General features: G+C 53.5%; 44 protein-coding genes and 1 pseudogene (2 of these 45 cut by a window edge). 24 read left to right on the plus strand and 21 right to left on the minus strand.

Annotation, left to right across the window (positions count from 1 at the left end; translation table 11 throughout):
* Positions 1 to 123, minus strand: partial view of a hypothetical protein gene (locus MLD66_RS11005; protein ID WP_247217834.1) — the 5' end (the start) only. The gene continues 378 nt to the left of window position 1, outside the view; the window shows 123 of its 501 coding nt (coding positions 1-123); the start codon lies at positions 121 to 123; its stop codon lies off the left edge, out of view.
* A 235-nt stretch (positions 124 to 358) separates the two neighbouring features.
* On the opposite strand from MLD66_RS11005, the gene MLD66_RS11010 reads away from it, so the two are divergent.
* On the plus strand, positions 359 to 529 hold the full coding sequence (locus MLD66_RS11010; protein ID WP_247217836.1) for a hypothetical protein: 171 nt from the start codon (positions 359 to 361) through the stop codon (positions 527 to 529).
* A gap of 27 nt (positions 530 to 556) precedes the next feature.
* The gene (locus MLD66_RS11015; RefSeq protein ID WP_247217838.1) at positions 557 to 1,144 is read left to right on the plus strand and encodes a hypothetical protein; all 588 of its coding nucleotides are present in this window, start codon (positions 557 to 559) and stop codon (positions 1,142 to 1,144) included.
* Positions 1,145 to 1,216: 72 nt separating this feature from the next.
* Here the strand turns inward: MLD66_RS11015 and MLD66_RS11020 are convergent, their stop codons facing one another.
* The 6 genes and pseudogenes from MLD66_RS11020 to MLD66_RS11045 all read right to left on the minus strand — a co-directional run bounded on the left by MLD66_RS11020 (position 1,217) and on the right by MLD66_RS11045 (position 10,069).
* Positions 1,217 to 4,381 (minus strand): efflux RND transporter permease subunit, encoded by a 3,165-nt coding sequence (locus tag MLD66_RS11020; RefSeq protein ID WP_247217840.1) that lies wholly within the window; start codon positions 4,379 to 4,381, stop codon positions 1,217 to 1,219.
* A 157-nt stretch (positions 4,382 to 4,538) separates the two neighbouring features.
* Positions 4,539 to 5,762 carry a type II secretion system F family protein gene (locus MLD66_RS11025; RefSeq protein ID WP_247217842.1) on the minus strand — a complete coding sequence of 408 codons (1,224 nt, stop codon included), beginning with the start codon at positions 5,760 to 5,762 and terminating at the stop codon, positions 4,539 to 4,541.
* 50 nt (positions 5,763 to 5,812) lie between these two features.
* Positions 5,813 to 6,787, minus strand: a pseudogene (locus MLD66_RS11030) (type IV pilus twitching motility protein PilT); the annotation flags it as partial.
* 46 nt (positions 6,788 to 6,833) lie between these two features.
* Positions 6,834 to 7,784: a transposase gene (locus MLD66_RS11035; protein WP_247214935.1), complete on the minus strand. Its 951-nt coding sequence runs from the start codon at positions 7,782 to 7,784 to the stop codon at positions 6,834 to 6,836.
* A 45-nt stretch (positions 7,785 to 7,829) separates the two neighbouring features.
* A complete protein-coding gene (locus MLD66_RS11040; protein ID WP_339396986.1) occupies positions 7,830 to 8,015 on the minus strand; it encodes a hypothetical protein in 186 nt (61 codons plus the stop codon).
* A gap of 41 nt (positions 8,016 to 8,056) precedes the next feature.
* The gene (locus tag MLD66_RS11045) at positions 8,057 to 10,069 is read right to left on the minus strand and encodes a GspE/PulE family protein (protein ID WP_247217844.1); all 2,013 of its coding nucleotides are present in this window, start codon (positions 10,067 to 10,069) and stop codon (positions 8,057 to 8,059) included.
* Between the two features lie 276 nt (positions 10,070 to 10,345).
* Here MLD66_RS11045 and grpE point away from each other — a divergent pair, with 276 nt between their 5' ends.
* The gene (gene grpE, locus MLD66_RS11050; protein WP_247217846.1) at positions 10,346 to 11,116 is read left to right on the plus strand and encodes a nucleotide exchange factor GrpE; all 771 of its coding nucleotides are present in this window, start codon (positions 10,346 to 10,348) and stop codon (positions 11,114 to 11,116) included.
* Between the two features lie 169 nt (positions 11,117 to 11,285).
* Positions 11,286 to 13,160, plus strand: coding sequence for a molecular chaperone DnaK (dnaK, locus tag MLD66_RS11055; protein ID WP_247217848.1), 1,875 nt, complete (start codon positions 11,286 to 11,288; stop codon positions 13,158 to 13,160).
* 320 nt (positions 13,161 to 13,480) lie between these two features.
* Here the strand turns inward: dnaK and MLD66_RS11060 are convergent, their stop codons facing one another.
* Positions 13,481 to 15,349: a ShlB/FhaC/HecB family hemolysin secretion/activation protein gene (locus tag MLD66_RS11060; protein ID WP_247217850.1), complete on the minus strand. Its 1,869-nt coding sequence runs from the start codon at positions 15,347 to 15,349 to the stop codon at positions 13,481 to 13,483.
* A gap of 672 nt (positions 15,350 to 16,021) precedes the next feature.
* Here MLD66_RS11060 and MLD66_RS11065 point away from each other — a divergent pair.
* The gene (locus MLD66_RS11065) at positions 16,022 to 18,271 is read left to right on the plus strand and encodes a ComEC/Rec2 family competence protein (RefSeq protein ID WP_247217852.1); all 2,250 of its coding nucleotides are present in this window, start codon (positions 16,022 to 16,024) and stop codon (positions 18,269 to 18,271) included.
* Here the strand turns inward: MLD66_RS11065 and MLD66_RS11070 are convergent.
* Entirely contained in the window at positions 18,260 to 19,690 is a 1,431-nt protein-coding gene (locus MLD66_RS11070) for a TM0106 family RecB-like putative nuclease (RefSeq protein WP_247217854.1), read from the minus strand. The genes MLD66_RS11065 and MLD66_RS11070 overlap by 12 nt on opposite strands.
* Positions 19,691 to 19,934: 244 nt before the next feature.
* Between MLD66_RS11070 and MLD66_RS11075 the strand changes: the two genes are divergently transcribed.
* Positions 19,935 to 20,591, plus strand: coding sequence for a Crp/Fnr family transcriptional regulator (locus MLD66_RS11075; protein WP_247219086.1), 657 nt, complete (start codon positions 19,935 to 19,937; stop codon positions 20,589 to 20,591).
* A gap of 434 nt (positions 20,592 to 21,025) precedes the next feature.
* On the opposite strand, the gene MLD66_RS11080 is transcribed toward MLD66_RS11075, so the two are convergent.
* Positions 21,026 to 21,292 carry a DNA-directed RNA polymerase subunit omega gene (locus MLD66_RS11080; protein ID WP_247219088.1) on the minus strand — a complete coding sequence of 89 codons (267 nt, stop codon included), beginning with the start codon at positions 21,290 to 21,292 and terminating at the stop codon, positions 21,026 to 21,028.
* A 95-nt stretch (positions 21,293 to 21,387) separates the two neighbouring features.
* Here MLD66_RS11080 and MLD66_RS11085 point away from each other — a divergent pair, with 95 nt between their 5' ends.
* The 3 genes from MLD66_RS11085 to MLD66_RS11095 are packed head-to-tail and all read left to right on the plus strand — an operon-like array spanning position 21,388 to position 24,409.
* Positions 21,388 to 22,530: an NAD-binding protein gene (locus MLD66_RS11085; RefSeq protein WP_247217855.1), complete on the plus strand. Its 1,143-nt coding sequence runs from the start codon at positions 21,388 to 21,390 to the stop codon at positions 22,528 to 22,530.
* A 17-nt stretch (positions 22,531 to 22,547) separates the two neighbouring features.
* Positions 22,548 to 23,159, plus strand: coding sequence for a shikimate kinase (locus MLD66_RS11090; RefSeq protein ID WP_247217857.1), 612 nt, complete (start codon positions 22,548 to 22,550; stop codon positions 23,157 to 23,159).
* Positions 23,160 to 23,170: 11 nt separating this feature from the next.
* Positions 23,171 to 24,409 carry an HhoA/HhoB/HtrA family serine endopeptidase gene (locus tag MLD66_RS11095; protein ID WP_247217866.1) on the plus strand — a complete coding sequence of 413 codons (1,239 nt, stop codon included), beginning with the start codon at positions 23,171 to 23,173 and terminating at the stop codon, positions 24,407 to 24,409.
* A gap of 9 nt (positions 24,410 to 24,418) precedes the next feature.
* Here MLD66_RS11095 and MLD66_RS11100 read toward each other — a convergent pair whose 3' ends face one another.
* Both MLD66_RS11100 and MLD66_RS11105 read right to left on the minus strand, forming a co-directional pair.
* A complete protein-coding gene (locus MLD66_RS11100) occupies positions 24,419 to 26,560 on the minus strand; it encodes an O-linked N-acetylglucosamine transferase, SPINDLY family protein (RefSeq protein WP_247217867.1) in 2,142 nt (713 codons plus the stop codon).
* Positions 26,557 to 27,576, minus strand: coding sequence for a pentapeptide repeat-containing protein (locus MLD66_RS11105; protein WP_247217869.1), 1,020 nt, complete (start codon positions 27,574 to 27,576; stop codon positions 26,557 to 26,559). Before MLD66_RS11105 ends, MLD66_RS11100 begins: the two co-directional genes overlap by 4 nt.
* A gap of 118 nt (positions 27,577 to 27,694) precedes the next feature.
* Here MLD66_RS11105 and MLD66_RS11110 point away from each other — a divergent pair, with 118 nt between their 5' ends.
* The 5 genes from MLD66_RS11110 (at position 27,695) to MLD66_RS11130 (ending at position 34,136) form a co-directional block, all read left to right on the plus strand.
* The gene (locus MLD66_RS11110; RefSeq protein ID WP_247217871.1) at positions 27,695 to 31,063 is read left to right on the plus strand and encodes a tubulin-like doman-containing protein; all 3,369 of its coding nucleotides are present in this window, start codon (positions 27,695 to 27,697) and stop codon (positions 31,061 to 31,063) included.
* A 36-nt stretch (positions 31,064 to 31,099) separates the two neighbouring features.
* The gene (locus MLD66_RS11115) at positions 31,100 to 32,026 is read left to right on the plus strand and encodes an NAD-dependent epimerase/dehydratase family protein (protein WP_247217873.1); all 927 of its coding nucleotides are present in this window, start codon (positions 31,100 to 31,102) and stop codon (positions 32,024 to 32,026) included.
* 244 nt (positions 32,027 to 32,270) lie between these two features.
* Complete coding sequence (locus MLD66_RS11120; protein WP_247217875.1) at positions 32,271 to 32,696, plus strand: single-stranded DNA-binding protein; 426 nt, start codon at positions 32,271 to 32,273, stop codon at positions 32,694 to 32,696.
* Positions 32,677 to 33,255, plus strand: coding sequence for an RdgB/HAM1 family non-canonical purine NTP pyrophosphatase (rdgB, locus tag MLD66_RS11125; protein WP_247217878.1), 579 nt, complete (start codon positions 32,677 to 32,679; stop codon positions 33,253 to 33,255). Before MLD66_RS11120 ends, rdgB begins: the two co-directional genes overlap by 20 nt.
* Positions 33,252 to 34,136 (plus strand): UPF0104 family protein, encoded by an 885-nt coding sequence (locus MLD66_RS11130; RefSeq protein WP_247217880.1) that lies wholly within the window; start codon positions 33,252 to 33,254, stop codon positions 34,134 to 34,136. Before rdgB ends, MLD66_RS11130 begins: the two co-directional genes overlap by 4 nt.
* 339 nt (positions 34,137 to 34,475) lie before the next feature.
* Here MLD66_RS11130 and MLD66_RS11135 read toward each other — a convergent pair whose 3' ends face one another.
* The 6 genes from MLD66_RS11135 to MLD66_RS11160 form a co-directional block, all read right to left on the minus strand.
* A complete protein-coding gene (locus MLD66_RS11135; protein WP_247217883.1) occupies positions 34,476 to 35,519 on the minus strand; it encodes a GTP-binding protein in 1,044 nt (347 codons plus the stop codon).
* A gap of 45 nt (positions 35,520 to 35,564) precedes the next feature.
* A complete protein-coding gene (locus MLD66_RS11140; RefSeq protein WP_247217885.1) occupies positions 35,565 to 40,286 on the minus strand; it encodes a response regulator in 4,722 nt (1,573 codons plus the stop codon).
* 18 nt (positions 40,287 to 40,304) lie between these two features.
* A complete protein-coding gene (locus MLD66_RS11145; RefSeq protein WP_247217887.1) occupies positions 40,305 to 42,635 on the minus strand; it encodes a methyl-accepting chemotaxis protein in 2,331 nt (776 codons plus the stop codon).
* A 179-nt stretch (positions 42,636 to 42,814) separates the two neighbouring features.
* Entirely contained in the window at positions 42,815 to 43,342 is a 528-nt protein-coding gene (locus MLD66_RS11150; protein ID WP_247217889.1) for a chemotaxis protein CheW, read from the minus strand.
* A gap of 4 nt (positions 43,343 to 43,346) precedes the next feature.
* Positions 43,347 to 43,724 carry a response regulator gene (locus MLD66_RS11155; protein ID WP_247217891.1) on the minus strand — a complete coding sequence of 126 codons (378 nt, stop codon included), beginning with the start codon at positions 43,722 to 43,724 and terminating at the stop codon, positions 43,347 to 43,349.
* Positions 43,725 to 43,773: 49 nt separating this feature from the next.
* Positions 43,774 to 44,490: a BMC domain-containing protein gene (locus tag MLD66_RS11160; protein ID WP_247219090.1), complete on the minus strand. Its 717-nt coding sequence runs from the start codon at positions 44,488 to 44,490 to the stop codon at positions 43,774 to 43,776.
* A gap of 852 nt (positions 44,491 to 45,342) precedes the next feature.
* On the opposite strand from MLD66_RS11160, the gene MLD66_RS11165 reads away from it, so the two are divergent.
* A complete protein-coding gene (locus tag MLD66_RS11165; protein ID WP_247217893.1) occupies positions 45,343 to 46,632 on the plus strand; it encodes a hypothetical protein in 1,290 nt (429 codons plus the stop codon).
* 5 nt (positions 46,633 to 46,637) lie between these two features.
* Positions 46,638 to 47,624 (plus strand): FkbM family methyltransferase, encoded by a 987-nt coding sequence (locus MLD66_RS11170; protein WP_247217895.1) that lies wholly within the window; start codon positions 46,638 to 46,640, stop codon positions 47,622 to 47,624.
* A 165-nt stretch (positions 47,625 to 47,789) separates the two neighbouring features.
* Here MLD66_RS11170 and MLD66_RS11175 read toward each other — a convergent pair whose 3' ends face one another.
* Positions 47,790 to 48,116, minus strand: coding sequence for a hypothetical protein (locus MLD66_RS11175; protein WP_247217897.1), 327 nt, complete (start codon positions 48,114 to 48,116; stop codon positions 47,790 to 47,792).
* Positions 48,117 to 48,360: 244 nt separating this feature from the next.
* Complete coding sequence (locus MLD66_RS11180) at positions 48,361 to 49,353, minus strand: extracellular solute-binding protein (protein ID WP_247217899.1); 993 nt, start codon at positions 49,351 to 49,353, stop codon at positions 48,361 to 48,363.
* Between the two features lie 278 nt (positions 49,354 to 49,631).
* On the opposite strand from MLD66_RS11180, the gene MLD66_RS11185 reads away from it, so the two are divergent.
* The 6 genes from MLD66_RS11185 (at position 49,632) to MLD66_RS11210 (ending at position 54,516) form a co-directional block, all read left to right on the plus strand.
* Positions 49,632 to 49,988: a hypothetical protein gene (locus MLD66_RS11185; RefSeq protein ID WP_247217901.1), complete on the plus strand. Its 357-nt coding sequence runs from the start codon at positions 49,632 to 49,634 to the stop codon at positions 49,986 to 49,988.
* 9 nt (positions 49,989 to 49,997) lie between these two features.
* Positions 49,998 to 51,077 carry an ABC transporter substrate-binding protein gene (locus MLD66_RS11190; RefSeq protein WP_247217903.1) on the plus strand — a complete coding sequence of 360 codons (1,080 nt, stop codon included), beginning with the start codon at positions 49,998 to 50,000 and terminating at the stop codon, positions 51,075 to 51,077.
* Between the two features lie 54 nt (positions 51,078 to 51,131).
* Positions 51,132 to 52,322, plus strand: coding sequence for a pyridoxal phosphate-dependent aminotransferase (locus tag MLD66_RS11195; RefSeq protein ID WP_247217905.1), 1,191 nt, complete (start codon positions 51,132 to 51,134; stop codon positions 52,320 to 52,322).
* A gap of 1 nt (position 52,323) precedes the next feature.
* Positions 52,324 to 53,031 (plus strand): photosystem II biogenesis protein Psp29, encoded by a 708-nt coding sequence (gene psb29 / locus MLD66_RS11200; RefSeq protein ID WP_247217907.1) that lies wholly within the window; start codon positions 52,324 to 52,326, stop codon positions 53,029 to 53,031.
* A 42-nt stretch (positions 53,032 to 53,073) separates the two neighbouring features.
* Positions 53,074 to 53,460, plus strand: a complete 387-nt coding sequence (rbfA, locus tag MLD66_RS11205; protein ID WP_247217909.1) for a 30S ribosome-binding factor RbfA — start codon at positions 53,074 to 53,076, stop codon at positions 53,458 to 53,460.
* 288 nt (positions 53,461 to 53,748) lie between these two features.
* Positions 53,749 to 54,516: a SinI family restriction endonuclease gene (locus MLD66_RS11210; RefSeq protein WP_247217911.1), complete on the plus strand. Its 768-nt coding sequence runs from the start codon at positions 53,749 to 53,751 to the stop codon at positions 54,514 to 54,516.
* On the opposite strand, the gene MLD66_RS11215 is transcribed toward MLD66_RS11210, so the two are convergent.
* Positions 54,496 to 55,923, minus strand: a complete 1,428-nt coding sequence (locus tag MLD66_RS11215; protein ID WP_247217913.1) for a DNA cytosine methyltransferase — start codon at positions 55,921 to 55,923, stop codon at positions 54,496 to 54,498. The two genes, MLD66_RS11210 and MLD66_RS11215, sit on opposite strands and share 21 nt — an antisense overlap.
* Before the next feature lie 248 nt (positions 55,924 to 56,171).
* Between MLD66_RS11215 and MLD66_RS11220 the strand changes: the two genes are divergently transcribed.
* Both MLD66_RS11220 and hemH read left to right on the plus strand, forming a co-directional pair.
* Complete coding sequence (locus MLD66_RS11220; RefSeq protein ID WP_247217914.1) at positions 56,172 to 56,987, plus strand: M48 family metallopeptidase; 816 nt, start codon at positions 56,172 to 56,174, stop codon at positions 56,985 to 56,987.
* A gap of 47 nt (positions 56,988 to 57,034) precedes the next feature.
* Positions 57,035 to 57,671: the 5' portion of a ferrochelatase gene (gene hemH, locus MLD66_RS11225; RefSeq protein WP_247217916.1), read on the plus strand. The gene runs 530 nt beyond the window's last position; 637 of the gene's 1,167 nt are visible here — the first part of the coding sequence; the start codon lies at positions 57,035 to 57,037; its stop codon lies off the right edge, out of view.

Genomic DNA, 57,671 nt, shown 5'->3' on the forward strand with positions numbered 1-57,671 from the left:
GCCCCAATAGAGCCCCGGCATCACCAGTACATCCAGTACCAAAGTGGCGCCCAGCCAAAACATCAACGTCAAACTGACCACCAGCGGCCAGTAATTGGTAGGTGTAAACAATCGTGGAGTCATCGGGTAGGTATGCAATGAAGATTACTTTTATTCTCAGGGGCAATTCCCGGATTGGCTAGGTTTTGTGAAGCCCCCGTCGTTAAAATTACTGCTTGTTCACAGTGTTTTGAATTTTTAATACTTTCTTCAACTTTATTTTATCCCGAAACCCTGGGGGTTTGCCCGCCGTCGGACAGTCATTGGGGCAGAAGTCCGCCTAAGATGGAATTATAAAAATATTCTGGAGTACGTTATCATGGCTCAACCCAAACCAGTCGGTCCTGCCTCCCAGCCCGTGGGCACCCTGCCTGCCGCCCCGGAACCAGCGGGAGCATTGGTCAAACCCACGAAAGTCGTGATGGGACGACCGGTCGCCCCCAATCAGGTTGACCCGCCGGTGGCGGATTTGATGGGTTATTTGGACTAAGATTATCGCTCATCTCATGGTCGGTTCATGCCCTACACTACCCGCGAGTTGATCCAGATTCTGGAGCAGGAATTGCAGGCCAATTGGCAGGGGCAACGCTGGCTTCCTTCGGTGCGGGAGCGGGTGGGTCATGCGGTGATTGCCCTGGCGATTCCCCCGGAGCGGCTGAGTATGGTGTTTGCGTTTGAGGATTTCCGGGCACAGGTGCATGAATACCAGCGCAGTCAGGGGGTTTCCGGGGTCATCTGGCGTACCTGTCGGTTTCGGGGGGGAGAAGTGGCGGTGCCGGAGGTGCATGGGCAGTTGTGTGCCATCGAGGGGGACAAGGAGCGGTTGATGGCCGCCAAAGCGGCGGTGCTGGATTTTTGGTGGCACCATACCCAGGGGCTAAATTTCTGGTGGGTGCATCCGGATACCCGGCCGGTCACGCCTGCGGAATTGACCCACGCCCTCACCCAGGCGGAATGGTTGGAATTGGATGCCACCCGCACGGAACTGTATTTGGGGTTATGCTGGGGCGACCCACAGGAATACCGTTATCAATGGGCACGACCCGCTTCCGGGTGCGACCGGGTAGTGGCGGCGCAGTCCTTACCCCAGGCGATTAAGGTTTAGGGGGGCGCTGGAACATTTAGGTTCCTCAATTCCAGAGGCGGTAAGGTTCATCAAAAAACTCCAATCAGCCAATCAACGCCGTGCCGATTCGGATAACACAGAAACGGGTCGCATTTTACGCCCCCGCATATCCTGCAACAACTCCATCAACGCCGGGACAATCGTCGGGGTCAACACGGTAGAAAAAGCCAGCCCCCCCACCAAAGCAATCCCCAACCCCTGGTACAATTCCGCACCCTGCCCCGGAATCAACGCCAAGGGCAACATCCCCAACACACTCGTACCCGCCGCCATGAAAATCGCCCTCAGCCGGTCTTTGGTAGCCAAATATAACGATTCCGTGTATTCTTTGCCCTCGTTTTGCAACTGCAAGGCCCGGTCCACCAGCAAAATGGCATTATTCACCACCACCCCGGTCAAAATCACAAACCCCAACGCCGTAATCATGTCCAGAGGCACATTCATCCCTGGGATCAGATTCACCACCGCCAAGGCGAGTAAGGCCCCACTCATCCCCAAGGGCACCGTCGCCATGATCACCAACGGATAAATAAACGAACGGTACAGGGCAACCAGCAATAAATAAGTGATCAACAACGACAGCATAAAGGCTTGCCACAACTGGCTCACCGTCTCCCGCAAACGGTCCGCCGTACCCGCCAATTCCACCCGATAACCCGCTGGCAATGCCGCCCGCAGGGGTTCCAAGACCTGTTTTTGCGCCTGTTGCACCACCCGTCCCAGGGGCGCATCGTCCGCCACACTCGCCGTCAACGTCACCGACCGTTCCAAATTCACATGGTTAATGCTGTCCGGCCCGGTCGTTTCCACCACCTCCGCCACGTCCGCCAACTGTACCCGCTGTCCCCGCCGACCAAACAGGGGCAAGGCTCGTAACTGGGCTGGCGTTTCCACCAAGACATTTTCTAACTCCACGGTGACATCAAGCTGACGTTTCCCGTCCACAAAGTCCGAGGCTTTGCGCCCCCCCAGCGCCGCTTCCACCAATCCCCCCACATCGGCTTCCGACAAGCCCACCTCGCTCAACCGCTCCCGCACCGGCACCACCTGCAATTCCGGGGCACCAAACACATAATCGGAACGCACGCTCCGCACCCCCGCCAACCCCCGCAGTTCACCGCTGGCTTGCTGACCCAGTTGGTCTAATTTTTCCAAATCCGGGCCGATGATCTGCACCTCAAATTCCTTGCCCGGGTCCCGGAAAATGGAAATCCGACGGGCATTCATAAACCGATAGCCGGGAAATTGGTTGGACATTTTTTGCAACCGCTCGGTCATGGACTGTAACCCCTGAGCCGTCGCAAATTCCGGTTTCAAAATCGCCGCAATTGCCCTGCGCCCTGGCCGTTCAATAAACATCACCCGCTCCACCTCCGGCTGTTGCCGCAGAAAATCCCGTGGCCCCTGGGACAACTGCACCGCCTCCTCAATGCTGGTACCGGGAAACGGCTCCACTGCCCACAGGATTAAATTCCGATTTCCCTCGGGTAAATAATCCACCGGCGGTAATAATAAAATACTTACAACTATCAAACTGATGGGTACCGCCAGCACCAGCAATCTGCGCCCCCACCGCCCCGCCCCCAGCGACCAGTGCGCCGTAGTCAGCAAAAACCCTTCCAAGCGCTCCTGCACCGTCCGAAACCGCACGGAAGCCCCCCACACCCACCGTTCCCAGCGGTTGCCAAAGGGGACGAAATCCGGCTGGTTCAACCGTTGGGCTGACTGGGTATCCAAAAATAACCCGGACAGCATGGGCACTAGGGTCAGAGCGGCAAACAGGGACATCAACACGGCGGCACTCAGGGCAATGCCAATGTCGGCAAACAACCGCCCGGACTCCCCAGTCACCAACAGCAGGGGAATAAAGACCACCACCGTCGTCAGGGTCGAACCCAACATCGCCCCCCATACCTCCTGGGTACCGTCAATGGCCGCCCGCAGGACACTTTTGCCCCCCTGCAAATGGGTAAATACGTTTTCAATCACCACGATGGCATTGTCCACCACCATCCCCACCGCAAAGGCTAAACCCGCCAGACTGATGATATTCAACGACCGTCCCAACCAAGCCATCACGATAAACACAGTGATTAACGTTGTGGGAATGGTCAGGGCAATCACCGCCACCGTCCGCAGGGAACCCAAAAATAACAGCAAAACCAGGGTGGCCAACACCGCCCCCGTGAGCAGATTCACCTCCACCAACCGCACCGCCTGATTGATGTACTCGCTCTCGTCGTAGTTATAAATGAACCGCACCCCCTGATTTTCCCGCTGGAACTCCTGCTCCAACTCCCGCACGGTTTGGCGCACTCCCCGGGACACCGCCGGTACATTCGCCCCCACCCGCCGGATGATCCCCACCGCCGCCGCCTGCTGGTCATTGAAATACAACGTACTGGTACGCACCTTGCGCCCCATTTGCGCCCGAGCCACATCCCGCAGATAGACTGTCCCCTGGGCATCCCGGCGCAGGACAAATCCTTCCAATTGCGAGACATCCTGAGAGCGGCTGACGGTACGCACCCGGTATTCCCGGCGCCCCAAATTCAAGGGGCCACCCCGCACATCCCGGTTATGATTCCGCAGGCTGGTGACCACCTCCTCCACATTCAAATTCCGTTCCGCCAGGGCTTGGGGGTTGACGACCACCTCCACCTCCCGTTCCCGGCCACCGACCACCAAAAATTGCCCTACCCCCTCCACCCGGCGCAGGCGGGGCACCACCACATCGTCCAGCAAATCCCGGTAGCGGTTGGGGTCGCTGGAAACCCCCTCCTGGGGCGCCATCACCAGCCAAATCATCGGGGCACTGTTGCCGCCCACCACCTCCACATCCGACGCTCCGGCTTCGGGGGGCAGGTCTTCCGCCTGTTGCAATTTGTTCAACACGTCCACCAGCCGCAGGTTGACATCCGTCCCCCACGCAAACTCCAGGGAAATGCTACTCGTCCCCGCCCGACTGGCACTTTTCACCTCCTGCACCCCCGGCACCTCCTCCAACACCTCCTCCAAGGGCCGGGTAACCAAATCCTCCACTTCCGCCGGTGCCGCCCCCGGATAGGCAGTGGTGATGGTAATTTCCGGGCGGTCCCCCCCCGGTTGCAGTTCCAAGGGCAACCCCAGCAAACTGATCACCCCAAACACCGCCAACAGGCAAAACAGCACAAACGTCCCGTGCCGCCACCGTACCGCCGTTTCAATCCAGTTCATGGCTCGCTCCTGGGGGGATACCGGGGCAAATCATAAAAAAATTCCTAAACTTACCCCAGGGTGTACTCCCCCATGATAAGCAAGGAATCTTAACTATTGCAAACTGAAATAGTGGTGGGGCACCTCTGTCCCCCGCCCCATCGGTGTTAGGGCTTGATCACTTGATCAGGTCGAAGATTTTGAACATCGGCAAATACATCGCCACCAGGATCGACCCCACCATCCCCCCCAACACCGCAATCATCATCGGTTCCATGACGCTGGTGAGGGTTTTCACGGCGGCTTCCACCTCGGATTCGTAGAAATCCGCCACCTTGGTAATCATGGCATCCAATTCCCCGGTTTCCTCCCCGATGCTGATCATCTGAATCGCCATGTTGGGAAACACATTCGCCTTTTGCAGTGCCAGGGAAATCAAGCCCCCCGACTGAATGTCCTCCCGGGCATCATCAATGGCGTTGGCAATGATCTGATTCCCCGCCGTATCCCGCACGATTTCCAAAGAAGTCAACACCGGCACCCCGGAACGGGACAGGGAACCAAAGGTACGGCTAAACCGGGCCACCGCATTCTTGCGGATCAAATCCCCAAAAATCGGCACATTCAAAGCGATCCGGTCAATGATCTCCCGCCCCACCCGGGTGCTGTAGGCCGTCGTGTACCCAAAAGCCGCCCCCGCCACCACCGCGGCAATCAACGCCAGGTTGACCGGGTTCCGCATCCACTTACTCAAATCCACCATAAATTGGGTAAAGGCCGGCAATTTCCCCCCCAAGCTCTCAAAAATCCCCCCGAAAATGGGAATCAAAAACAGCACCATCCCCAAAAACACCCCCACCGCCAGCAGGGTCACCGCAATCGGGTAGGCCATCGCCGATTTGATCTGCTGTTCCAATTTGGCCGCATCCTCCAGCAGTTTCGCCAACCGGTTCAGCACCTCATCGAGCACCCCCCCCACTTCCCCGGACTGGATCATCGCCACGTACAGATTGTCAAACACCTCCGGGTGCTGGCGCATGGCATCCGACAGGGTACTCCCCTGTTGCACATCCGCACTCACGGCGGCCAGAGCCTTTTTCATCTTCGGGTTGGTCTGCTGGTCCACCAAAATCCCCAGCCCCCGCACCAGGGGCACCCCCGCATTCACCAGCGAGGCAAATTGGCGGGAAAAAACCGCCTTATCCTTAACCGTAACACTGCTCAAAAAGGAAATATCGAGCTCCGTCTCCATGGGATTAAAGGGTTTAGCCTCCTTAATCTCCAGGACGAACATCCCCTCCTCCCGGAGCAAAGTCCGGGCATCTTTCATCGTTTCCGCTTTGATCCGGCGTTCCCGGGAACGGCCTTGGGCATCACGGGCACGGGCGACGTAGGTCGGCATGGGCGTTTACCTCCAAATGAAAGTCACAGGTCAAACCTGGAGGGGCGAACCTAGTGGGCGGGCTTGGCACCCGTGGGCGCGGCACCTCCCCCAATCAAACGTTGCAATTCTTCGGGTTTCGAGGTCTTGGCAATGGCATCCTCGTAACTGCATTCCCCCTTCTTGTAAAGGTCCGCCAACACCTTCTCCAAAGTCTGCATCCCGTACTTCCCGCCGGTCTGAATCGCTGAATAAATTTGTGGGGTTTTCCCCTCCCGGATCAGGTTGGCAATCGCCGGGGTGACCACCATGATCTCCTGCGCCATTACCCGCCCAAACTGCCCCGGTTTGGGGTTTTTCCGCTTCACCAAAGTCTGGCTAAACACCGCCACCAGGGAACTGGACAACTGCACCCGAATCTGTTGCTGTTGCTCCGGTGGGAACACATCCACCATCCGGTCCACCGTCTGGGAAGCGGAACTGGTGTGCAGGGTGCCAAAGACCAGGTGCCCCGTTTCCGCCGCCGTCACCGCCAACTGGATCGTCTCCAAGTCCCGCATTTCCCCCACCAGGATCACGTCCGGATCCTCCCGCAGGGCCGCCCGCAGGGCATTGGCAAAACTACGGGTATCCTCGTTCAACTGTCGCTGGTGAATAATGCTCTTTTGCGGCTCATAGACAAACTCAATCGGGTCCTCCACCGTGAGAATGTGCTCCGCCCGGGTGCGGTTGATATTGTCAATCATCGCCGCTAGGGTGGTGGATTTCCCCGACCCCGTAGGCCCGGTCACCAACACCAACCCCCGGGGTTTTTCCGACATTTCCCGCACCACCGGGGGCAAATTCAAAGATTCAAAACTGGGAATTTTCGAGGGCAGTGCCCGTAAACAGGCCGCCACCGTCCCCCGGTCTTTGTACACATTCACCCGGAACCGCGCCAGCCCCTTGATCCCGTAGGAACAGTCCAATTCCCAATTTTGCTCAAAAATTTTCCGCTGGTTGTTATTCAAAATGCTAAAAATCAACCGCTGGCATTGCTCCGGGGCAGTAGTGTTGAATGTCCGTAATAAAACTTAACATAAGGGGTCAGGGTTATCCTACGAGCGGCTCTACCCCTACGAGTTCCATGAAGCTACAGTGTCGGCCTATTTCTATTTGTAAATATCGCAACTTGTCAATCAATTCATAGGTCTTATTGTGACCTATCTCCAGCAATCTTAAAATTAGATAACCAATCAATACGGCATAAATCTGTAGCCGCACACCATTCTCATTCTTGGTAATGATTCTATCCAATTTCAAGTGCATCTTTAGTGCCTTCCAAAGCAACTCAATTCGCCAGCGCAAACGATAGGCTGAACAAATCTCTTCATCCGTCATCGAAGTCACGTTAGTCGCTAGCCTATATTCTGTGTTTTCCTCTTCATTAAAAAATTGAATTACCCGAATATCCGGATTGTCAGGTTGCAACTTCATATTATTTCTAATCCGCACAATAAACAATGTATTTCGTTTACACATTTCGTCCATTAATTTCCAGGAAGCAAAACCCCTATCCATGATACCAACGGCATTCTCAGGTATCGTCCCAATCACAAGATGCCCAATTTTATGGTCATTAGTCTTTCCAAATATAATTGATTCGTCACCGATATTGCCCTCATTTATATCCAGGCCAAGCGTCAATTTTACCTGCTTGTAGTGCCAGAATAATTTGCTGGTCAGGGTGATAATGGTAGAATCTAATGGGAATAAGTGCTTAAATTCACCTTGATGATGTTTAAGCCGTTTTTGCAGTTCTCTTAGGATCACTTGAAACGGCTCGGTGCTACGATGTTTACACGCCTTAGAAAACGTTGATATGTCAACTTTAAAATTGAGATGATTCAAGAGGAAGAATAAGCCCCGCATGGTGGCGACTCTTGCATCTAAAATGAAGTGCATCCATATGAGTACAAACAAGCGAGTATCCAAGACTGGATAGTCGTTTTTGGGAAGAAGGTTCAGCAAGGGCTTGATAAGTCCCTGAATTTGTCGTCTCATAAAAATACTGTTACTCGTGGTTTCTACCAATCTAAAATACCATTTTTAGTCTCCCTTTTCCACCCTTTCGTTAACATTCAACACTACTGGCTCCGGGGTCATCGGTTCATGATCCGTGGGGGTGAGCTTGCCACTGATGCGGATGTAGGGAGGCAACCCCGCCGACAGGTGCAAGTCCGACCCGCCCCGCTGGATCACCTCCTCCATCAAATCTTCCATCATCAATTCCATCGGCATCCTCCTCTAGGGCAGTCTCAACATTCTGTTACTCCTTACTCGCTAAACCGGGGGGTAAGGCAGTAGGGGCATTCCATCCATTCCGGCTTGAGGCTGGCATGGCAGTTGCGGCAGACCAACCCCTGCTTGCGCTTGGCCTTCAGTTCCGCCTCCAACCCCGTATCCGTAAAGGTCACCCGCTCCACCTCCTCCAGGGTGGTCAACCCCTGGCGCACCAGTTCCAGACTGTAGGCCAGCAGGGTCTTCATCCCCTCCTCCACCGCCACTTCCTTGATCACCTCCGTGGGGGCATTCTGCGTGATCAGGGATTGCAGACGCTCCGTCACCCGCATCACCTCGTACACCCCGCACCGTCCCTTGTAGCCCGCCCCGTTGCACTTACCGCAGATGGGTTGCCCCTGGGCTTTGGCCTGGCGAATTTGCTCCGGGGAGAGGGTATTGGCCCGGTAGAAGGTCAACCCCTGCCCCGAACCACTCAGCCCAAACCGTGCCAGTTCCTCCTCCGTCGGCGTATAGGGAATGCGGCACTCACTGCACACCCGCCGCATCAACCGCTGGGCCAGCACCCCAATCAAAGACGCTGAAACCATGTGGGATTCCACCTCCATTTCGGAGAGGCGGGCCACCGCACTGGGGGCATCGTTGGTGTGCAGGGTGGTCAACACCAGGTGTCCCGTCAAGGCCGCCTCAATCGCCGTTTTGGCAGTTTCCTTGTCCCGGGTTTCCCCCACCAGAATCACATCCGGGTCCTGGCGCAAAAAGGCCCGCAAAATGGCGGCAAAATTCATCCCCTTTTCCCGAATCACCTGCACCTGGGTCAAACCCGGCAAAGTGTATTCAATCGGGTCCTCCGCCGTGCTGATATTCACCCCCGGGTCGTTACGCTCCGCCAGACAGGAATACAGGGTGGTGGTTTTCCCGGAACCCGTCGGCCCCGTCACCAGGATCAGCCCAAAGGGCCGCTTCACCATCTCCCGCACGATACTCAGGGTCTCCGGGTCGGTGATCAATTTATCCAAGCCCAACTGGGTCGAGGAATTGTCCAAAATCCGCATACAGATTTTTTCCCCGTACCGCATGGGCAGGGTATTCACCCGGAAGTCAATCTTGCGCCCCTGGAATATCTTGCGAATCCGCCCGTCCTGGGGCATCCGCCGCTCGGCAATATCCAAATTCGCCAAAATCTTAAACCGGGAGGTCACCGCCGGGATCACCTGTTTGGGTAAATTTTCCCAGCCCTGGCGCAGTACCCCATCCTTGCGAAACCGAATCCGCAAAAACTCCTCCTGGGGCTCCACATGAATATCCGACACCCCCTCGCTCAGAGCCTTCGCCAGGATATTGTTGACCAGGGCGACAATCGGCGCCTCATCCGCCCCCGCCAACGCCTCGGCCAAATCCACCTCTTCCTCGTCCTTGGCTTCCTCTAAGTCCACGTACGGGGACAGGTCAATTTCCGTGTTGATATTCACTTCCTGCTGGGTGCCCGCCACCTTGGAAGCCTGTAACTCGTTGGCGCATTGATTGATCAACCGCAAAAAGTCTTCCTGGGCGATCACCCGCCGCCGCAGACGCAAGCCCTTTTGCCGGGTAATGCGATTCAGTTCGTCCAACGCCTGTAAATTGTCCGGGTTGACCATCGCCACGGTCAGGCTGGGATTTTCGCCCTCCTGGCGTGCCACGGGTAAAAAACTATGGCGGCGGCAGGTATCCAAAGGCACCAGCACATCCACTAATTCTTTAATTTGGCTAAAAGAAATCGGGTTGAGTTCCGGGTCGAGGGATTCCACCCCGTAGAGCACCTTGAGTTCAAAAAGCTGTTGCCGTTTGTACTGGCGCACCAGCTCGGCGGGCAGGGCTTTACCCGTGACTTCCTGTAATACCTCCGGCAGGGGACGACCCTCTTGCCGACTTTTCTGTAAGGCTCTGCTAATCTGCTCCCGGCTGGCAATCCCTTTCTTAACAATTTCTTTACCAATCGGACTTAACCCAGTCTGTTGCGTGACTAACGCCTTATTGCGCTGTATGGGAGTAGAGGTCTCAGTCATAAAGAGTAACGGTTTTGTGGGGATACAAATGGGACTTGGTGATGATCCTAGCTTACACGTTCTGCCCCAATTCCCCAAGGCTATTACCAATTTTGTTGCCCTTGTGTGATATGGGGCGGAATTTGGGTATATTTTCAGCTATTGGTTCCTGCCGCCTAAGGTGCTTGTGCAACGTTACGGTTGCGCCAATTTCCCCGAGGTCATGATGGCGGGATGAAAGGGATGGTAATTTAGAGATAGCAATAAATAATTCCCATTTTTGGTGGCGATTGGTTTATGGTGAATGCTGGTTCCCCCCCGGAGGATTTAATTCCCGACCCGTTTGCAGAGGCGACTGACCCTGCCCAGCCGGTTGTGGCGCCGGAGGACAGGGCCCCAGAGGTGGCTCCCACTCCTGCGGCGGATGGAGAGATGGAACTCCCTGCCACGTTTGGGGAATTAGCGATTGCGGAAGAACCTACCCCGGAGGCGCTGGCGGCTTTGCGAGAAGAATTGGTACAGGAGCGGGAACGCAACGCTACCCTGCGGGCAGAGAACCAACTGCTGGCGCAAAAACTCGCCCAAGCGGAACAGCAATCCGAGGAGCAACGGGGGCAATTGGTGCGTTTGGCCGCCGATTTTGACAATTACCGCCGCCGGGTGCAACGGGATCAGGAGGAGGCCAGCCTCAAGGCCAAGGCTAAGGTGCTGGAAGAACTGCTGGCAGTGGTGGACAATTTTGAGCGGGCCCGCACCCATATTCGCCCAGAGACGGAAGAGGGCATGGCCATCCACAAAAATTACCAGGGGGTCTATAAGCAGATGGTGGAGGAACTGAAAAAATTGGGGGTGGCCCCCATCCCTGGGAAAGGCCAACCCTTCGACCCCAACCGGCACGAGGCGGTGATGCAGGAGGCCAGCCATGAGTACGAAGAGGGCATCGTCATTGAAGAACTGCGGCGGGGCTATTTCCTGAAGGTGGGGGAGGAAGACCGGGTTCTGCGCCATGCCCTGGTGAAGGTGTCCACCGGGAAGGTTGAGGCTTCCCCAACTGGGGGGACGGACTAGGCGGGAAGCCCGGGTTCGGGGTATGATGGGGGGCAATGTCAATCTTGTTAGCCCTCTCAAGTTCCTTATAAATTTTTTCCCAGTAGGTGATCATTATCACTGACGTTTTGGGAATACTGTACAAAGCGTTACTCGTCTCATTCCTTCTCTAACTGGCTGGGTAGATGTTATGGCGAAGATTGTCGGTATTGACCTAGGAACCACCAACAGTTGCGTGGCGGTGCTGGAGGGGGGACAGCCTGTAGTGATTACCAATTCGGAGGGGGGGCGCACGACCCCAAGTGTGGTGGGGTTTGGCAAGACGGGGGAACGTTTGGTGGGGCAACCGGCGAAACGGCGGGCGGTGACGGATGCGGAAAATACGGTTTTTAGCATCAAACGGTTCATTGGCCGACGCTGGTCAGAGACGGAGGACGAGCGCAAGCGGGTGCCCTACAAATGTGTGCCGGGCAAAGACAGCACGGTGAATGTGGAAATCCGCAATCAGACCTACACGCCTCAGGAGATTTCCGCCATTATTTTGCAAAAGCTCAAGCAGGATGCGGAGAATTTTTTGGGGGAACCGGTGAAACAGGCGGTGATCACGGTACCTGCTTATTTTAGCGATGCCCAGCGGCAGGCCACCAAGGATGCGGGGACGATTGCCGGGTTGGAGGTACTGCGGATTGTGAATGAACCGACGGCCGCGGCTCTGGCCTTTGGATTGGACAAGCAGGATCAGGAGCAAACGGTATTGGTGTTTGACTTGGGCGGGGGCACCTTTGACGTGTCCATTTTGCGGATGGGGGATGGGATTTTTGAGGTGGTTTCCACCGCCGGGAACAATCATTTGGGCGGGGATGATTTTGATGCGTGTTTGGTGGATTGGTTGCTGAAGGACTTTCAAGAACGGGAAGGCTTGGATTTGCGCCAAGATAAAATGGCCTTGCAACGGGTGCGGGAGGCAGCGGAAAAAGCCAAAATTGAATTATCCAGTGCCAAAACCACCACGATTAACCTACCGTTTATTGCGTCGGATGCCACGGGTGCCAAGCATATTGATGTGGAATTGACCCGGGCGAAGTTTGAGGATTTGACCCGTTCTTTGGTGCAGGGAACCCTGGAGCCAGTCGCCCAAGCCCTGCGGGATGCGGGGATGAAGCCCCGGGATATTGACCGGATTTTATTGGTGGGGGGTTCGACGCGGATTCCGGCGGTACAAAAGGCGATCCAGGATTATTTTGACGGTAAAGCCCCGGAGAAATCCGTGAATCCTGATGAGGCGGTGGCAATTGGGGCGGCGGTGCAAGCGGGGATTGTGGGCAAAAACGAGGTGGTCAAGGACCTGTTGCTGTTGGATGTCACCCCCTTGTCCTTGGGGATTGAAACCTTGGGGGGGATTTTCAGCCGGATCATCGAGCGGAATACGACCATTCCCACCAGCCAGTCCCAGACCTTTTCCACCGCTACGGACAATCAAACGGTGGTGGAGGTGCATATCCTGCAAGGGGAACGACCCATGGCCGCTGACAACAAGAGTTTGGGGCGGTTGGAACTCAGCGGGATTCCCCCAGCCCCCCGGGGGGTGCCCCAGATCGAGGTCACCTTTGAGATTGATGCCAATGGTATTTTGCAGGTGACGGCGATGGATAAGGGGACGGGGCGGAGTCAGTCGGTGCGGTTGACCAATACCGGGGGCTTGAGTGCGGAAGAGATTAAACGTTTGACTCTGGAGGCAACGTTTAACGCAGAGGTGGATCAGCAGCGGCGGGAATTTGTGGAACTCAAGAATCAGGCGGATGCTCTGCTGTCCCTGTATGAATCTACCTTGCGGGAGCATGGCAACTACGTCAATGATGCGGTCAAGTCTGAGGCGGCGGCACGGGTGGGGCGGATTCGCCGGTTGATGGGGGATTCCATGACCCCCTTGGACAATTTCCGTCAGGAGTTGAACCAACTGAATAAAAACCTCAGCCAGATGGGGGCGGAGATGTACCGGCGCAGTAGCAACCCTGGGGCGGTGACGGCGGGCAGTCCGGGTGGGGATTTTGAACAGTTGGACTAATCCGAGTGGGTAACTGCCTTCTTAGATAATTGATGGCAGTAAAAAATGATTCAAAATAATTCAAAACGAGGGTGAGGGAATGCCCTGTAACCCTTAATTTTCTCAGGATAAAAATATGGGCACCTCTATCAATTCAAAGTTAGCGGTTTCCTCGCCCTTGGTTCTGGCTAATCGGGGCATTCCCACGATGGGATTGATGATTGGTTCAAATAAATAGAGGTTCCCCGATAGCAATCCCCCTCGATTAACGTCAGTTTGCGTGCCCTAGGCATCCAGAAATTCCCCAGAATGGGGTGCAGAAATGAACCTACACCATTCCCTTAAAAGGCTCGGTAGTTGACATTGAAATAAATGCCATAATCCTGGGCATCATTCCCCCGGTCTTGGTTATAGATTAAAGGTGCGCCCAAATCTAAACGCACATCCATCCCCTGAATCGGATTCCAAAGCAAGCCCATGCCTATGCCCGCCAAGGTGTTGGGAGTGACCAGGGGATTGGGATTGGCGCGATTATTCCACACCCGCCCAAACTCAATAAACGGTGCCAACTGGAAAACAACCTGCCCGTTTTTGTCCCGCACCATCGGCACCCGGGATTCCAAGGAAATACGAAAACCATTGTCCCCCGCCCGGGCGTTTTGGCGATAACCCCGCACCGACTGGGCACCCCCAATCACAAACTGCTGTTGCGCCAATAGGGGTGTAGCCGCCAGTTGCACATCCCCCCGCACAATCAGGAGAAAATCATTCCCCAAATTCTGCACCCGTTGCCCCTGCCCCTGAAAGCTAAAAAACCGCCCATCCGGGATAATTTTGCCGGGAATAGAACCATCCGTATTTTGGGTGGCATTAAAAATGGGCAACCCCAAATTAAATTGCCCTAAAGCTAACCATGCCCCTGTCGCATCCCGATAAATGTAGTCCGCCCCAAATTTCAAAACACTGGTGGTACTGAATCCCTTTTCATCCGGCCCGAAACCAAAAGGCGTGGGTCCCGCAAAAGTAAACGTTTGGGAGCGTTGCCAAGTAAAACCCGTGGATAGGGCTAATTCCTGCCGCACGCTACGAATAATGGGTTGCCGAAAACTGAACTCATACAACTGGGATTCCCCGCTGATATTGAGCGCCTCAAAAGTCTCATCGGTAATGCGATTATTGGTCACCAATACCCGGGCTTGAACCGTTCCATCCATCGGGTTGATCGGTGCCCGGTAGGTGAAATTGTATTCATTCAACGCCGCCCGTTCCCAATCCGTGAAATTTAACCCCACCGTGTAGGAACCAAAAATTTCATCCCCAATCCCACTGAGGTTTTGATACCCCAGGGACACATAGCCCCGTTGCGTAGCGATGCTTGGCGGCACATAATTATCCACCCCAAAGGACATGACAAAGGGTTGTTTATCCTCCTGCACCCGCACTACGAGGATACTTTCCCCCGGTTTGTCCCCCGGACGCAGGCTGGCTTCCACATTCTCCAGGTAGGGCACCGCCTTGAGCAAACGCAACTGGTCTTCCAGGGCATTGCTATTGAGGGGGGTTTTGGCTCCCAGTTTCAGCCGATCCCGGATATAGCTGGTAAACAGGCGTTGGTTTCCCGTGATTTGAATATCCGCCAACCGTCCTTCCGTCACATCAATCCGCAGTTTACGAGAGGGAATGGTCTCAGCGGCAATCGTCGCCCGGGACGTGATGTACCCCCCATCCACATAGATTTTGGTAATCGCATCCGCCACCTCCTGCACCTCCCGTAGGGTCACCTGGCGGTACAACACCGGCTCAATGAGTTTGGCAATTTCCTTGGGGGAAAGAATCGTACTGCCCACCACCTCCAGGGAGTCCACCACCAACAACTGGTTGGGGTCACCCGGTACGGTGCCCGGCACAAAGGGAGTTTCCTGTCGGGGGGGGGCAGGGGGAACCGGTTGCACCTGTTGGGGCTGGATCAACCGCTGTTGGTTCGGGTCGGGGTCAATTTGGGCAAAGGGAGTATTGGTGGGATTGCCGCCGCTAAAAGGTTCCCGGGGTGGGGTGGCAACGGTGTCCGCCTGGGGAGACTTGGGCAATTTTACCCGCCGGGATGTGCCTCCTCCCTTGCGTATCTGTGGGGTATCTTCGTTTTCTGAAATAACCTCGGACACCGGGGTCTTAAATTCCGGTACCTGCCCGCCCTTTCCCCGCTGAGGCATTGCCTGCGCCGCAGTAAGCAACCCTGCGACTGACAAGCCCTGAATGCAAAGCCCACACCACAACTTTTGCCAGGACATATTAAAAATTTTATGGGTTTAGCATCATTAAACCTGAGTTGAGTTTCATTTGTCAATAGCAAAAACTAAATCTGTAACCACCGAGAAGGTTGTATTACACCGCAATCCCATTTGATTGATACATATAGGGCATCTTGATTTATTTGCATGAATTGAAGGTCATTTTGCTGGAATGCCCATATTATCGAGAACCATATACCGCAGGTGCTTCTTCGACGGGGGCTACGCCCCTGCGACCTGTTTTTAGAAGTGCCCTATAATGGTTAATAATGTTTAGAAGAACCAAGTCCGGGGGCTACGCCACCTATTGTTTAGAGGTTCCCTAATGACGATTAAAGCCTATTTCATAGGAATAGAATAAGTTATCAAAAGAACTAGGGCGTATCTATCAAATATCTATCAAAAAATATGAACAGGACGATGCCCTGCGACCCAAAGTAGCAAACCCAGGCTTTTGATCCAGGCAATGGGTTGCCCCAAACCGGCGGGCGGGTTGAGGTTCAAGAATGTTCAGGCGGATGTGATCTGGGCTACCAAGTCATTTGGGTTTTAGAAATCCCCTGGTTACAATCGGGGCAGGGTGCGGGGGAATTCATGGGCAAGTCTTTCAATTCGGAAGTGGTGGTGGTTCTCTGTGCCGCCTGGGTGTTGGGTTTGCTGGGGGCGTTGGTTCCCTACGGCTGGGGGGGCGTGGTGCTGGCGGGATTGGCGGTGGTATTGGCGGGATTGGCGTTGCGTCTGCCCCAGTTGCGCCGTTGGGGTCTGGTGTGGTGGGTGTGGCTGGTGGCGGGGGGGATTGCCCTGCTGGCGGGATTGTATTTGCAATGGCGAACCCCCCAACCGGGTCCCCAGGATATTAGCCGCAAAGCCCCAGAATTTGACGTGGTGGTGACGGGGAAGGCGTTGAATTTGCCCCGCCTCAATTCCAGTGGGAAACGGCGGTTTTTCCTAGAGGCGCAACAGATGGAACTGGGGGAAGCTCCCTACACACGGACGGAACGGGTGACGGGCAAGTTGTATGTGACGGTGGCGCCTGACCAGGCGGAAGGCATTACCCCGGGGCGTAAAGTTGCCATCAAGGGAGATGTGTATTTGCCGGTGACGGCGGCATTTCGGGGGGGGTTCGATTTTAAGAATTATCTGGCGCAACATAACACTTTTGCGGGGATGCGGGGGGAGGAGGTGTATTTCACGGACCCGACGGGGCAGGGCACCTGGGGGTTCTGGCGACTGCGGCAAAAAATTGTGGATGTGCATACCCAGGCGTTGGGAGCCTTGCGGGGACCGTTGGTGAGTGCGATGGTGGTGGGGGCACGGGTGGTGGATTTGGATGGGAATTTACGCACGGCGTTCACTCGGGCGGGGTTGGCGCATACGATTGCCGCTTCCGGGTTTCATGTGTCCCTGTTGTTGGGAACGGTGCTGGCCTTGACCAATCGCCTGGGCTTGCGGACGCAAATGCTGGCGGGGTTGGGGGCTTTGGGGTTGTTTGTGATGCTGGCGGGGTTTGAGGCAGGGGTGGCACGGGCATCCCTGATGGGGGCGGTGGGGCTGTGGGGGTTGGTGCAAACGGGCGAGGGGGATGTAACGGGGAAACGTCAGCCGTTGCATTTGCTCCTGTTGGTGGCGGCGGTACTGCTGTTGTATAACCCCAACTGGATTGGCAATTTGGGGTTCCAGTTTAGTTTTCTGGCGACTTTGGGATTGATGCTGTTGGCGACACCGATTGCCCAAAGTTTGACGTTTTTACCCCCGGCATTGGCGGAATTGATTGCGGTGCCGACGGCGGCTTATTTATGGACATTGCCCTTGCAGTTGTACAGCTTTGGGTTGATTAACACTTATGCAATTTTGTTGAATGCGGTGGCGGCTCCCATTATCACTTTGCTGACTTTGGGGGGAATGGTGACGGCGGTGGTGGGGCTGGTGCTGTTCCCGGCGGGGGTATGGTCGGCGAAATTGTTAGCCTACCCGCTGGATTTTTTGTTGGCGATTGTCACCTGGACAAATCAATTGCCGTTTAATTCCCTGGCGGCGGGGAAAATTACGGCGGGGCAGATGGTGCTGGTCTATGTCCTGTTGGGGTTGGTCTGTTCCGGGTGGGACTGGTGGCGACGCCGCTGGGGGTGGGTGGCACTGTTTGGGGTGGCGATGATTCTGGTGCCCCTGCTGTACAACCGCATGACCCAGTTGGAATTCACCGTCCTGGATACGGGGAGAATCCCGGTGATGGTCATTGAGAACCGGGGCAAGGTGGGGGTGATCAACGCCGGGGATGAAAAGACGGTGAAATTTACGCTCCTGCCGTTTTTGCAACTGCAAGGGGTGAATCAGATTGACCTGGGGGTTGCCCTGCCGGGGGTGTCCAACGAGGGCTGGACAAATCTGAGTGCGGTACTGCCGGTGCGAGAATTTTATGGGGAATTGCCCGACCCCAAACCCCCCAAAATTACGCCCCAACCCCTGAGTGCCCTCCAGGATGTGGTTCTGGGACAGGTGAATGTAACCCTGACCCCAACCAATCCATCCCTACTTCGCATTACTGCCGGAAACGAAAGTTTGGTCTGGTTGCCAGAGAGTAGGTTTGAGCAACAGGATGCCCTGGTCAAGCAGGGGGTACTCCCCGCCCATGTGCTGTGGTGGAGCGGCGGCAGTCTGGGAAATCGTTTGCTCCAAACCCTGCAACCCTACGGGGCGATTGCCTCCAACTTTCGGGTGAAAAAGAGCGACCTGGGGCGGTTGGAACGCTTACAAATTCCCACCTTTGTCACGGGGCAGGCGGGGGCGGTGCAGTGGCGACCGGGGCGGGGTTTTTCGGGGGGACGGCAGGAATCAGCCGGTTGACCGGGTCGGCAGGGGGGTAGCCTGCTGTTGCCGCATGAAGTCCACCAGCCAGCGATACAGGTGGTAGGTGGCATAGCAATCATCCTGGTTGTATCGTTGCAACGCCTGGAGATAGCTGGGGTCTTGGGTTTGGAGCCATTGGTTGTACCACTGGGTACATTGCGCCCCATCCGCCCGGGGATTCTGCCAGCCAAACCCCAACCACCGGGCAATCGCCTTCAGGGTGTAATTTTCCACCGGCAGTACCACCGAGCGCACCAACCGGGCGTGCAAATCCACACACCGCTGGCGAATCGCCTGGATGCGGGCAGGTACCGTGCCATATTTTTGACCCAACCGTTGAATCGTCTGGGGTTCAAAGGGGCAAAAGTGATAAATGGGCGCCTGGGGATAGCGCTCCAGCAAGGTTAATAATTCCTGCCAGACCTGCCCCTCCTGATGCACCTGCTCTGCCACCAGGGAATAAAACCTTTGTTCCTGGGGCGTGACCAACAACACCCCATGCAGATACACGCAGTCCAAATAGGGTTCCGCTTCAATATCAAAAAAATAACCGATATTCCCTTGAGGCAAACGGGAAATGGGTGCCACCGACAAGGCTTTCTGTTGGGCAATCGCCTGGGCTTGCCGCACTAATTTATTGCTGGTATTCACCCCCAAACTGGTGCGGTTGTAAATCAACAGGGGGTCCGCCTGCGCCAGGTCATCAATGCGGTTGAAGCCCAGATTTTGCAATTCCTCATAGCGTTTTAGCGTTACCCCCGGCACCAAACTTAGGTGATGCTTTTGTTTGGCAACCGTACTGCAATAATCCAACCAGGGACAGAGTTGACAGCGACTGCGGCTGATAAACACCTCCGGGGCATCCTTTTGTTTGAGGGTGTCCAGACAGGCGGCGAGCATTTGGTGCATCGGCGGTAGCGCTTGTTCCAGATTGACCCGCAAAAACCGCGGACCCGGCAGCGCCAATTCCCCCCACCGGGGCCAGACCCCCTGCAATTGCGCCAGCAACCAACTGTGAAACGCCGCCACTGCCTGATATTCCGGTTTGGGTCGTTGTCCCAGGCGAATTTCCAAAGGGCGGTAATGCCAATCCCCCCAGCGGGAAGCACCGGGTTCCCGAATCAGTAGGTCTGGGCGACCCACCAGCACGGCGGCGGGCGTAACCACCTGAAGTACCCCCTGGTGAATGGCAGGCACCCCCTGGCGCATCATGTCTAGGGTCGCTTGGAAGCCGGTATGCCAATCGGGCGGCTGATATTGGGGACATTGCCCCGGCCAACGACTGGTGACCTGCTCCCGGTGGCGGGAACGTTCGGGTTGGGGGACAACCCCTTGCCGGTGATCGAGAAAACTGCGACGGGAACAGCGATGATAGTAAAATAAATGTTCCGTGGTTACCACGGGTTGGGCATTCATGCCTGTCCCCCTATGATAGAGACAGGGAACGATTTTTGCTTCAATAGGAAGAAAGCGTTCTTTATCATACCTCACCCACTGTTAATTTTGTTCACATTCCCTCTGTACAAACTGTAGCATAAGGTCTTGCCAATTCGTTTACATTGTTGGACAGGAGTGTCGTCAATCCGTGGAAAAGTCCACCCCCGATGTTCTGGTTGCCCTGCGTGATTCGCCCCTGTTTGAGGGTTGGTCAAGCACGGCGCTGGAACGGATCAGTCAACGGTTATTTCTAGCTCAGCATGAGCCGGAGAAGCTGTTGATCATGGAGGAGGATGGGGGCGGTACGGTGTACTTCATCATCGAGGGCTGGGTGAAAATCCGTACCCACAACCGGGAGGGTCGGGAGATTACGCTGAATATCCTGGGGCCGGGGGAAATTTTTGGGGAAATGGCGGCGTTGGCGGCTTCGGCTCGTTCCTGCGATGTCTTGAGCGTGACCCAGGTGCTGTTGGGGAGTTTGTCGGCTCGGGATTTTATGAACGTGGTACAGACGGAACCGTTGATGGGCTTGCGGTTGTCCCAGTTGATGGCACGGCGACTGCGGCAGTTGAATCGCCGGTTACGGGTGCGGGAATCGGACAGTGTGGCCCGGGTGGTGGATGTCCTGCTCTTTCTGGCGGAGGGGCAAGGGCGCACCAGTGCCCAGGGGATTGAAATTCCCAATTTGCCCCATCGGGAGTTGGGCAGTTTGAGTGGATTGACCCGGGAAACCGTCACCCGTGTCTTACGCAAGTTGGAACAGGAGGGCATCATTGAGCGGCTAACGGGGAAAACCGCCCGCCGTGACAAGGACGATACGAACCCCCGGGGGTTGATCCGGGTGCCGAATTTAGCCCAGTTGGAATCCCTGTTGGGCTAGGGACGGGGCAAAAAAAAAAGGCCGGTACTGGCTCTGCCACCCCGGCTCTGCGTCTGTCCTCAATCCTCTAATGGTGTATAGACTGAGGGGGGTTGGGTCAGGTTCAATCCAGGCTAAAGATTTTTTTTGGGGGTCGCTGGCTAGGGGTTATTAGGTATTTATGGGATACATTGGCAATTTAGCGAATGGGTACGCATGGGTACTATTTTTAGAGCAATCGCACGTGCATGGTGAACTATCGCAACCTTACTTAATTAACAAACAAAAATTCCCCAGAACCAAGGATGGGAGCCGTGCTCCTGCGACCGATATTCCCAATTCAATCCTTGGGCACTTTTATTTATTAGTACCTATTGAAGGTTATCTGGCTGGCATACCCATACCGACCGCTAACTTTGAAGTGCTAGAGGTGCCCTTAATTTACTTTTTTACTTTTACTTATTGGAGCTGGTTGGGCTTGCGGGGGCGTCGGTCAAACCATCCCCAACCAGTTCGGGCTTGAGTTTTTCCGCCATTTCAATAATGGCTCGGATAACGGGCTTATTAAAAGGGTCATCCAGGGCATCCATGTCTTCGTAACGACAGCGTTTGGCGCACAGGGAAACCTGGTGGGTGACTTCATAGCGGTTACGGGCATCCCGCAGGAGTTCCTCAGTGCGGAACAGAATATGGGTTGGGTCAAATCGGCTACGGCGTTGCATCATGGAATAGCCCAGAGAACTTAGGAACGTACCTACACATTTCATCAGCTTATTTATGATAGCATCCTTTTGGGAACACCAGGGGGGCGAGCACCATGCCCGGATTCAAGCTGGTAGCCGTTGGGGGCACTGCGAAACATCGCTTCCCAAGGGGCATAAAATGGGCGTTCCCGCCGGGTCAGGTTTGGTTGGTTCTCAGAAAAATCCCTCGGGATACCCGGTGGGTGCTCGGGCTAGGCATGGTCGGGGCGGTGGTGGGAATCCTGCTCTGGAGCGAAGGGGGATTTGCTGACCCTGCTACGGCTTGGGAGATTATCACCAATGTTTTGATTACCTTGGTGGGGGAATATCCCGATAAACCCAAAACCATTTTGGGGCAAGTTTTTCAGCTATTGCTTCTGCTTTTTGGTACGTTTATCTTTGGGGCATTAGTGGGAAAATTTTCCTCGTTCTTTGTCACCCAAGCCCTCCTACAGGAGAAAAATATGCAGGTATTCAATGACCATATTATTATCTGTAATTGGAATGAAAAGGCTCCGGCGGTGATTCACCAATTATTACAAGGGAATCAAAAACAACCCCGGGATATTGTGGTGATTTCTGCTTCGGAAATTCCCCAAAAAACAGAATTTTCTTCCCAGACACACGTTTACTTTATCCAGGCTGACCCCACCCACCATGCCACGTTACAAAAATTTTTTGCTCCCCAGGCGAAAGCCATTATTCTATTAGCGGATGAGGATACGCAAGGATCGGATGAAAAGAATGCCCTCATTGCCCTAGCGATTAAACATTTAGAGCAAATCCCCCATTCCCAACGCAATATCCATGTGGTTGCCGAACTGGTGAATCTTGACCGCTATCGCCATCTCAAAGAAGCGGGGGTGGATGAAGTGGTGTCGGCACGGGACTACAGTTCGGGAATTATTGCCCAAAGTGCTTTATTCAAAAATATGTCGGTGGTTTATCAACAACTGCTGACTTACACAGAGGATACGAATGAATTTTATTTTATTGAACCGGGGCATTATCCGGTCAGTTGGCGGGGGTTATCCTTTGGGGAATTAAGCCAGCAGGTGAGCCGATTCAGCCAACCGGAACAGCCCTTGATGCTGGTGGGCATTCGCCGGGGGGATGGAGCCATTTTACTCAACCCCAAACGCAGTCAATTTCAGTATTTAGCCCCGGATGATACCCTGATTATTATGGCATTTCAACCCATTGCCACGTTGGGGTAAGTTTGGGGGGTTTCCTGATGACTCTTGCGCCGCAACTCCTGACGACCCAAGCCCAGACCCATTTGGGGGGCGTAACGGTGTTTTTGGTGGGGATGATGGGCTGTGGCAAAAGCACCACCGGGAAACGGTTAGCCAGCCGTTTGGGGTACACCTTTTGCGATACGGATCAGTTGATTACCCAAGTCACGGGGCTGGGGATTGCGGAATTGTTTGCCCAGGAGGGGGAGGCGGGGTTCCGGCGGTTGGAATCCCAGGTGTTGGCGCAGGTGGCGAGTCATACCCGCTTGGTGGTGGCGACGGGGGGCGGCGTGGTCACCCAACCCCTGAATTGGAGTTATCTGCATCATGGGGTGGTGGTTTGGCTGGATGCGCCCCTGGAGGTGTTGGTGTCCCGGCTGAGTCAGCGGCAGGATCGTCCTTTGCTTGCCCAGGATAGCCACGACCCGGAGCGGTTGCGCCAGCGTTTGCAGGAATTGCTTGCCCAACGGCACAGTTACTACGCCCAGGCGGATGTACGGGTGGGGATTGGGGCGGGGATGACCGTCGGGGGGGTGACCAGGGCGATTTTGCGGGGGATTGTCGGGAACACCCACCCCCGTAGTCAGTCACTACCTAAGCTCCTAGAATAAAAACAGCAACCATGAGAACCTATCGGCAAACTGGGGGAAAGGCGATGCAACCAAAAACCTGGTTCCAATTGTTGACCCACGCTTTGGCGGTTTTGGTGGGGGTGATGGTGACAGTGGTGGGGTTCCACGCCCTGCCCTCCCAGGCGGACCCGTTGGACCGGGTGGTGGCGAGTTCCCCGGTGGCTTTGACCAGCAGTAATGCCAAACCGGCAACCAATTTTGTCGTCGCCGCTGTGCAAAAGGTGGGACCGGCGGTGGTGCGGATTGATACGGAGCGCACGGTGAGCCTGGGGATTGACCCGTTTTTGGACGACCCATTTTTCCGCCGCTTCTTCGGCGACAGTGGCTTTAATATCCCCCGGGAGCGGACTGAGCGGGGTCAGGGTTCCGGGTTCATTGTGGATAAAAATGGCACGATCATCACCAATGCCCACGTGGTGGAAGGGGCGCAAAAGGTGAGCGTTACCCTCACGGATGGGCGGCAGTTGTCGGCACGGGTGCGGGGGACGGATGAGGTGACGGATTTGGCGGTGCTGAAACTGGACAATCCGCCGGGGAATTTGCCGGTGGCGACTTTAGGGGATTCCAGTCAGGTGCAGGTGGGGGACTGGGCGATTGCGATGGGGAATCCCTTGGGGCTGGACAATACGGTGACGTTGGGGATTATCAGCAATTTGCGCCGGAGCAGTTCGGAGGTGGGGATTCCCGATAAGCGGTTGAATTTCATCCAAACCGATGCCGCCATTAATCCGGGCAACTCCGGTGGGCCTTTGCTCAATGCCAATGGGGAAGTGATTGGGATCAATACAGCGATTCGGGCGGGGGCCGAGGGGATTGGCTTTGCGATTCCGGTGGATTTGGCGAAGACCATTACCCCGATTTTGGCGGAAGGGAAGACCGTGCCCCATCCCTACATTGGGGTGGTGATGAGTACCCTCACCCCGGAACTGGCACGACAAATCAACAGCGACCCGAACAGTACCATCCAGGTGCCCGAGACCAGCGGGGTGATCATCCGGCAGGTGATTCCCAGCAGTCCGGCGGCGGAAGCGGGTTTGCGCCGGGGGGATGTGATCACCGAGGTGGCGGGGCAAAAAGTGACCACCGCTGACCAACTCCAACGGGTGGTGGAACAAAGCCAGGTGGGTCAAAGGCTGGAAATGCGGGTACGGCGGGGCGACCAAACCGTAGCCTTGAATGTCCGCACGGGGGACCGCAAGCAGGTGATGGGGCAAAATCCCCGCAATTAACCGGGCAGGCTACCCCTGGCTCTCCTGGTAAAGGCGCCACATTTCCTGCAGGACAGAACCAAACTGTTGGGCAAACTGCTTGCCGTTCCACAAGGGAGAAGTGCGGCGGCTCTCCAGCAACCGTTGGCGGATGTCCTGGCGTAAGGCACTGTCCGTCCCCAACCGCACCCCCCAGTCCACATATTCCTCAGCGCTGTGGGCAATCCCCTCGCTGATGCCACATTGGGTCAAAAACGCATAACTGTTGCGGGCGGCAAATTGTTGCCCCACCCGAGTCACCAGGGGAATCCCCAGCCAGAGGGCTTCCAAGGTGGTCGTGGCACCATTGTAGGGATAGGTATCCAAAATCACATCCGCCAGACATTGTAAGTTAGCCCGATGCACATATTCGCTATCCACCGGCGGCAAAAAGCGCAGGCGTTGGGGGTCAATGCCCAGGGCTTGGGCTTGGGTGCGGAATTGTTCATACAAACCCTCTCCATCGTAGATATATTTCACGCACAGGTAGCTATTGGGCACCTGTTTTAATACTTGCAGTTGCCAGTCCACCACATCGGGATGGCGTTTGTAGCCACTTTGCGCTGTGTAAAAAATCACTGCTGTCGGGTCAATCCCCAGGTCTTCCCGCCGTACATCCGGCACACCAATTTCAAAACCATCCACCGCAATATAGGTTTCCGGGAGCCGCCAAATAGTCTCCTGGTAATAATCTTGGGCATTTTCTGGCAATACCCAGGGGTCAGCGATGAAATAATCAATGGTGTCCATACCCGTCGCATCCCAACCCAACCAGGTCACTTGAATTGGAGCCGGTTTCTGCGCCAATACCACACAGGAACCAGTCAAAGTTAGGCTATCAAGATCAATCAAAATTTGAATTTGGTCAGCGGCAATCTTCGCCGTTAGGGGTTCGGGATAATTATGATAAAAATAATGGTCACATTTCTCAACAAACCAGGATTGTCCCAACGTATCCGGTGGGTTACCAATGTAGTATAAAAAAAACTCAAATTGCTCTCGGTCATAATGGTTAAAAAACGTGCGAGCCAGCCAACCCACCGAATGACGACGTAGGGTCAGGGACAAAAATCCTACCCGCAACCGAGAACCTGTCAGGGAATTGTCCCAAACGAATGGCTGGGGTGGAGATTTGCATAATGCCCGCCCAATTTGAGAGGTAATTTGATTAAATAAGGGACGGTCTTGGTGGGGTTCATCCCGGAAGTAGGGGAGAAAGAAGGGGAGATGAAATAAATTGGCTCCTAACTTTTTGATGGTAGGAGTTTGATCGATCTCCCCAGCGGCTAAGGCTGTTAATACCTGGCGGTAACTGTCCACCGTGGCAAGAGCTTCCTGCCAAGCCGCTCCCCCCGCATTCAATAATTCTCGTAACCGACAGGTTAAGGCATATCCTTGGGCACTCAGAGACTGGGTCTGGGCAACAGCCATCTGGCGGTCACATATTTGTAATGCCCGTTCATGCTGGTGGGTTTCCCCATAGATACTGGCTAAAGACCCCAGGATTTCGAGATTTTCCGGGTCAGCATCTAAGGCAATATTCAGTAATTTTTCCCGAACTTCCAGGGCATTCTGCCATTGTAAATTGATACTACTTAGGGATAGGGCTTTGGCATAAATATGGGCTGGCAAATGGGGACGGCAAGCCAGGATAAACTGTTGAATTTGAGGATTAAATTCCACCAGGGAAACCACATCTAAAAGTGTTTTATACAGGGGTTTAATTGGCAAGGAATTACTGGGTTTCAGGATATGAACTAAACTCTCTAATTCTTCGGGAGTCAATGCACCAATTGAGGCAGCCAACTGGATCAGAGATAATAACCGTTCTGGGCTGGGAGCCAATTCCTGCGCCGCCCGGTAGAGTTCCAAACCGACCTGGGGTTGGGTGTCCCGATACCCCTCAGCCTGCGCTCCCAACCATTCCCCCAAAGCCTGGATTTGTTCAGAATTCAGCACGGTCAAGGCTTGAAACCACCACCCCTGCGCCGCCTCGGTATCCCCTTGCAAAAGATAAGCCAAGCCCCCATAGCCCCAGGCCGGGATGTCCTCAGGATGGGTGGTTAAAACCGTTTCCGCCTGGGCGATTAACCCCGGATAATCCTCGTCAGCTAACCAGGCTTCCCAATTCATGCGGAACCCAGGTGGGGGGCATACACTTGGCCGTCCGGCAGGGTCGTCCCCCAGAGGTTGGCGGTGGCGAGGCTATCGGGATGGAGCCGGGCTTGGGTCAAATCCGCCCCACTCAAATTGGCTCCCCACAGAGATGCCCCCTCCAGGTTGCTATCCCGTAAATTTGCCCCAATCAGTACCGCCTCACTCAGGTTGGCATTGTGCAAATTCGCCCCCGTGAGATTCGCCCCCCCCAAATTTGCGCCCACTAAATTTGCTCCCAGCAAATCCGCTTCACTCAAATCTGCGCCAATCAGAATCGCCCCAATCATTTGGCTATGGCGAAAGTAGCCCCCAATCGCATCCGCCCCGGTGAGATTTGCCCCGATCAGACGGCTGTCCTCCAAGACCACCTCCTCTAAATTGGCCAGCATCAACTGCACCCGGCTCAAATCGGCACCACTCAGATTCACCCCCGACAAATTGGCTTGGATCAAATCCAACCCCTGAAAATCCCGTTCCCCCGCCATATAGCGTTGGATCAACCGCTCTCGCTCTACCCCGTTTCCCCCCAAAGCCGGAACATCGGTGGGATGGGCGGCTTCCCGCAACCAATCCGCTAGGGTACGGTCATCCCCCTTTGCCCCATCCGTTTCCGGCAATTGGGTCGCCAACCGCTCAAACCGCTGAACAATCGCCTGGTGGGTGGCTTGCAATTGTTTCGCCTGTTGCGCTAAGGTCTGTAACCGTTCCTGCACCAGCCGACGAAAACTGCCACAGGGATTGACCCCCTGGGTTTGCAGATTCACCAGATGTTTAATGTCCTCCAGGGTGAGACCGAACTGCTTACTGTGCTGGATGAAGAGCAACTGGGTTAAGGATTCCGCCGGGTAGAGCCGGTAGCCACTCTTGTTGCGCTGGGGGGGTGCCAGGAGTCCCTCCCGCTCATAGAAGCGAATCGTCTGGGGCGATACCCCCGCCTGGGTACTCAATTCGCCAATCAGCCAGCCCCGCTCCATGTCTGTCCTTACCACCATCGTTCCCCATTGTAGAGGCTTTGGTTGAAGGAAAAGTTAAAAGACAAACGGAAAAAGAATCCTTTACAATACAGCCAACCACACAACAGGTGAACCGCTCCCTACAGGAACCGGAATTATGGCAGATTACCTCGGCATGACCCCCACCATCATCGTCGGTCTCGGCGGCACGGGTAAGGAAGTGATCATCAAAATCCGGCGCATGATTGTGGAAACCTACGGCAGTTTGGATGCCCTGCCGATTGTTTCTTTTCTGCATTTGGATACGGAGCAAAATGCCAAAGTATCCGAACCCCAAACCGTCTTGAAACAGGACATTTCCCTGCGCCCGGTGGAACAAGTGTGGGCAAAAGTGGACAATGCCAAAGCCATTTTGAACCGCATCGCCGACTACGAATATCTCACCGAATGGTTTCCCCCGGAACTCGCCGGTACGGATTCCATTTTGGCGGGGGCGGGACAAATTCGTGCCCTGGGTAAATTCGCTTTTACGGTGAATTATCAAACCATTAAACAAGCCTTTGCCAATGCCCGTTCCCGGATTGTGGGGCATGAGAAATTTATGCTCGACCGCTGGGGTGTCCAACTCGATAAAGGGGTGAATGTGTTTGTGATTTGCTCCCTAAGTGGGGGCACGGGTTCTGGGATGGTGTTAGACCTGGCTTATAATGTGCGGGATTGGGTGCCGCCTTCCGATTTGCCCCAAACCTGTGCCTTTCTTGTCCTCCCTGGGGCATTTTCCGGCTTGGGCGACCGGGTGATTGCCAATGCCTACGCCGCCTTGAGTGAACTCAACCACTATTCCCGTCCCAACACCCGTTTTGAAACCCAATATAGCAATAATATTACCGACCGGATTAGTAGCCAAAATGCCCAGGATACCCCCTTCGGCTTCTGCTATTTGGTGGGCAATAGCAATGATAAAGTCACCCTGCCCAATTTGGAATCGGTTTTGGAAATGGTGGCGCAAAATGTATTTTTAGATTTTTCCTCCGGGTTCAGCCAGTATAAAAAATTGGTGCGGGATAACATTCGCAAACATTGGGCGAGTCCTGACCCCTTGGGTTATCCCCAGAATTACATTACGTTCGGGTTAGCCAGTATTCAATTTCCGGTACAACGGGTGCTGAATGCCTGTGCCTCCCGGTTGGCAGTGGCTCTGGCGGATTGGTGGAGCAACCCCACCCCGGCGCCGACGGCCATGCGGGATGTGATTAAAACGGAAATTTTACCCAATTTGGGCTTGGCAGAATCGGAAAACAACCATCAACTTTTGGATAATTTGAGTGTGGGGGACAACATGAAACCCTACAGCAAAGAGGTGGCGGATTGGGTGGCGGGTTTACGCAAAAAACGGAATGATTTGAATGTCCCCTTTGAGAATTTATTGCGGTTTATTTCCGTAGAAGAAGAAAAATATCGGGTGCATTTTAACGATGCGGACAGCGACCCCCGCCGTTGGAGCGATTACTTCCAAAAAATGTGGGACAATCTCAACCGCATGATCCCCCAAAAAACCAAGGAATTGCGAGAAACCGTGGCGCAAATGGTGGAAGACCGCTTCCGGGGACCGAAATGGACTAGGCAATTTTTAGAAGTATTGCTGGAAGTTTTATTGGAATTTCGCACTACCTTTGACCAGTCCCGGCAGAAGGATTGGCTGGTGCGGGAGCGTTCAGCGAGTCAAGCCCTGCAAATTTTGCTCAAACAAATTGATAACCACGCCAAGCAGATGATGTTGCTGAATCGCAAAAAAGTCATTGATGACGATTTCAATGCGATCATGCAAGCCTTGGAGTCTATTTATGTTTCAAAAGTCGAGGTGAAAGCCCGTACCTTGGCGGCTCCGCTTTTGGATGCCCTGCGGGAAGAAACCCAACGGTTAATTAATGACCTGAATAATTTTGATAAAAATTTGGAAACCCTGCGGCGGAATTTGGCGGAACGGGAGCAGGTCTATACCCGGGAAACCAGCACCCTGACGGTGAATGGAATTTTACTTTATGACCCCCAGGATATTGAACAGGTCTATCAAAAAACCCTGGCGAATCGGACAGAAACTGTCTATCAAAGTATCACCCAAGATGTGTTAAATGGCATGGGCTGTCGGTTATTTGACCTCCATACCTTTGAGCATTTGCGGCAACAGGATTTGTACCAGCGGATTCTCAACCGTGCCATTGATGAATTTAGTACCAGTGAGCAATTGAAAATCTCCGTTGCCCAAAAATTTATTACCCAATATCCCACCCTGGAGCAACAGGAATCCCAGTTAAAAACCACCTTTGAAAAAAGTGAGGCGTTCTTGCGCTTCAGCCAGGAACAATCCCGTTTGGGTTGGGATGACCGCCCGGAAAAACGGCAAACACTGGTGGGGATTCAAGGGGGGAATAAGCCGACCGATCCCGCCGTTTCTGCCCTCTTGCCCCTCCTGCGAAAAAGTACCACGTTAACCGATAAAGATATTCGCCCTTATAACGACCCCCATCATATTTATTTTGTGCGGGAAATTGGGGCGTTTCCCCTGCGGTTGATTGAAGGCATGGAGCGGATGCGTACCATCTACCGCACGGTTTCCCAAATGGACCGCAATCCCCTGCATACCCACAAGGACAGTCAACGGTTTGGGGATATTATGCCCGCTTCGTCGGAAGAGATTCAGGTGCGGGAAAATCTGGTTTTAGGGCGGGTGTTTCAACTGGTCACTGCCTCGGAAAATCAAATTACGGGTTACACGGAAATCAAACTCAGCTATCAAGATAGTGCCACGGGTTTGGAACGAAATTTGAACCTGGGAACCACCTGGAAAGAGGCGGAAGACTATCTGTTAGCTGACCAAAACCGGCGGGCGAGGGAATTACTCAATGATGGGATTCAAAAAATATTGAAACAGGCGAATAATCGGGATAGCAAACGGGTATTGTACGAGCAATTAATGGGCTATTTGCAAGCATTTGAACAAACCATACCGGGGGGGCGGGACAATCCTGAATACCAAGCGGTGGAAACTGCGATTAGTAATTGTGTGCGAACCCATCGCCTATTTGAACCGGGGGCAACTGCAACTCCGACGACGCCCAAACCGGCGGTTAAACCCCCGGCGGTATCCCCCAAACCCCCAGCCGTTACCCCTGCGGTTGTTGATGGGGCGGTGGAGAAATTTACCAAATTGGTAGAAGCCTGTTACAAGGGGGGCAAAACTCCTTCGGAAAAAGAATTACAAATGTTAGATAAATTGCGGGAGAAATATGGTGTTACCCCGGAAATGGCGCAGGAAATTATTGCCCGGTTTCAACCCAAAAACCATGACCCAGAATTAGCAGGTTATGAATATGCCCTGATGTTCCGAGCCTGTCTGGAAAATGATGGGGAAATTGGTTTGGATGAACGGGCGCAACTTTTGGAACTTCAGGAGGAATTGGGATTGAGCGATGACCAGGTCGCCACCATTGAAGCCAACGTCCAGGAGGAATTGGGTCTCGGTTAATGTGATAGGCTACAAATCACCGTATCTCCTGAATTCATGCGTGTTTTGATTACCGGCGGGGCGGGTTTTATTGGCTCCGCTATCCAAGATATTTATCTGCAAGCCGGGCATGAGGTGGCGATTTTGGATAATTTTGCCGCTGGGAATCCTGCCTATGTCCACCCCCACAGCCGGGTTTATCAGGCGGATTTGCGGGAATCCAACCTGGTATGGCAGATTTTCCAGGATTGGCAACCGGAAGTGGTCAGCCACCATGCGGCTCAGATTGATGTGCGGCAGTCCGTTGCGGAACCGGTGGCGGATGCCCAGATTAATATCTTAGGTTCCCTGAATGTGCTGGAAGCGGCGGCGCAGATGGGGGTTAAACAATTTATTTTTGCCTCATCTGGGGGGGCGTGTTATGGAGAATTGCAACAGATTCCCGCCCCGGAAACCCATCCATTGCAACCCATTTCTCCCTATGGAATTGCCAAAGTAACCCTAGAGCATTACTTGCATTTTTATTACCAGGCTTATGGGTTATGCTATGGGATTTTGCGCTATGCGAATGTGTATGGTCCTCGCCAGGGAATTACGGGGGAAGCGGGGGTGATTACGGCTTTTATTACGGCTTTATTGACGGGACAAACGCCGGTGATTTATGGTCAGGGTACCCAAACTCGGGATTATGTGTATGTGGATGATGTGGCGCAGGTAAATTTGCAAATTTTAGGTAAATTAGAACCCTTGACGCTGAATATTGGCACGGGTCAAGAAACCTCCGTATTAGCTTTATATGAACTGCTCCAAAAACTGATCCCCAGCAAAGTAACGCCCCAATTTTTACCGAAACGGGTGGGGGAAATTACTCGCAGTGCCCTGGATGTGACCCGAGCGAGGGAAACCTTGGGGTGGCAGGCGCAGACATCCTTGACCCAGGGGTTACAAGCCACCTTGGACTGGTATCGCCAGGTATTGAATTAAGGGCACTTCTATCAATTCAAAGTTAGCAGTCGCAGGGGGGCACTCCCCGTCTTTGATTCTGGAAAATTTCTATTTGTTCCCTGAATTTAGCACAGGGGTCGCAGGGACACCGCCCCCGTACTTGGTTCTGGAAAATTTCTATTGGTTAATCGCCAAGAATTGCTATAAACTAGACTTGGGTAATTCCCTGAACGTTACCCTTTGCCGTTATACTGAAAACAAATTTTTTGGTGGAACTGATGCCATGAACCTGTGCATCCTCCAAGCGGAAATCATGCAGGAACCCCAACTGCGTTACACCCCGGATAATCAACTGGCGGTGACGGATATGTTGGTGCAGGTTCCGGGTTTGCGCCCCGATGACCCCCAGGGACGGCTGAAGGTGGTGGTCTGGGGTGGGTTGGCGGAACAGACGGTCAAGCAGTTCAAAGTTGGCGACCAGGTGCTGATCGAGGGGCGATTGGGCATGGTCAAGGTGGATTTACCCAATGGCAGTCGCACCACCCGCCCGGAATTGACCGCCTCTCGTATCTTTCCGGTGCATGTGGGGGATGCTTTGGTGGCAGAAGACGCCCCGCCCCGCCGAACCCCTGTGACCGAGGTTCCTGCCCCTCATTCTCAAACCATGACCCCCACCGATGAATCCTCTGGTGACTCCACCCCCTTTTGACCTGGTGGTGGCTACCACCAATCCCGGCAAGGTGCGGGAAATTCGGGCTTATTTACCGGACTGGAATTGCCTTATCCCCCCGGCGGATTTGCTGTTGGAGGAAACCGGGAATACCTTTGCCGCCAATGCCCAGATGAAGGCGACCCAGGCGGCGCTGGCTCTGGATGGGTGGGCGATTGCGGACGATTCCGGGTTGGAGGTGGACAGTTTGGACGGGGCACCGGGGGTGTTTTCTGCTCGCTATGGTCGCACGGATAGGGAACGGATTGAACGGCTGTTGTTTGAATTGGGGGACGAGCGGGAACGGGGGGCGCGGTTTGTCTGTGTGGTGGCGGTGGCGAATCCCCAGGGGGAAATTGTCGCCCAGGCGGAGGGGGTGTGTCGGGGGGAAATTTTGTTGGCACCCCGGGGTACGGGCGGGTTTGGCTATGACCCGATTTTTTATGTGCCACAGCAGGGGTTGACCTTTGCCCAGATGACTCCAGCGCAGAAACAGCAGGTCAGCCATCGGGGGCAGGCATTGCAGGCTTTGGTTCCGCAATTGCGGCAGTTGCGGTGAAGCTCTGGCGTTGGCTGGTTTGGCTATTGGTCTTGGGTTTTTTGGGGCGAAAACTGGGGCAATCCTGGGGGGAAGTCCAGCACCTGCCTTGGCAACAGCAGATTCTGGTCTGGTGGTTGGGGGCGGGGGTGGTCACCACCGGGGCGCACCTGTGGGCGGGGTGGTTGTGGGGGCGGACGCTGGGGTTTTTGGGGTATCCCGTTGCCAGTCGCTGGGCGGTGCCCCTCTATGTGCGGACCAATTTAGCCAAATACATTCCGGGCAATGTCTGGCATTTCTATGGACGCATTCAAGCCGCCCAAACCCAGGCGATTCCCGTGCCGGTCACGGTGCTGAGCATTCTGCTGGAAGCCCTATTGCTGGCGGCGACGGCGTTGATTGTGGGGGCGACCCGGTGGGAGCAGTGGGGGTGGCCGCTGTTGGCTCTGCTGGCCGTCTTGGGGGGGATTCATCCCCGCTGTTTGAATCGGGTGTTGGCCTGGGCGGGGCGGCGCAAGGGACAGGGAACGGCTTTGCCCCGGATTCGGCGTTATCCTTTGCCCCTACTGCTCGGTGCCCTGGGATTTCTGGGACTGCGGGGGCTGGGTTTTCTGCTGGTGCTGGGGGCGTGGGTGCCCTTCACCTGGGAGACGGTGCCCCCTGGGTTGGGAGCGTTTGGGTTGGCCTGGTTCATGGGGTTTATCGTGCCCCTGGCGCCGGGGGGGTTGGGGGTGTTTGAAGCCACCTTGACCGCCAGCCTGAGCGGCTTGGTTCCCACCGGAATTGTTTTAGCCGCCGCCGTTGGGTATCGCCTGGTCAGTATCTTGGCGGAGTTGGCCGCCGTTGGCGTAGGGGTTTGGGTAGGATGGGGGCGGAGGGACTTGAACCCTCACGACCTTTAGGGTCAACGGATTTTCATCCTCCACCGACTTTCGCCGGAGGGCACATACCCCTGGAGAATCGGACTCTCCCTTTACCCACGAAGTTGACCGGACGCACCGGCTTCGCTAGGGTAGCTCCCGTCGAGTCTCTGCACCTTCCGGGTCAATCCCCGGCTTGGCTCAGGATTGCCATATCTACCGCAGTAGGGTTAGGTTTCCCTGAATTTGAGAGCATTCACTTGTGGGATTTCTCCCCCAAGGCTCAATAGCTTAAGTCCGTAGCGTCTACCATTCCGCCACGCCCCCAAGTGAATTAATAGAATAGCACATTGGCTAAGAACACCGATCCTCCGGGTGAAGTTAAGATTTGTTCCCATCCACCAAACAGGCTTCTAAGTCTCGTAATAGGGATTTTTGATCCAAATTTTGCCCAATAAAAACCAATTGATTTTGGGGCGGCACCGGTCGGTCATCCACATCCAAACTATAGCGTTTCCCGCTCAGTTGAAAAACATAACGGAGGCTACTGCGGTCAAACCACAAAACCCCCTTCGCTCGGAATACATTGGTCGGCAATTGATCCGTCAAAAAGAATTGAAATTTTTCCAGATGCAAAGGCCGTTCACTGGTAAACGAAACCGCCATAAAGCCATCATTTTCCAAGTGGTGGGGATGGTGATGATGATCATGATGATGGTGGTGATGATCCGGTTCTTCATGATTGTGATGGGAGTGCGCCTGATGCTCTTGGGCAATTAGTTCTGAGTGGGGCGCTTCCACCCCCAAAATCAAGGGGAGCGATACCTGTCCCTTAATCGTAGTTAAAATCCGGGCACCGGCTTTCATTTCACTGATCCGCCGGGTCAATTCCTGCACCCGTTCCGGGGAGACCAAATCCACCTTATTGAGTAAAATAATATCCCCGTAGGTAAGCTGACTCAAAGCCGCTTCGCTATTAAATAAATCCGGGGCAAACGCCGAGGCATCCACCACCGTTAAAATCGAATCCAACTGGGTCAAATCCCGCAGTTCCGTGCCCAAAAATGTCAGGGCAACGGGCAGGGGATCAGCCACCCCCGTGGTTTCCACCACCAAATAATCAATCCGTTCCTGCCGCTCCAAAACGTTATAAACCGCATCCACCAAACCATCATTAATCGTGCAACAAATACAGCCATTGCTTAGTTCAATCATTCCCTCATCCACCGACACCAAAAGTTGGCTGTCAATGTTAATATCCCCAAATTCATTCACCAGCACCGCCACCTTCAAATCCTGCCGGTTTTGCAAAATATGGTTGAGCAACGTGGTTTTGCCACTGCCCAAAAAACCCGTGATAATCGTCACCGGCAAACCCCGCTTGGGCAAATCCAATTTAATTGGCGCAGAGATAGATTGGGTCATAATCCCTCGTCAATGATAATGATTCTCATTGTAGCTCCCTGGGGTTCAATTGTTGGGGGCAACCAGGCTTTCCCCTTCCAGGAGTCGGCGCGCCGCATCCAGCAGGGTTTCTTCCAGGTAGGGCTTGGTAAAGTAGGCGTTGGCGCCCAGTTGGATCGCCATTTGCCGGTGCCGTTCCGCCCCCCGGGAGGTGAGCATGGCAATGGGCAATCCTTTCAACGTTGCATCCCGGCGCACCTTGGAGAGGAGTTCCAGTCCGTCCATGCGGGGCATTTCAATATCGCAGAACATCAGGTCGCAGGGCAGACCATCCCGCAGTTTTTCCCAAGCTTCCTGCCCATCCCGGGCTTGTTCCACCCGGTAGCCCTTGTTGCTAAAGGTCATGGAGAGCATTTCCCGCACCACAATCGAGTCATCCACGATCAGCACGGTGGGTTCATCGGTGGTTTCCACTTCCGCTGGCATAGTCCCCTGCCATAGGGGCGCACTTGGGGGCGGCATTTGCCCCAACGCCAAATCCACCAACTCCAGGATGTCGGCGATCATCATGATCCGCCCATCCCCCAAAATGGTTGCCCCGGCAATCCCCAGAGGTTTCTGTACTGGCCCGGAAAGCTGTTTGATCACCACCTCCTGCTCATTCAGCACCTGATCCACCTGAAACGCCACATACCGCCCCAGGCTTTGCACCACGACCACCGACACCCCCTCCTGGGTATTGGTGCCGAAAATACTGCCCCGCCCAATCATCCGCCCGTAGCGCAGGAGTTCGTTCAACGGGCGCAGGGGAATCCGTTGTCCCTGCCAATCCAAGGTCAATTTCCCATCCACCCCCGTGTGAATCATTTCCTGGGTCACATCCACCGGCACATCCGCCACCCCATCCATCGGGAACGCCACCTGGGCATGGTTGACCACGCAGGGCAAGGACTTGGAAATGCTCAGGGTCAGGGGCAAACGGATGGTAAAGGTCGTGCCTTTGCCCAACTCCGAATCCACCACCACTGTCCCCCGAATCTCCGCCAAATTCTGGCGCACCACATCCAGACCAACCCCCCGACCGGCAAATTCATCCGCCTGATCCTTAGTACTAAACCCAGGCATAAACAGCAGTTGGTAAATGTCCTGCTTGCTCATGGTCGCCGCCTGCTCCGGCGTAATCACCCCCCGCTCAATCGCCTTGGCTTTCACCCGGTCGGGATTGATCCCCACCCCATCATCGCTGACCGTGATCACCGTTTGGTTCCCCTGGTACGCCGCCCGAATCACAATCCGTCCCGCTGGGGATTGTCCAGCCGCCTGGCGTTGGGCAGGGAGTCCGATTCCATGCACAATGGCATTGTTGACCAAGTGGGTCATGGGGTCGGTGAGCTTTTCCAGGATCATCTTATCTACCAAGGTTTCCCGCCCTTCGATTTCCAGAGTCACCTGTTTGCCGCACTTGAGCGCCACGTTGCGGACTGCCCGGGGGAGCCGATCCGTCACCCGAGAAAAGGGTTCCATGCGGGCGTTGTTGATCCCTTCCTGCAAACCCTGGGTAATCCGTTGGAAACTGCGTACCACCTCATCAAAGGCTTCCACCATGAACCCGATGTCCTGGGCAGACTCCCGCACCCGCAATACCCGCTCTGCAATCTCCTGAGAAAGGGTGTGAAACCCGGTAAATCGGTCCATCTCCAGGGCATCAAATTCCGCCCCCGTGCTGTGCTGTGACCCCGCATTCCCCGGATTCAAGAAATTGCCTACCCCCGCGCCCCGACTGGCATTCAAGGCTCCTTCCAGCAGAGAACGCTCATACAAATCCTGCATCCGTTGGCTGAGGTCATTCAGTTGGTGCGCCTGGTGCAAAAGATTTTCCAAAAATTGCCGCAGTTGGTTTTGGTCTTCCTGCAAAGTGTTCCGGGAAACCACCAATTCCCCAATCAAATTGCTCAGGTTATCCAACTGCCGGATGGGCACCCGCATGGTCTGATCCATCACCGGGGCACTGGTTGACCCACTGGTACGGGTTTCCGCCGCCGCTGGACTGGGTTCTGCCGCCTTCGCCGGGGGGGTGTTCGTCGTCCCAGGGGTCGAAGCCAAAGCCTCCTCCAGGCTGGTCAAATCGGTTGGTGCCGCCGCCAATAACTGCTCCAGGTCGCCGAAATCATTGTTATCTAAGGCAAATTCTTCCCCTGAAACGGGCAACTCCAAGTCTCCCAAATCCGGCAGTTCCAAATCCCCGGTTAAGTCGGGCAGGGCAGAATCGGAGAAATCCAGGTCATCACCCAAGTCTGTTTCCAATGCCGTTAAATCATCCAAATCCGCCAATTCTAGGGATTCATCCAAGGATTCGAGGCTCGTTTCTAGGGCATTCGAGGCAGACAAGTCATCAGATTCCGGCTGAGGCAAAGGTTCTTCCTGTTCTGACCCGACAAATGAAGAAAGGGCGGCTTCCAAATCGCTTCCCACATCACCAATCAGTCCTGAAGTTGTTAATGTCAATTCTTCAGGAATTGGCGGCACATCTTCAAAAGTTAATTCTCCCAATGTTTCAGTATCCAGGGTGACATCATCAAAATCAAATTCACCCAAGGTTCCCCCCGTTTCCTCGCTGAAATCTGAAGCGGGAATATCCCCTAGACTTTCCTCAAAATCAAACTCACTACTAGCAGTTTCTAATTCTTGTTCTGCTTCCAACTCCGATTGAGGGGTAAAGGATTCAAAATCAAATTCACCCAAACTCCCTTCTGTCCCCTCACTGAAATCTAAGGTGGGAATATCGGCTAGGCTTTCTTCAAAATCAAACTCACTACTAGCAGTTTCTAATTCTTGTTCTGCTTCTAACTCTGATGGAGGGGTAAAGGATTCAAAATCAAATTCGCCCAAACTCCCTTCTGTCCCCTCGCTGAAATCCAAGGTGGGAATATCCCCTAGACTTTCCTCAAAATCAAACTCACTACTAGCAGTTTCTAATTCTTGTTCTGCTTCTAACTCTGATGGAGGGGTAAAGGATTCAAAATCAAATTCACCCAAACTCCCTTCTGTCCCCTCACTAAAATCCAAAGTGGGAATATCCCCTGGGGTTTCTTCAAAATCAAATTCATTACTGGCTAATTCTAATTCCTCTTGTAATCCTGCTTCCGGGGCAAACGATTCAAAACTAAATTCACCCAAATCGCCACCCGACTCCTCACTAAAATCCAAAGTGGGAATATCGGCTAAAGTTTCCTCAAAGTCAAAATCGTTAGCGGTTTCTAGTTGTTGCTCTTCTGCCAACTCTGATTGAGGAGTAAAAGATTCAAAGTTCAGTTCACCCAAACTTCCCTCAGTTTCCTCACCGAAATCTAAAGTGGGAATATCCCCTAGACTTTCCTCAAAATCAAATTCACTACTAGCGGTTTCTAATTGTTGTTCTGCTTCCAACTCTGATTGAGGAGTGAAAGATTCAAAGTTCAGTTCACCTAAAGTTTCCCCTGCTTCCTCGCTAAAATCCAGGCTGGGAATATCCCCTGGGGTTTCCTCAAAATCAAACTCGCTAGCAGTTTCTAATTCTTGTTCTGCTTCTAACTCCGATTGAGGGGTAAAAGATTCAAAGTCCAGTTCACCTAAAGTCCCTTCAGTTTCCCCATTGAAATCCAAAGTGGGAATATTGCCTGGGGTTTCTTCAAAACCAAATTCATCACTGGCGGTTTCTAACCCTTGTTCTAATCCTGCTTCCGGGGTAAACGATTCAAAACTAAATTCACCCAAATCGCCACCCGATTCATCCCCAAAATCCAAAGTGGGAATATCGGTTAGGCTTTCCTCAAAATCAAATTCACTACTAGTAGTTTCTAATTGTTGTTCTGCTTCAGGACTAAAAGATGCAAAGTTAAACTCACTTTCATCCGACTCTGGCAGGGGTTCCAATTGGGACAAAGATTCCAAAGCCATCGCTTCTGCACTCGCCCCAGTATCCAAAAAGTTAAAATCTTCCTGCTCAGCCGTTGCTTCCCCTTCCTCCTCCAATGTGAACAATTCCGCCAGGGCACCCAAATCCTCAACCGTTTGCTCTCCCTCAATGGCAACCCCCTCATTCCCTGAAAACTCTGCCCCTCCTTCTTCAGGCGTTAAGGAGAACAATTCTGCCAAAGAAGCCAACTCCTGGGTTGTATTGGCAAGTGGGACAGGTGCTTCTGCGGCTACCACTTCCCCAACCGTTGCCTGAGCATCCAAGCTGGCGAATAATTCCACCAAATCCAACTCTTCGCTCTCCGTTGCCATGTCAACCGCCGTCACCTCCGGTTCAGGGGTGATTCCCGACACGGCTTCATCGGCAGGCGTTGCCTCCCATCCCGCCATGACCCCTTCCCCTTGCACCAAAATTTGCAATAGGGCTTCCAATTGGATAAAGACCGGCTGGTATTCCCGCACCACCTGCAAACCCATCTCTGAAGGAATACTCCCCTCCTGCTCTAGGTGGCTGACCAACCCCGTCAACGCCGCCACCCCTTGTTGGAACAACGCTACCATCTCAGGACTGAGGCACACCTGCCGCCCCACGCCCTCATCCCGCAGGATTTTCAGACAGTTCTCCAAGCCCAATGCCATCTCCTGTAGGGCATCCAACCCCAACATGGCGGCTCCCCCCTTGATCGAATGGGCGGCTCGAAACCAATCACTGACCTGCTCCGGGTCGGTCAGGGGTTGCCCCATCGCCGGGATCGCCTGATAGAGGGTCGCCAGGTGTTCCTGGGTTTCCTGTAGAAAATACCCCAGAATCCGTTGTTGTTGAGCGGCATCCATGGCTTGACTCCTATCGGTTTAGAGGGGTTCGGTCGTACCTAAACGGAACCGTTCCACCGAGGCTTGCAACCCTCGGGATACTTCCGCCAGATTTTGCAACGCAACGGAAACCCGTTGGGACTCCTGGGAGGTTTCCTGGGCGGTCAATTCCACCGACTGCATCACCTGGGTGACGTTCCGGGATACCTCGGTCTGCCGCACCGTGTCCGCTGTAATGGACTGCACAAGCGCATCAATTTGTTGGGACACTTGAATAATTTCCTCCAAGGCTCGCTTCGCCTGTTCCGCCACCCTTGTCCCCCGAATCACCTCCTGAGTACCTTCTTCCATAGCGGTCATCACCAAGCCGGTTTCCCCCTGAATCTGGAGCACGATTTGTTCGATTTCTTTGGATGCCCGACTGGTGCGATCCGCCAACTGCCGCACCTCGTCCGCCACGATGGCAAACCCCCGCCCCGCTTCCCCCGCCTTAGCCGCCTCAATACTGGCATTCAAAGCCAATAGGTTGGTGCGTTGGGCAATTTGACCAATCGAGTTCACAATCTTGTTGATCTCCTGGGTGGACTCCGCCAGCCGTTTCACCTTGCGGGTGGTTTCCGCCACCGATTCCCGAATGCTCTGAATCCCCGCCACGGTTTGATCCACCGCTTCCCCACCCCGTTGGGCAGTTTCCGAGGCGGTGCGGGCGACCTCAGCGGCTTCCCGGGCACTCTCCGCCACCCGTTGGATGGAGTCGGTCATCATCTGCACGGAGTTCAACGTACCCGCCAATTCCTGGGCTTGCCGCAGGGCATTGGCAGAAAGTTCCCGAGCGAAAAATTCACTGTCCGTCGCCGCTCGACCCACTTGCAAGGTGGAGGTTTTCACCTGTTGCACAATCTGACGAATGTTTTGAATAATCAAGTTAAACGAGTCGGCAACGGCTCCCAAAATATCCGCTGAAACCTCCGCTTGTACCGTCAAATCCCCCCGGGCGGCTCCCTCCACGTCATCCAGCAGACGAATCACCTGCCGTTGCAAATCCTCCCGGGAACGCTCCACTTCCTCCGCCTTATCCTGCAATTCCTTGAACCGCTCCCGAATTTGGGTGAGCATTTGGTTAAAAGCTAAAGCCGCTTCCGCAAAGTCATCCTGACCCACCACGCTTAGGGAGGACTGGAATTCCCCCCGCCCTAGGGCTTCGCAACTCAAACGCAATTCCTCGGAAAATTGGCGCACCCGTTGGGACTTCACCCCACCCCCACCACCTCCTAGGGCAACGGCGGCTCCCCCACCCAGCACGGCGGCCAAGACCGCTCCCAGAGGCTTGTTGGGTACGGCAAAAGCGGCTCCCCCCGCCAATACCGCCACCACCGCCCCGGTGAGCAGGGATTTGGGCAACCCCCCCGCCGGTTTCCGCATCGGTGCCATGGGTACCACCACGTTGTTGGGGGTAGAGGCTGGAGTATTTTTCAAACTGGGGCGGGTAACTTGGGTTTGGGTTGAGGGTACCACGCTCAGCGCATCCGTATTGTCCACCTGGGAACGGGGAGTGCCCCCGGTCAAGGGGTCGTCATCGTCGGTGGTGGGGGTGGATTGAAAACTAAATAAACCCGGTTCTGCCGCCGGTTCTACCCAATTGGCACTGCGCCCCGTCCGAGCCTCCAAATCCATCAAAAGGGTATCCCCCTGGTCATCCTCGTCCTGAGGTGAGCCAGCCTCGCCAAAATTATCGGCAAAGTTATCCGCAAAACTGTCGGTCTGCTGGGCAAAGGGTTGGGGCTGGGGGCGACTGGGGAAGGGGGCATTCATAATCAGGGTGTGATCGCCGCTAGGTTCCGGTTCCTCCGGCATCTCCACATCGGTAAAAGGGTTGAAACCACCCATAGTCGGTTCCTCATCCTCCAAGGCACTGCTCGCCGCAAACGGGTTCGCATCAGGGGTAAAAGGATGATCTGCCTCGGACTGTTCAGGCAAGACCCAGGTTTCCGATGGGGAATTTTGCCCCGCCTCCAAATCCGCCACCGCAAAGGGATTGTCCCCCCCGTCCCCATTCATGTTCAGGGGTGCGGTGAAATCGTCCTGAGCGGGTTGGTGCGCCAAATACTGATTCACATCATTAATACCATTGCGGGCGTATTCCACCAATTCCGGGTCGTCGGTCAACGCCATCACCCGTTGGTAATGCTCCCGTGCCTGGGCATAATTCTGGGTACACAGATAAATATGTCCCCGCAGGAGGTGCAGGTTGGGCATTTCGTCATATTGTTTCAGCAGACTGTCGGCAATCGCCCCCGCCTCCGCATAATCACCCGTGACATAGGCACTGGTCGCACGTTCATAATCACTAAGATAATTGCTGGTTGCCATTGACCCTGACTCCTTATTGGCTGTCCATGACGGCTAGTGGGGCGGTAACGCAGTGGATGGGATGACAGTTGAGTGAGCGGAGTTTTGGATTACCTACTTGACATCCATTTTAGTTATAACCTGTCAACTCGAATTTCCTCAATCATTTACGGGCTTTTTTTCGACCTTTGTGATCCCCCTCACGCAACGGTATGCCACAGGTGCGGAGCGACTAAGGCTTGGGGTTCGAGCAACCGCACCACCGTCCCGTCGGCGAGGAGCCATTCCCCCTGGACCAGCAATTTGCCCTGGGGGCGGTCTTCTCCACTCAAGGGGGGGCGCAACTGCCGGGGGTCAAGGAACTCGGCTCCCACCACCCGGTCAATGGCTAACCCACAGGTCACCCCCTGATCCGTCACCACAATCACGGAAAGTTCCGGTCGGTTGGTATTCAAAGGGGGGAGCCCCAAAAATTGCCCCAAATCGCCTATCCAAATCACCTGCCCCCGCCAGTTGTAGGCACCCATCACCACCGGCGGCACATTCGGCACACTACTGATCCGGTCAGGACTCATCGCCGCCACCTCCTGCACCCCCATCGCCGGCAGGGCAAATTCTTCCCCAGAGGACAAGACAAACCGCAGGTATAGCTCCCCCTGCACCCCGATGCCCTGGTCAGCGGCACGTTCCCCGGACCCATCCCAAAAACCAGCAACAGCATCCACCATAGACCTATCCTTTGGGGGTTCGTAAAAGATGGCGGACCGTACCCAAAAGGTCTTGCGGTTCAAAGGGTTTGACAATGTAGGCATCCGCCCCCTGTTTCAAACCCCAATGCTTATCAAAAGTTTCCCCCTTAGAGGAACACATCAACACCGGCACCTGTTTTGTTTGGGGATACTCCCGCAACTGCCGCACCAATTGGTAGCCATTCATGCGGGGCATGACCACATCCATCACCACCACATCGGGAATTTGCCCCCCCTGTACCATCGCCAGGGCTTCATCCCCATCCCCGGCGGCGAGAACCTCCCAGCCATCCTGTTCCAGCAGGGAAACCATCATCTCCCGCTGTGCCTTTTGGTCTTCGACCACCAACACGGTTGCCATAGTACCACCACCCGTGAATGCCTCAATTGTACACGCTTACCCGGAAATCTCAACCCTCCTGAGCCACCACCTCCACCAATTCCCCCACCCGTTGGGTCATGGCTAAGGGCAATTGCAGGGGTTGCAATTCCTGCAGGGGGCTGGCGGTCTGGGGCAAAGTATGCACCAAATCCTCCAGGGGACGCGGAATGACCATAATGGCGTGCAATTCCCCAATCCGACTCGCCGCCTCCATCCCCGCATCAATGGCAATCGTTACATCCGCCACCCGCCCCCGCAAAATAACGGTACACAGCCCCGCCCCAATCTGGTCATAGCCCACCAAATGCACATCGGCGGCTTTGAGCATGGCATCGGCGGCACCCACCAAAGCGGGAAAACCCCGGGTTTCCAACAACCCCACCGCCTGTCCTCCCTCTGGGTCAGGGGTTCCCAGCCGAGCCAAAACCGCCATACTGGGGCTGATGGGTAAAACCAGTTCTAAATTCGCCAAAGGCCGGGGCAATACCAAACTGGAAACGTACTGGCCAAAGGCTTCCGCCGTCTCCACCCCCGCCTGCACCGCCAAACGCACCGAGGCAATATCCCCCCGCACCACCGCCGTACAGTAGCCGCCGCCAGTTTTTTCGTAGCCCACCAGATGCACCCCGGCGGATTTGAGCATCATGTCCGCAGTCCCCACCAGGGCGGGGAAACTCTGGGTCGCCACCAACCCCAGCGCCATCGATTGATAGGGATGGGCAGGCCGACTGGCACCCAAATTCATCTGGGTCAAGGGTTGGGTTACGGTCGGGGCAGAGGCTGGCATAGACAACCGGCGGATAACTATTTCTTTCCACTGTAGCGATAAACGGGGGAAATCGTCCCCAGGCAACCGGGCAATCAGGCGCAGACTTAAAATATAGCCATCCTAAATGAACATGGCATAGGGATCGCAGGGGCACCGCCCCCGTCCTTGATCCTGCGGAATTTCCGTTCGTTAATCAAGTAGGATTGCTATATATTTAAGGATATTAAGGGAAAATGACTACCGGGCATTGGGGAATCAACGGTGACAGGAGCATGATCCCCAGCCTTGGTTTGGGGTTACAGAGTTCAGGATGCCAATGCGGCAACATTCGACATTACTATATATATTTATTAATTCATTTATTAATGTAATGGGAACCTGTATTTATTTATTGATTTTTGTACTTACATCGTAGAGGTGAAAGCCCCATTCTTTGGTTGGCAATTATCAATAACCTAGGAGTTATTCGCAATAGTCGTGAATTATACAGGCTGTTAAAAAGCCCCATTCTTTGGTTGGCAATTATCAATAACCTAGGAGTTATTCGCAATAGTCGTGAATTATACAGGCTGTTAATTATAGAAATTATCGGGAACGCTCTCCCCGGAGTGGATTACCCTAGACGTAAAATCTCAACCCCGACCAAACCAACGGGAAGCCAAACAGCAAATGTCCCACATCCAGCGATGGAAACAGACCGATACGGTGCTCCGAGTATGTTAATTTTTGTTGCAGGAATTTATTGCCTTCCCCAGAAGTAATGACTTTACAAGTGATACATTTAGCACTATTATTGGTTACAATTTACGTCAGTTTCTTGAGTTTCGAATGGCTGTGATGCCCAAAGTATCTACAGAAAATTCTAATAAACCTCGTCGGATATTATTAGGTCATCTTGCTGCGAGAGGAGATTGTCTCTACGCAACTGCCATCGCTCGCCAGATTAAAGTAGATTACCCTGGCTGTATTTTAACTTGGGGAATTAGTTCGATGTGCCGTGATATTTTGAGAGGCAATCCTGACGTGGATGAAATATGGGAATTTCCCATGCAAAATCATAGGGAAATGATTTCTGCTTGGCAAGCTTTTGAAATGGAAGCAGTAAATCGTTATCAGCAAGGCGATTTTGATGAAGTCTTCCTAACGCAAATATCCCCGAATAATTTTCACAACTTTGATGGTACGGTGAGGTCGTCCATTTTTAGAGCCTACCCGCGACCGATTACGGTGTCGATCACACCGGTCTTGAATCTATTTTCAGAAGAAATAGAGGAGGTTAATAAATTTGTTAAAACCCATCATTTATCGCATCGAAAGAATGTTATTTTATTTGAATGCTCTTCCAATAGTGGACAATCATTTGTCAATCCAGATTATGCTTTAGAAGTTGCTAAAAAATTATTGATTAAGTTGCCAGATAGTAGTGTAATTTTAGCTTCTCATATTCCTATTGAATCGAATGATGAGCGAATTATTAGTAGTAGTCGCCTTTCCTTTAGGTCCCACGCAGAACTGAGCAAGCACTGCCATCTCTTAGTAGGATGTTCCAGTGGGATTTCTTGGCTATGTACTTCCAATTGGGCGAAACCCCTGCCTAAAATTCAAGTATTATCAGCGTCCACATCTGTCTATGCCTCAATGGTTCATGATTTTGACTACTGTGGACTACCAACAGACCATATCGTTGAAATGACAGATTGCTCGGTTGAACAACTAGCGGATTGCATCTATCTTGCCTTGGTTCAGGATATTACAGCGGCTCGTCTGAAGTACCATCAAAAAATCGAATTAGAATTCACTTTTTATCTATCTCTAATTAGAGATTTTTTGCTGAAAACTGGCGAGTATGAAAAAGTTTTTCTATCACTTCTTAATACAATTAATCGCTACGGTTGGCAAAGCCAATTAGAGGATTTTATGTTAACTGAAGTACTGCCAAATCTACGGGATTCAGTGCGGACATCTTTATTTCATAAACAAGAGATTACACATCTGAGACAGCAGGTAAAGCATTTAAGTGATGAAATTGCTCTGATCAAGAAAAGTAAATTCTGGAAGCTTAGGAATAGATGGATCAATCTGAAGAAGCGATTACTTAAAGGTGTTCTTGTCCCTTAACCCATATGATCAACACATCCTTCCTTAAAAAAATTCTAACCTTTACCCCTCTGCTCGGTAATTTTGTTAGCAAATATAACACACTTCGGGAAAAATATAACAAACTGCGGGAGGAACATGACAACTTACGGGAGGAATATAAGAAACGTCAGGAAGAAATAAAACAATTGGTTGGGATAATGACTAAAGCTGATTCAATTCATTCTTACCTGTTATATCCGGGCTTTGATCAGGCTCAACTTCTTGTCACCCTCACTGGTGAGCCTTATCAGTTGTCAGACTTTAATAATTGCTTAAAATTCCTAAAAAATAATCACTGGATTACTCCTGAAAAAAGTATCTTTTTAGATATTGGTGCCAATATTGGTTCCATGTCTATTTATGCGATTGCCAGTGGAGCTTTTACCCAAGCAATTGCTGTTGAACCTTCTTCCCTTAACTTTCAATTCCTGCAATGGAATATTAAAATTAACAATTTAGAGAATAAAATTCAGCCAATTCAGTGTGGATTAGCGGACTTCCTGGGAGTAAGAAATATAATATGTAGCCCCTACAATTGTGGGGATTTTCGGATGTCTTCAAGCTCTGATAAAAATTCAAACAATCTCTATCACGAAGAGCAATTTACTACTGAGCAAGTTCCTTTTTCGACCCTAGATTGCTTATCCGATCAGTATAATATAGCACCTGAAAAAATTGGTTGGATTTGTATAGACTGCCAAGGTAGTGAAGGGTTGATTTTTAAGGGAGGTCAAGAGTTTTTGCAGAAAGCGAGTGCGCCCATTTACGTTGAATTTTGGCCCTATGGAATTAATCGTCTAGGTTGTTGTGAAGAGTATTTTGATTTTATTATTCAATACCCGGCAGAAATTTTTCGGTGGGTGGACAATCAACCGGAACTAATTACCCTAGATTTTCTCAAAAATTTTTACGCAGAAAATGTACAAACGACTTTACACTTAGATATATTGCTATTACCAGCTAGAAATTAAGGGCACCTCTATTTATTTGCATTACCAGAAGGTTATGTTGCTACAATGCCCATATTAATGGTTACGCCACGCAGGCTATCCAGAACCAAGACGGGGGGTAACCCATTTTTAGAAGTGCCCTTAAATCAAATACTCATATCTTCTTTATCCGAGTCCCTACTGCCTTTACGCCGCTAAGATCACAACGACGACCAGCACAATGATCACAGGAATCAGTATTCCCAGCCCTGTGGTCACGAAAGGAAGGATCAGAGCGGTCACAATTCCCTGCAGACCCGCCCAAATAAACCCGAAGACCAAGGAGAACAGGGACGCCAGCCATTGCACAATCAGAATCAGCCCCGACAAGGTGAACCCCAGCAGAAAAATCAACCCCTGCACTAAGCTGGCAATCAGGGAAATCAACGCCAGCCAGGACTCTTCCGGTGGGGAGTCAGGTGGATTTTGGGCTAGAAGAATTGGTGTTATAGACCAAAGAGCGAATAAATTCACGGATCACTTCCGTTTTCGATTGGTTCGTCTGATGGCAATAATACTCGAGTGCTCGATTCTCATCATCGCTGAGACGGACACTTAGATGCTTAACTTTGTCAGCCATGACCCCTCCCAGATCGGTAAATGTAATCGTACCAGAGCGATTTCCAGACCAGTACAATTCGTTGCAATCCTCAATGAAATGAGACGAGATTTTGTAGTTTTGTGACAAAGACTGCTCATTCCAGGGCAGGTATTCTCATCATGCCATCGGGGGGAGGGTGACCCACCACTGGCGAAGGGATTGGTACTCTGCCTGGGTGGCCGCATCCATAGGTAGGAAAAATTCGTACTGTTTGAGCTGGGGGGCAAACGGGGACCAGGCGAACCCTTGGGCGGTCAAACTCTCAAGCTGTGGCGGTTCCCAGCTAAAATTCAACCAAGCCTTGACCGGTTCGGTCGGGGATTGCCCCTGGGGGAGCACCCACCCATCTGCCCAAATCACACCGCCTCCGGGTGGCACCACCACCTGAATCTGGGGGTAACGCTGGGCGACGGGAAGCAAGTCACTTGACCAGCCCACGGCCATGGCCACATCCCCCAGCACCAGGGGTTGAATGTAATGCTGGTCGCTATACAAACGTATCTGCCGATGCAGGGCTTGAATTTGGGCTTTCAGGTCAGCGATGGGCCAGGGTGCCGGGGTATTGATGGATAGCCCCAGGCGGATGAAACTAATGGCTAACAATTCTCGGAACTGGGCAATGGCACTCACCCGTTGGTACAGGGCGGGTCGCTCCAGGTCGTCCCAGGTTTGGGGTTGCCAGTCCAATTGATCCCGGCGGTAGGCCAGCACCGTCGTCCCCCAGCGGTAGGGCACCCACCAGAGTTGTCCCTCGGACTGGCTCACCCCCTGCCATTGGGGCGGCAGTTCCCCCCAGCGGGTCAAGAGGTTGGGGTCAAGGGGGGCCAAACGTTGCGCTTTGCGAGCCAGGTCTAACCAAGCCAACCCCAGGGTCAGCAGGTTGGGCGGGTCGGGCTGGGCTAATTGGGCGTATAGGTCGGGGAGTTGGGGACGCATGTGCAGTTCCAAGGGATAACGGCGGCGAAACCGTCGCCACCACAGGGAGGGCAGGGAATTTTTCAACACCTCTATCCGCAGGGCAGAAGCCGGGTTGGTAGCGGTACAACCGACCAGCACACCCATTCCAGCCGCCAATATTGCCCGTCGTGACCAAGCCCGTTGCCCTACCATTCCATCTTTATCCCTAAGTTTCTGAGATCATCATAAATTTCATGCGATGGGTCAAGGCAGATGCTCAGAAAATCAAGACAGGCTTGGTGTACCTGTGACCTGTTTTTAGATTTGCCCCTAACCCTATTGAGGATTGTGTTGCAAATTGGCAAAAAATACCATCCTCGGCAGGCAGAAATTTGGGGGAAGTAAATGACGAAGCAATATCTCCACAGTTCATTTTTAGGGATGTCCTTGACAAATTTTGACCAGGAATGGCATGATTAATTTCGTTTCTGATGCGATTAGTAAAACGTACCAAGGATGTGATCAGCATGGAATTAGAATTTCTATTGTTGGGATTAGAACCCATCGTTGCCCTGACAGTTGGTGCCGGTGCGATTGTGGTGGGAGGGGGTGCTCTGGCCCTGTCCCCCGCCTTTGGTACGGTTTTGGGTAAACCGGAATTGGCGAAAGAATTGCAAGAATCCGGTCGCTCGATGGTCAAAACCGGCATTGTCCTGAGCATGGATGCCTACGACAAGGTGCAAAGCGTCTGGACGGAAACCAGCAGTAGCGTCAGTCAGCTGGTGGAGGAGGCGAAGGCGGAGGCGAAAAATGCCCGCCTGCACGAGGAAGTCCAATCCGCTAGTTAACTCGCCCGGATGCGACGACGGGTTGGCCTCCTGGGATTGGGGGCACTAGGACTCACCGCCTGCAATCGCCCCCAGGCACCAGCGGTCATTACCCAGCCCCGGGTGCGTTGGCGTTTGGCGACCAGTTGGCCGACCGCCCTGGATACCCTGTTTGGGGGGGTGCGCGCCCTGGCGGAGCAGGTGAAACAACTGACGGATGGACGGTTTACCCTCACCCCCTTTGCCGCTGGGGAAATTGTGCCGGGTTTGCAGGTGTTGGATGCGGTGCGTTCCGGCACGGTGGAGGCAGGGCACACGGCCAGCTACTATTACCTGGGGCAAAATCCGGCTTTGGTGTTTGGAACTGGCTTACCCTTTGGTCTCACCGCCCAACAGCAAAATGCCTGGTGGTACGCCGGGGGGGGGTTGGCGGCGATGCAGTCCCTGTATCAGGATTTTGGCGTTATTAATTTCCCGGCGGGGAATACGGGTGCCCAGATGGGGGGGTGGTTTCGGCGGGAGGTGGTCAACCTCAGTGACCTGCAGGGCTTAAAAATGCGTTTGCCCGGTTTGGGGGGCAAGGTGATGGCGCAGATGGGGGTGAATGTGCAGGTTTTGCCGGGGAGTGAATTGTTTTTAGCCTTGGAACGGGGTGCCCTGGATGCGGCGGAATGGGTCGGACCCTATGATGACCAGCGGTTGGGTTTGCCCCGGGCGGCGCGTTACTATTACTATCCCGGTTGGTGGGAGCCGGGACCAAGTGTGGAACTGCTGATCAACCGGCGGGCGTGGGAGCAACTGCCCAGGAGTTACCAAAATGCCCTGGAACAGGCGGCACAGTCTATGAATCTCGCCATGCTCTCCCAGTACGAAGCCCGCAACCAAACCGCCCTGCAAGCCCTTGTTGCCGGGGATACCCAACTGCGGCGGTACAGTGATGACATTCTCCAAACCGCTTGGCAGGTGACCCAAGACCTTCTCGCCGACCAGAGTCGCCAATCCCCCGCTTTCCAAAAAATCTACCAACCCTGGCAAAAATTTCAAAAAGATAGCCTGAACTGGGGCAAAACCGATGCCTTGAGTACGATTCAACGGTTTTTGGCTCCCTAAACCGGGCACGGCTAAGCGATAATAAATTTTTAACCTGAAGCAGTCCCTAAGCCCGTGTTATCCGAACGTATCTTGCAGGTGCAACCCTCCGCCACGCTGGAAATTACCGCCCGGGCGAGGGCGATGCGTGCCGCCGGTGAGGATGTGTGTAGTTTTGCCGCTGGGGAACCGGACTTTGATACCCCCGCATTTATTCGGGAAGCAGTCAAAACCGCTTTGGATCAGGGCAAAACCCGCTACGGGCCAGCGGCGGGGGAACTGGTATTGCGGCGGGCGATTGCTGAGAAATTTCGGCAAGACAATGGTCTGAGTTACACACCGGAGCAGATTTTGGTCACCAATGGGTGCAAACAAGCCCTGTACAACCTGATACAGGTGATGATCCAACCGGGGGATGAGGTGCTGATCCCCGCCCCCTACTGGGTGAGTTACCCGGAGATGGTGCGCTTGGCTGGGGGGCGACCGGTGGTGATCCCGACGGAGCGGGCAACCGGCTATAAACTCACCCCGGAGCAATTGGCAGAGGCGGTGACCCCCCGCAGTCGCTTGCTGATTCTCAATTCCCCCAACAATCCCACCGGGGCGGTGTACCAACGGGAGGAATTGCAGGCGTTAGCTGAGGCGATCCTGCGCCATGACCTGTGGGTGATCAGCGATGAAATTTACGAAAAATTGGTCTATGACGGGGCGGAACACCTGAGTATTGCCGCCCTTGGGGAGGAAATTTACGCCCGTACCCTGGTGTGCAATGGCTTTGCCAAAGCCTACGCCATGACCGGGTGGCGGGTGGGGTATGGAGCCGGATCGCCTGAAATTATCGCTGCCGCCGCCAATCTCCAGGGGCATAGTACATCGAATGTTTGTACATTTGCCCAGTATGGAGCCTTAGCCGCCCTGCAAGGTCCCCAGGCGGAATTGCACCGGATGCGGCAGGTGTTTGGCGAACGGCGGCGGTTGATGTGCGATGCACTGGCGCAGATGCCCGGTTTGGGGTTGGCACCACCGGCGGGGGCATTTTATATCTGGGTGGACATTCGGGCGACCGGGTTAAATTCCGTCCAATTTTGCCAGCAGGTGCTGGAGCAATATCAGGTGGCACTGGTGCCGGGGCGAGCCTTTGGGGATGACCAACACGTGCGGTTATCCTACGCCACCGACCACACCACGATTGCCAAGGGCATGGCGCGGTTGGCACAGTACCTCGGTCATTTAGCCCCGCTGTCGGTGGGGGATGGGAAGCGGTAAAATGAAATACGGTTTGTCCGAAGGAACTGCTCCCGTGCCCCCGATTCCCACTGTTGCTGATACAAAACGGGCTTTTTATCAATACCATCCCCGCCCGATCCACTCGGTGTACCAGCGGGTGGTGGAGGAATTGTTGGTGGAGATGCACCTGCTCCAGGTGAATGTGGGGTATCGCTATCATCCCCTGTACGCCCTGGGGGTGGTGACCAGTTTTGATACCCTGATGGCGCACTACACCCCGACGGCGCATCGGGACTCGATTTTTCAAGCCCTTTGTCGGGCGTTGAACCACGACCCGGAGACCCTGCGGGCGGATGCCCAGCGGTTAAAAAACCTGGCGCAAGGGGAGGGAGGGACTGCCCTGCGGGCTTGGTTGGCACAACCGGAGGCACCCTTGTCTGCCGATGACCCCCTGCAAAGGGAACTGCAAAGCTGGCTGACCCCGCCCCCGCCCAAATACAGCCGGTTGGTGGGGATTGGTTTGCTGACCCTGGTGCAGTGCGTGTTGCCCCAGCAAGAGGAACAATGGCTGTCCGCCGTGCAAACCCTGGCGCGGGCCTTAAATTTGAATGGGGAAAAAGTGGAGCGGGATTTAGACCTCTACCGCAGTACCCTGGAACGACTCACCCAGGCGCAGGCGGTCTTAGCGGACATCCTCAAAGGCGGCAAGGCGAAAAACCCTGCCCTACCGGAAGTCCCTGCCTCGTGAGGTGAGGATCACTATGGCAATTTCTAGGAGGGGAACCAAATCATGGCTACCAGTCGGCGGGTCGAACGGGTTGCAGAACTGATCAAGCGGGAAATCAGCCAGCTTTTGCTCAGCGGCATTAAAGATGACCGGGTGGGGCAGGGCTTGGTGAGTGTGACAGCGGTGGAGGTGTCCGGGGATTTGCAACACGCCCAGGTGTATGTCAGCATCTTTGGCTCCCCAGCCGTCCGGGCGCAAACCATGGCGGGGCTGGAATCCGCTACGGGCTATGTACGCACGGTTTTGGGGCAACGGGTGCGCCTGCGTCGTACGCCAGAGGTGGTGTTTCGGGAAGATACATCCCTGGAGCGGGGCAGTCGGGTGATTGCCCTGTTGAACCAAATCCGGCAAAATCAAACCCCCAAGGAAGGGGACTCCCTGCCCAGTTAACATTTAGTTTGATACAGTCTATTTATCAATTAAAGGATACAAAAAGCCTCCATCATTCTCAAGGCTCAGAATAATTGACTCACGGCAAGTGGGGTTCAACTGTATCCCATAAGCGCTTAAAAGACTGTAGTTCGACGGTTTTAGGTCTGGGCTGAGGCAGTAGCTGAGACTTTTTCTGTTCGAGAACAACCGTTTAATCTTTGAGCAGTAAATCCAGGAACATCCCTGTGGCGTACAATTGTGGACATTTCTGTTGCATGATTTATAACTTCAAAGGAAACACATCAGATGTCTATGAACTTCCATAGCCTTATCAGCACTTCTGATGAGGAAAACTTTTTACAGATTTTTAAGGATGCTTTCTCTGGACAGAATAAGCAGTTTCTGGAAGCGCACGACACTATTCTCAGGGCTTGTTACAGAAATCCCCAACTTGCTCCAACCACAAAAAAGGCTAAAACTCCAGAAGAGTTAGCCAAGGTTTGGTTAGAGAAGTATGAAAACGGCTATAAAAATAGAATTTCACGACGCATATCACAACTTCCCCACACAGTTGCTGATCCAATTGTCAATACAATCATCAATGCTCGATTAACAGGACTAACTACAGAGCATCTTGAACAAATCAAATATGCCCACAGGTTGTCAATGTCTGCCGAGAATATTTTGGGATTACTTTTAGAAGAATTTTTAGCTGATAAATTGGCTAGATATGGCTGGTTTTGTTGTTGGGGAGAGTCAATTCGCCATGTGGATTTTTGTAATGTTGATGGTTCTCTCTTGCAGGTCAAAAACCGCAGTAACTCGGAAAATAGTTCGTCTTCTCGGGTAAGAATTAACCAGCCCATTGAAAAGTGGTATCGGGTTGATGCTGTAAATGGTAACTATCAATGGTCTTATTGGCAACGTAAATATAATAACGATGATGACTTTTCTGAAGAAAAATTTATTGGTTTTATTCAGCAAGTTTTACAAAGAAATCCCTGTGCTTTAGCCGTTGAAGCAGACAACTATTGGAAAAGCATATCTGAACACTCAGAGCAAACTCAAAGTTAATTGTTTAGTTAATGCTTCATCTCTATAACCCATCTCCTTCAGCCAACTGACATCATCAGTATTGTGGTAGCGGGAGTAGGGGAAATCGGGATATATTCTAGGCTCTTCACCCCTTAGATGGGTTAATAACATTCTCGCAATCGCTCTTCCTAGAGAGCAAGGAACGGCATTACCCACTTGCCGATATTGATCGAGTAAAGTACCTGCAATCATCCAATCATCTGGAAATTCTTGAATGCGCTTATATTCCTCAATGCTAAGGGGTCTATCCTCTTCTGGGTGAGCTAAATCTGTGGCAGGCATAGCGGGATGAGTGACCAAGGTAGGGGCTGGTTTATCCCAAGCCAACCTGCGGTAAAAACCCGTTTTACCTCCTCCCGCATGATAGGAAGTTCCCAGTGCCTCTTGATGCAGCTCTTCTGGCAAGTCCCGCCAGTATTGCCCTGGTTTCAGTAATCTATAATACTTGAGCCGTTTTTCTGGAAACTTGACAAAATGATGTCCATCCTTAGGCAGACCTGCTAAAGCCTCTCGTAAAGTCTTCCATTTGGGCAGACCATATAATTCTTTTTCGGAATGAGTGGGGGTGAGATAGGGCAGTTTTACACCATCACGACTACAAGCAATGATCAGTCTTTCTCTTTGCTGAGGTGCTCCAAAATTAGCTGAGTTATAGAGGTTGAAAGAAACGCCATATCCTGCATCTTGTAATTTTTGAATAATGAGAAGCAATGCACCGCCTCTTCGTTCATCTTGGGATAATGGTGGAAAATTTTTGCCTCTCATTTCATGGGGTCGATGTTTTAATGGCGCAGACAGTAATCCCCTGACATTCTCAATCACCGCAAATCTGGGTTTAAGTTCAATGATTAAGTCAACGAACCTTAAGAAAACATTGCCTCGTTCATCGTTGAATCCTTGGCGCTTGCCTGCACTGCTAAAGGCTTGACACGGTGGTCCGCCAACAATTACATCAATCTCATCAGTTGAACTCAGTCCTGCATACGCTCGAATTTCTGTGGCTGAGTAATCCCGAATATCCCCAATCAATGCCATGTCTGGTCGATTGATCTCAATCGTTTGTCGAGCGGCGGGATCAATTTCACAAGCAAGGAGTACTTGGATGCCTTCTTTTTCTAGCCCCAAATCCAGACCCATACAGCCAGAAAAAAAACTCAAGGCTTTTAGCTCAGGTTTGCTGAACGAGCGTCGCCCATGATCAGGGATTTTTAGGCTTCTATTCTCTCCTTTAACACGGTAGCTCTGCACAGATTCTGATGCTACAATCCACCGACTACTAATCCTTTCCCCGCTGATTTCGCCATACCGAAGTAGCTGGCGTACATATTGCTCTGAGCAGTTTAAGATTTCAGAGGTTTCTTTTACAGAGAGGTATTCGGTAACCATGCTTTCGGTTGCGAAACTAAAACTAGGTACCCATCCTACTGTCAAAGTATCATGCGTGCAAGTATTGTGAACCAATGTTCTTGTCTCAGTGTCTTGCCTAAAGTTAGCGTCAGTCGTCGAACACAGTCTCCGGATGCACCCCCCGGACGGAGGGTTTGGGAATTGTTGCCCGCCACTTCAGCGGGATTGCTATAGTATCAACAGGTATTTTGCGTACTTGAAACTAAAACCCTGGAAACGTTTAGACTGTGGGCGAAAAACGGCGTTTATTAGGTTTGCGGGCAGAGCAATTCCGCCACCCTTGGGACCGGGAAGCCACCCAAGCCTTGCAACAAGTTCCCGGACTGGATGGGTTACTGCGGTTGACCCTGGGGACAGCGGCACAGGAATGGTTTTACTTGGAAAATATGGCGACTGGGGTGCAGGTAGGATGGAATCAACTGCCCTGGCTGTACGAATTACTACAGGAAGCCTGCCAAATTTTAGACATGGATGTGCCCTACCTGTACCTGCGGCAAAATCCCCAGCCCAATGCCTACACCCTCGCCATTCGGGGGGATAAACCCTTTATCGTTTTGCATACCAGCCTGATGGAACTGCTCACGCCTGCCGAAATCCAGGCGGTGATTGCCCACGAATTGGGACATTTGAAGTGTGAACATGGGGTGTATTTGACCCTCGCTAACCTCTTGGTTTTAGGGGTCGCCCAGATTCCCACTTGGGGGATGTGGTTGGCGCAGGGACTACAGACATCGTTATTACAATGGTTGCGCTGTGCCGAGTTGAGTTGTGACCGCGCCGCCCTGTTGGTCGCCCAGGAACCCCAGGTGGTGGTGCAGGTATTGATGAAATTAGCCGGGGGTTCCCCCTCATTGGCGCACCAATTAGATGGGCAGGCATTTCTCGCCCAAGCCCGTGCCTACGACCAGCGGGGGTGGAGTTGGCTGAAAACCCCCCGCACCTTGCCCCTGACCCATCCCCTACCGGTATTGCGGGCACAGGAGATTGACCGCTGGAGCCAAAGCCCCGCCTATCAACGGTTGGTGGCAGGCAAAGAAAATTAGGCTAAACTTAAATAAATGTAAAAATTGTCAGGACTGGGGAAGGGGTCGTGAGCCAACGCCTAGGGGTGCTGTTATTGAATTTGGGGGGACCCGAGCGGTTGGAGGATGTGCGACCGTTCCTTTACAATCTGTTTGCCGACCCGGAGATTATCCGCTTGCCCCTGCCCTGGTTGCAAAAACCCTTGGCTTGGTTGATTGCCACCATGCGTCACCGCCGTTCCCGAGAAAATTACCGGCAAATTGGGGGCGGCTCTCCCATCCGGCAGATTACCGAACAGCAGGCGCAGGCTCTAGCGCAACAACTCCAGCAGATGGGGCAGTCGGTGCGGATTTATGTGGGTATGCGCTATTGGCATCCCTTTACCGAGGAAGCCATTGCCCAAATTGAACGGGATGGGGTGGAAAAACTGGTGATTTTACCCCTCTATCCCCAGTACTCTATTAGTACGAGCGGTTCCAGTTTGCGCCTATTGGAACGGTTGCGGCAGGCGGGAACCTATCTGGCGCAGATTGAGCATACGGTGATTCCCTACTGGTATCAACGCCCGGGTTACATCGAGGCGATGGTGGATTTGATCCGCCAAACCCTGGACAATCTGCCCGCCCCCGACCACGTGCATTTACTGTTTAGTGCCCACGGGGTACCCCGCAGTTATGTGGAAAAGGATGGCGACCCCTACCAGG

The organism is Synechococcus sp. C9, assembly GCF_022984075.1.
In the GTDB taxonomy this organism is placed as follows: Bacteria; Cyanobacteriota; Cyanobacteriia; order Gloeomargaritales; family Gloeomargaritaceae; genus Gloeomargarita.

Excerpts from the sequence above, each read along its gene's own strand:
- MLD66_RS11010 (WP_247217836.1), top strand. The coding sequence starts at position 359 with ATGGCTCAACCCAAACCAGTCGGTCCTGCCTCCCAGCCCGTGGGCACC.
- MLD66_RS11015 (WP_247217838.1), top strand. The coding sequence starts at position 557 with ATGCCCTACACTACCCGCGAGTTGATCCAGATTCTGGAGCAGGAATTG.
- MLD66_RS11020 (WP_247217840.1), bottom strand. The coding sequence starts at position 4,381 with ATGAACTGGATTGAAACGGCGGTACGGTGGCGGCACGGGACGTTTGTG.
- MLD66_RS11025 (WP_247217842.1), bottom strand. The coding sequence starts at position 5,762 with ATGCCGACCTACGTCGCCCGTGCCCGTGATGCCCAAGGCCGTTCCCGG.
- MLD66_RS11035 (WP_247214935.1), bottom strand. The coding sequence starts at position 7,784 with ATGAGACGACAAATTCAGGGACTTATCAAGCCCTTGCTGAACCTTCTT.
- MLD66_RS11040 (WP_339396986.1), bottom strand. The coding sequence starts at position 8,015 with ATGGAATTGATGATGGAAGATTTGATGGAGGAGGTGATCCAGCGGGGC.
- MLD66_RS11045 (WP_247217844.1), bottom strand. The coding sequence starts at position 10,069 with ATGACTGAGACCTCTACTCCCATACAGCGCAATAAGGCGTTAGTCACG.
- grpE (WP_247217846.1), top strand. The coding sequence starts at position 10,346 with ATGGTGAATGCTGGTTCCCCCCCGGAGGATTTAATTCCCGACCCGTTT.
- dnaK (WP_247217848.1), top strand. The coding sequence starts at position 11,286 with ATGGCGAAGATTGTCGGTATTGACCTAGGAACCACCAACAGTTGCGTG.
- MLD66_RS11060 (WP_247217850.1), bottom strand. The coding sequence starts at position 15,349 with ATGCCTCAGCGGGGAAAGGGCGGGCAGGTACCGGAATTTAAGACCCCG.
- MLD66_RS11065 (WP_247217852.1), top strand. The coding sequence starts at position 16,022 with ATGGGCAAGTCTTTCAATTCGGAAGTGGTGGTGGTTCTCTGTGCCGCC.
- MLD66_RS11070 (WP_247217854.1), bottom strand. The coding sequence starts at position 19,690 with ATGAATGCCCAACCCGTGGTAACCACGGAACATTTATTTTACTATCAT.
- MLD66_RS11080 (WP_247219088.1), bottom strand. The coding sequence starts at position 21,292 with ATGCAACGCCGTAGCCGATTTGACCCAACCCATATTCTGTTCCGCACT.
- MLD66_RS11085 (WP_247217855.1), top strand. The coding sequence starts at position 21,388 with ATGCCCGGATTCAAGCTGGTAGCCGTTGGGGGCACTGCGAAACATCGC.
- MLD66_RS11090 (WP_247217857.1), top strand. The coding sequence starts at position 22,548 with ATGACTCTTGCGCCGCAACTCCTGACGACCCAAGCCCAGACCCATTTG.
- MLD66_RS11095 (WP_247217866.1), top strand. The coding sequence starts at position 23,171 with ATGAGAACCTATCGGCAAACTGGGGGAAAGGCGATGCAACCAAAAACC.
- MLD66_RS11100 (WP_247217867.1), bottom strand. The coding sequence starts at position 26,560 with ATGAATTGGGAAGCCTGGTTAGCTGACGAGGATTATCCGGGGTTAATC.
- MLD66_RS11105 (WP_247217869.1), bottom strand. The coding sequence starts at position 27,576 with ATGGTGGTAAGGACAGACATGGAGCGGGGCTGGCTGATTGGCGAATTG.
- MLD66_RS11110 (WP_247217871.1), top strand. The coding sequence starts at position 27,695 with ATGGCAGATTACCTCGGCATGACCCCCACCATCATCGTCGGTCTCGGC.
- MLD66_RS11115 (WP_247217873.1), top strand. The coding sequence starts at position 31,100 with ATGCGTGTTTTGATTACCGGCGGGGCGGGTTTTATTGGCTCCGCTATC.
- MLD66_RS11120 (WP_247217875.1), top strand. The coding sequence starts at position 32,271 with ATGAACCTGTGCATCCTCCAAGCGGAAATCATGCAGGAACCCCAACTG.
- MLD66_RS11135 (WP_247217883.1), bottom strand. The coding sequence starts at position 35,519 with ATGACCCAATCTATCTCTGCGCCAATTAAATTGGATTTGCCCAAGCGG.
- MLD66_RS11140 (WP_247217885.1), bottom strand. The coding sequence starts at position 40,286 with ATGGATGCCGCTCAACAACAACGGATTCTGGGGTATTTTCTACAGGAA.
- MLD66_RS11145 (WP_247217887.1), bottom strand. The coding sequence starts at position 42,635 with ATGGCAACCAGCAATTATCTTAGTGATTATGAACGTGCGACCAGTGCC.
- MLD66_RS11150 (WP_247217889.1), bottom strand. The coding sequence starts at position 43,342 with ATGGTGGATGCTGTTGCTGGTTTTTGGGATGGGTCCGGGGAACGTGCC.
- MLD66_RS11155 (WP_247217891.1), bottom strand. The coding sequence starts at position 43,724 with ATGGCAACCGTGTTGGTGGTCGAAGACCAAAAGGCACAGCGGGAGATG.
- MLD66_RS11160 (WP_247219090.1), bottom strand. The coding sequence starts at position 44,490 with ATGAATTTGGGTGCCAGTCGGCCTGCCCATCCCTATCAATCGATGGCG.
- MLD66_RS11165 (WP_247217893.1), top strand. The coding sequence starts at position 45,343 with ATGGCTGTGATGCCCAAAGTATCTACAGAAAATTCTAATAAACCTCGT.
- MLD66_RS11170 (WP_247217895.1), top strand. The coding sequence starts at position 46,638 with ATGATCAACACATCCTTCCTTAAAAAAATTCTAACCTTTACCCCTCTG.
- MLD66_RS11180 (WP_247217899.1), bottom strand. The coding sequence starts at position 49,353 with ATGGTAGGGCAACGGGCTTGGTCACGACGGGCAATATTGGCGGCTGGA.
- MLD66_RS11185 (WP_247217901.1), top strand. The coding sequence starts at position 49,632 with ATGCGATTAGTAAAACGTACCAAGGATGTGATCAGCATGGAATTAGAA.
- MLD66_RS11190 (WP_247217903.1), top strand. The coding sequence starts at position 49,998 with ATGCGACGACGGGTTGGCCTCCTGGGATTGGGGGCACTAGGACTCACC.
- psb29 (WP_247217907.1), top strand. The coding sequence starts at position 52,324 with ATGAAATACGGTTTGTCCGAAGGAACTGCTCCCGTGCCCCCGATTCCC.
- rbfA (WP_247217909.1), top strand. The coding sequence starts at position 53,074 with ATGGCTACCAGTCGGCGGGTCGAACGGGTTGCAGAACTGATCAAGCGG.
- MLD66_RS11210 (WP_247217911.1), top strand. The coding sequence starts at position 53,749 with ATGTCTATGAACTTCCATAGCCTTATCAGCACTTCTGATGAGGAAAAC.
- MLD66_RS11215 (WP_247217913.1), bottom strand. The coding sequence starts at position 55,923 with ATGGTTACCGAATACCTCTCTGTAAAAGAAACCTCTGAAATCTTAAAC.